Origin of the sequence: Methylobacterium sp. (assembly GCF_019745455.1) — a bacterium.
Lineage (GTDB): Bacteria > Pseudomonadota > Alphaproteobacteria > Rhizobiales > Beijerinckiaceae > Methylobacterium.
This window is the reverse complement of the sequence record NZ_JAIETD010000050.1, coordinates 111,944-164,693: the sequence shown is the minus strand read 5'-3', so window position 1 is coordinate 164,693 and position 52,750 is coordinate 111,944. Positions and strand designations below refer to the sequence as shown.

Below are 52,750 nucleotides of genomic sequence, written 5' to 3'. Positions count from 1 at the left end.
CAAAAAAGACCCGGCCATCGGCCGGGCCTTCCAGAGTTCGGGGTCGGCGTCTCGATCAGGCGCTAGCCTGGATCCAGCGCGAAAGATCGCCCTTCGGCGCAGCCCCGACCTTCTGACTGGCGAGCTCGCCGTTCTTGAAGATCAGCAGCGTCGGAATCGATCGGATTCCATATTGCGCCGCAATTCCGGGGTTCTCGTCGACATTGACCTTCGCGATCTTCACACGTCCCTGCAGGTCGGCGGAGATCTCCTCGAGGGCCGGACCGATCTGACGGCATGGGCCGCACCATTCGGCCCAAAAATCCACGACTACGGGCTCGGCGGACTTCAACACATCCTGCTCGAAGCTCGCGTCGGTCACCTTCACCGTCGCCATCACGTCTTCCTTTCACGTTTCGCGAGAGGCCCTCATCTTTTTGGCCACCGCGACTGAGGCGAACTTGGCGACGGGACGCTACGCGGTCAAGGCAATGGTCCATGCATCCTCTGAGTCGCGGTGACGGGACGCACGGCATCCGGCCGGTCAGGGGTCGCAGAGCGGCCCTCTCCGCCCCATGTTCCTGCGCAACGCCGCCCGTGAGCCTGCCCGAAAGCGAGGACGGGGCGCCATCGGCCATCTCGGCCACAGGAGGATACCCCCGACGTGAAGCATCTCGCCCCCATCCTGCTCGCCACCGCGGCCGTCGTGGCATCCGTCAGCGGTTCCCATGCCCAGGCGCCAGCCAGCGCGGAGACCGAGAGCCCGAACACGAGCTACAACCCGGTGCTGCCGGGACAGACCCGCGCGCCGAAGCCGACGACGGCAACAAAGGTCTCGACCGCCACCGCCGTGCAAGGACTCGCCAGCGGCTGGGCCTTCGAGTTCCTCCCCGACGGCCGGATGATCGTGACCGAGAAGGCAGGGACGTTACGAATCGCGTCCAAGGACGGAACGCTCGGCAAGCCGATCACGGGCGTGCCGAAGGTCGATCCCAAGGGTCAGGGCGGTCTCCTCGACGTGGCCCTGAGCCCGAGCTTCGCGTCGGACCGGCTGATCTACCTGAGCTATTCGGAACCCCGCGAGAAGGGCAATGGCACCACGGTGGCGCGGGCGAAGCTCGTCGAGGAGAACGGCGCAGGCAAGCTCGACGACGTGAAGATCGTCTTTCGGCAGACGCCCGCCTATGACGGCGACAAGCATTACGGCTCACGACTGATCTTCGCCGCCGATGGCAAGCTGTTCGTCACGGTGGGCGAACGCTCGGACAAGACGCCTCGCGTACAGGCCCAGGATCTCGCCAGCGGGCTCGGAAAGGTCTTCCGGATCGAACCCGATGGCGGCGTGCCGAAGGACAACCCCTTCGCCGGCAGCGACAAGTCCAAGCCAGAGATCTGGTCCTACGGCCACCGCAACGTACAGGGGATCGCGCTTGATCCCGACGGGCGCGTCTGGACGATCGAACATGGTCCGCGCGGCGGCGACGAGCTCAACCGGCCTCGCGCCGGCCTGAATTACGGCTGGCCCGAGGCGACCTACGGCATCGAGTATGACGGGGGTAAGATCGCCGGCGGCAAGACCCAGGCACCGGGTACGGTTCAGCCGGTCTATTACTGGGACCCGGTCATCGCCCCATCCAGCCTGACCCTCTACCAGGGCACCGTGTTCCCGTCCTGGTCGAACAGCTTCCTCATCGGCGGACTGGTCAGCGGCGGGATCGTCGTGGTGAAGCTCGACGGCGATACCGTCGTGTCCGAGGAGCGGGTTCCGCTCAACGAGCGCATTCGCGACGTCAAGGTCGGACCGGAGGGCGCGGTCTATGCCCTCACGGATGGGCCCGACGGCAAGATCCTGAAGCTGACGCCCGGCTCCGGTACCTGACGTTCAGGTATTCCGATTCGCTAAGGCATCGAGGATGCTCTCCACCGCCGCCTCGTCGAGGCGGCGGATGGTCGGCCCGGAGGTCCAGACCAGCATCGGCAGGATGCGACGCCCCGGATAGATCTGGCGCAGCAGTGCCGCGTAGAGGGCGACCTGCGCCGATTCCGCATCCGGCGGCCCCGAGCCGTCGATGGGCGGGCGGCCCGTCTTGAAATCGGCGAATCGCACGGCATCGTCCGTCACCGAGAGACGGTCGACGCGGCCGAAGACGGTGCGGGGCCGTCCCCCGACGGTCACCTTTCCGGTCAAGGTCACCTCGGCACGGGCCTCGCGGGCAAAGAGCGGCGCAAGATCGGGCTCGTCGATGAGGGCCAAAACGGCCGCGACGATCGCCTCGCGTGCCTGCGGGTCGAGGGCCGGTGCCCGCGCCTGCACGAAGGTCGAGGCCGCCTGCGGACGACGGTCAGGCTCGACGCGCGGCAGGTGCTCCAGCAGGGCGTGAATGAGAAGCCCGCGTCGGCGCGCGCCGGAATCCGGCTGGCGTCGGGCCGGCGCGCGTTGTCCGTCGGCCGCACTGAGCGCGCCGGAAGGACTGACGGGCGGAACGACTTCCGCCTCGGGTGCGGCCGTCGCCTCGAGCCACGACGGCAGTTCAACCCGGTCGGGGCGTGCGCGCTCCGTGGTCAAAGACCCTTCAGCCCTCTCGCCCTGCCGCCAGAGCGTGACGGGGCCGTGGGCCGCCTCATGCGTTTCGCCGGCACCGAAACGGAGTTCGAGGCCGATCCGGATCATCTCGCACCAGGAAGCCGGCGAGGGCACGTCGCGGCCGCGATAGGGCGCGATCACGAGCCTGTCGGCAGCCCGCGTCATCGCGACGTAGAGCAGGCGGTTATGCTCTTCGCGGGCGCGCGCCTGCAGATGGGCGCGGGCAGTGCTGGTCACCGCGCAATCTTGCCCCTTGCTCGACCAGATCGGCGGAAGCGCCGCTCCTGCCTCGGGCAGGTGCAGCAGCGGCGGATCATTGCGGCCCAGAGGCTCGCAGCCGTCGATGACGACGACCAGCGGCGCCTCCAGGCCCTTGGCGCCGTGGACAGTCATGACACGGACCTCGTCGCGTCCCGATTCGAGGTCGCGCTTGACCGTGTGGCCGCCCTCCCCGCGTCCGGGCCTGGCGAGATAGCGCGCCAGGAAGCCGCCGAGCGAAGGTGCGTCGCTGCCCTGCTCGACCTGTGACGCGGCGGAGAGAAACACGTCGATGGCGTCCCCGGCCTCCCCGCCAAGGCGGGAGACCAGCGCCCGCCTCCCGCCATGAGGCCCGAGAATCGCAGCGTAGAACCCGAACGGGCCATGCGCCGCCGCAAGATCGATCCACAGCCTGAGGGCGGCTGCGCCCCGGATCGCGGCGGGGTCACCGGCCGCTTCATGGCGTGCGAGAGCATCTTCCAGCGTCTCGGAAGCGTCGCGCCGGGCGGCGATGCGCACGAGGTCGTCATCGTCCAAGCCGACGAGTGGGGTCTTCAGCGCACTTGCCAGGGTGAGGTCGTCGGCAGGCAGGAGCCCGGCACGGCCCACCGCAACGAGATCGTTGACCGCGATATGGGCGGCGATGTCGAGCCGGTCCTGGCCCGCCACAGGCACGCCCAGTGATTTCATCGACCGGATCACCTCCTCGAAGGCGGCCGAGCGCTTGCGGACCAGGACCAGGATTTCGCCCGGTCGCCAGATCCGGCCGGATTCGTCGCCGGACGTGGTCCAGGCTTTCACCGCCTGGGCGATGCGTCGGGCGGTGACGAGGGCAGGGGCATGGGTCTCCGGCGCATCGACGGGCGCGGCCCAGGCATCGGGCTCGACTTCGTCGGCCGGCTCTGCCACGGGCCAGAGCTCCACCGTGCCGGGTGCCGCACCGCGGGCGCTGGTATGGACGGTGCCGGGGGGGCCAGCGTCGTCGAAGGCGAGGCCTTGATAGTGATCTGCCACCGCGAAGGTCGCATCCACGGCGCCGAGGATGCCGAGGGTCGAGCGGAACGAGAGCTGCAGTTCGACATCCTCGAAGGCGAGGCTCGCCGTCTGCGAGGCGACCCGCCATTCCCGCCGCACCAGCTCGAAGGCACGCGGCTCGGCGCCCTGGAAGCTGTAGATCGACTGCTTCGGGTCGCCGACGGCGAACCGGGTCCGGAAGGGACCGCGCGCGCCTTCCCCCGCCGCGAATTCTGCGGTCACGCGGCGCAGGATCTCCCATTGCTGCGGATTGGTGTCCTGCGCCTCGTCGATCAGGACGTGATCCACGCCGCGGTCGAGCTTGTACAGCACCCAGGCCGAGCCGACCCGCGAGAGCAGGTCGAGGGTCTTGTGGATCAGGTCGTCGAAATCGAGCGCCCCGAGCCGCGCCTTCTGCGCCTCGACCCGGCGATGGATCTCGGCGGCCAGGGTGAAGAGGCTCTCGGTCCTCTCCAGCGCTCGCGCCGCGCGAAGGCTGTCGAGCAGACCCGTCAGTCGGTCGCGCTCGGTCAGCAGCAGCGCCTTGACCTCGCCGGGCACGCCCTTGGTGCCGAGGCTGCGATCGGCTTTGGGCGCACCCTTCTCGGTGAAGAACACCGATTGGTAGAGGGCGAGCGCATCGGGCGTGCCGCGCGCCTCGTGCGCCTCGATCAGCGTATCGGCGAGCTGCTCGTCGGTGCTCTTGCCGGTGCGGAGCCGTTCGGCGAGTCCGGTCCAGTCGTCGAGGCCTTCATCGAGCATCCGCGTCTCGATGGCCTCCACGGTATCGCCGCGCGATAGGCCGAGGCTGACCGAGAGGGCGGCGAACTGTGGCGCCAGCCCGCGCGGGTCGCCGAGGACGTGGCGCGCGCGGATCGCCTGGCGGATCACCTTGCGCAAGGCGTCGCCCGAGGCCTCGGGGCCGACGACGGCGAGGGCCTGCGCGAGTTGCGGAAAGGCGCCGTCGATGGCGTCGGCGAGCACGTTGTCGGTCTCGATGGCGAAGGCCTCGCGCGACTGGTCGTCGTCGAGGACGACGAAGCGGGCGGGCACGTTGGCCTCGAACGGGAACAGGTGGAGGAGCCGCTCGCATAGGGCGTGCAGGGTCTCGATCTTGAGCCCGCCCGGTGTTTCAACGGCGCGCGCGAACAGGCGGCGGGCGAGCCGCAGGGTCTCGCGGCGCGGGCGCTGCCCCATCAGCTCGGCGAGTTCCTCGGACAACGCCGCTTCGTCCAGCGTCACCCAGCGGCCGAGCCGCTGGAACACCCGGATCGACATGTTGGCGGCGGCCGCCTTGGTGAAGGTGAGGCACAGCACCCGGGAGGGCGGGGCGCCGTCGAGGAGCAGCCGCACGACGCGGTCGGTGAGCACCTTGGTCTTGCCCGCTCCGGCATTGGCCGAGACCCAGGCCGAGGCGCGCGGGTCGGCGGCGCGGCGCTGGGCCTCGCGGGTCAGGTCGTCGACGATGAAGACGTGATTCACGGGCCGCCTATTCCTCTTCGGCCGCGAGCGACCATTCCAGCACGCGGGCGAGATGGTCGTACTCGCCGTAGGATTTGGCGTATTTCGGGTAGGGCCGCGAGAAATAGGCTGCATCTCCCGAGAGGAAGCGGGCGAGGAGCCCGCGCAGGCGTGCGGCATGCTCCTCGACGATGTCGTCGATGCTGCGGGCATCGCCCCGGGGAGGCTTCAACGGCAGCGGCTCGAAGGGTTTGCGGCCGCCCGAGGCATGGACGTAGAGGAGGTCCGGCGTGGTCGCGGGCGCGGACACGCCGGTGAAGGATCCGGCCTTGAGCATCGCCGCTTCCAGGGTGAGCTGCGGTGAGAAGCCGGCGAAGACCTCCCTGTTGCTCGGCGGAACCCCGGTCTTGAAATCGACGATGCAGGCGCCGCCGTCGCGGCCGAGTTCGATCCGGTCGGCCCGCGCCCTCAGGGTGACGCTGTCGCGGCCGAGCGGGATCGTCCAGGTACCGGAGACTTCCGGATGGATACGCTGGAGGCCGGGACGGCGCTCCGTTTCCCAGCCGAGGAAACGCGCCGCCATCCGCTCGTAGCGCGGCCACCATTCGGCGTAGAGCTCGGGATAGGTATCGGCGATGGGGCCGAAGGCATCGAGCGCAAGGGAATAGAGCCGCTCGGCGGCATCCTTCGGCATCGCCTCGGGGAAATCCTGAGCGAATTGACCGAGGATGGCGTGAACGAGGGTGCCGCGCTCGGCGGCGCCCGGCATTCCCGCCACCGGCTCGAGCGGTTCAAGGCCGAGCACGTGCCGGGCGAAGATGACGTAGGGATCGCGCACCAGCGTCTCGATCTCTGTAACGCTCAAGGACCGCGGGAACAGGGCAGGATCCGGCCGGGGCTTGGGCTGCGACACCCGCGGTTGGTCCGCCACGGCGGCCGTATCGAGAATCGCCGCATAGGAGACGAAGCGCTCGCCATGCGCCTTCGCGGCAGCCCAATGCGCCTCGCCGACGAAGGCGCGCAAGCGCTGAAGGAAGCGCGAGGGCACCATCGGAGAACTCTCGCGCTTGCCGGCGCGGGTGATCAGGGCATCGCGGCAGCCGAGCGCCTGGACGAAATCGTGGGCGCTCTGGCCGATCCGCCGCTCGGGCGGATTGAGCCCGACCTCCTCGCGCATCGGCCGGTTGAGGAAGGAATCCGTCACCGTCCGGGACGGCCAGACGCCCTCGTCGAGGCCAGCGACGACGACCCGGTCGACGCTCAGAAGACGCGATTCGAGGAGCCCGAGGATGCGAAGGCGCGGATGCGGCGCAGGGCCGCCGCAGGCCACGATCCGCTCGGCGGCGAGCGCAGTGAAGAAGGCCGGATACTCGGTGAAGGCGCCCGGCATCAGGCCGGGCTCGGCCATGCCGAGATCGTCGAACAGGGTGTCGAGAACGTCGAGGGAGCCGTCCTGCGGCATCTCCTCCTCGGGTCCGGCGAGGAGCCGGTCGCAGACAGCGCGATGGCGCACGGACATCTCGACGAGGTTGCCGCGCTCCGGCTCGTCCGGACTGGGGAAATCGGCGAAGGCCTCGATAAGCCGGGCGACGAGGCCGGCGGCGAGGTTCCAGTCGAGGTCGGTCAATCGGCGCTTCGGGCGGGGCCGGCGGCCGGTTGCCGTGTGCTGGTCCTCAAGGGCCTTGGCGATGCCCGAAAAGCCCGGTGCGGGTGCGGGACCGCGCAGCGCGCCGATCTCGAGTGCCGCCGCCGCGCGCACGATATCGGCACGCTGAGATCCCAGACGCACGAACGGATGGGCGAGAAGCGCGATGATCTTCGCCGGCTGAAGGTCGGTCGCGAGTTCGGCCACGAGCCGCGCGAAGCGGCCTGCCTGGCTGCGCGAGAGTGGCTCGCCGGCGGAATCCTCCGCCGTCACGCCCCAGCGGCCGAGTTCGGCCGCAACGCGGATGGCGAGCTTGCGGTCGGGCGTGACGAGGGCGGCGGTGGCGCCGGGAGTTTCGAGGGTCTCTCGCAGGGCGATGGCGGCGATGAGCGCCTCCTCGCGCTCGTCGGCCGCCTCGACGACGGCGATTCCAGTCATGCCCATCGTCGCGAGGGAATCGCGGTCGGACGCGTCGAGCTGCGCCCAGGCGTCGGTGGTCTCGGCCGGGCGCAGGGCCTGGGAGAGCATCGCCGCCCGGGCCGTCGCCTCGGCTGAGGATGTCCCGAGTGCGGCGACGGTCTGGCGGTCGAGGTTCAGGCAGCGATGCCCGAGGAGGCGGTGCAGGACGGCCTGGGGATGGCCGTGCGCGATCGTGCGCTCGGCCCCCTCCCCCCTCTCGATGGCCGCCCAGCCCTCGGCATCGAGGTCGTGGTCGAGGCCCGGCAACACGACGGCGCCGCGCGGCAGCCCGGCAACGGCGGCGATGAGCCGGGCGGTGGCCGGCACCGAACCGGTGGAGCCGGCCACGATCACCGGATCGTCCGGCTTCTCGCGCGTGAGCCGCTCCGACTCGGCCAGCACCATCAGGCGCGAGCGCGCGACAGGATCGCTGAGGCCGCGGCCGGCCAGGATCGCCGGCCAGTTCTCGGCGGCGATCCGAACGAAATCGAGGGTCAGGCCGAAGTAGCGCGAGTATTCGGCCTCGACCGCGCCGGCGATCGCCTCCCAGGGCAACCCCTCGACGGTAAGAGCATCCATCAGCCGTTCGAGGTCGTCGGCCAAAGCCACGGCGTCGGCCGGCGACGAGGGCACGAGGAACGGCACCTCGTCGTCGATCGGCAGCAGGCTGCGGTCCACGGTTTCGGCCCAGGACTGGACGAGGCGCGCCAGGATCAGGCGCCGCTCCAGGGGCGGCATAGCCGGGGCGAGGAGGTCGGGCGCGTTCTCAAGAAGCGGGCTCGTGGCGAGATCGAGCTCGGCCTCATCGGCCTCGCCGAGGGGGATCATTCGCGGCAGGAGCGCGGCACCGCCGAGACGCTCGGCGAGGCAGGCCGAGAGCGCCCGCGCCGAGCGCCGGGTCGGCAGGTAAAAGGTAACGGACGCGAGCGCGAACGGATCGCCGCCGAGGTCGCCGACGAGCCGGCCCTCGATCAGGGCATCGGCCAGGCTCGGCAGGAACGGTGCGCCGGGAGGAATGGTGAAGACGTGGGAGGCGGGCACGGTCTCGGATCGCCTCTGATGTCAGGGCGCGCGAACCCCTATTCGTGCGCGAAGTCGATGGTAGAGCGTTCGAGCAGCTTCAATGGCAGATAGCGACCCAGCCCACGATTTACCAGCAGAACGGCATGGCCAAATGGCCGGTCCAAGCGCTGCATAAGCCCCCAGGCAGCCTAAATTTTTCGGCGACGGCCGGCGGCCGCGCGCCGCACCTCACGGCACCCGCGCGCTCGCCCTCACTCGTTCCTCCGCGGCGGCGATCGCCTCCGGCGTGCCGACATGGAGCCATTGGCCGTCGAGGCGCAGTCCGAACAGGCGCTGCCGTTCGGCGGCGCGGTCGAAGAGCAGGTTGAGGGAGAAGGGCCCGTCCGGCGTCTGCGCGAACAGCTCGGGCTTCAGCACCGCGACGCCGGCATAGATGAAGGGCGCGACATCGCGCTCGCCCCGGCGTTCGAGCCGGCCGTCGGCATCCATCACGAAATCGCCGCGACCCTCGTAGCCGAGGCTTGTCGCGGCCGGTGCGACGAGGAGGAGGACGTCCATCGCATCGGGGCGCCAGGCCGAGATCTGACGGGCGAGATTCGAGCGCGGGCCCTCCAGCCAGAAGGAATCCGAGTTGAAGACGACGAACGGATCGGGTCCGATGAGCGGCAGCGCCTTCTTGATGCCGCCGCCGGTTTCGAGCAGCGCCTCACGCTCGTCGGAGATCGTCACGGCCGGCGGAACGGTCCGGCGCGCCAGATGCGCTTCGACCTGGCTTGCGAGGTGATGGACGTTGACCACGGCCCGCGTGATCCCGCCCTCGGCGGCCCGGTCGAGGGCGTGGTCGATCATTGCCCGGCCCGCGACCTCGACCAGGGGTTTCGGGAGCCTATCGGTGATCGGGCGCATGCGCGTGCCGAGGCCGGCCGCGAGGATGAAGGCGCAAGAGACCGGCGAGGAGACCGGTGGCGTGGTGTTCGACATTAGAGTCCTGCCGTGTCGAATCAGCGGGGGCCGAGCAGCCCCGGCAGGTGCTCCTCGTGCCAGAGGCGCAGCCGCGTCAAGGCCGGATGGGCGAGGTTGCGGGCAAGGTAGCCCTCGATGCGCGGCAGATGAGCGAGATAGCCGGGCTTTCCGTCGCGGCGGTCAAGACGGGCGAAGATGCCGAGGATCTTGGTCGCGCGCTGCGCCGCCAGGATCGCGTAGGCGCGGGCGAAGTCCTCAACGTCGAAATCGGCATCGCGCGCGCGGCGCTCGCGGGCATAGAGGCCAAGCAGCCGCAATTCGAGGTCCGGGCTGGCATCGACGCGGGCGTCCTGCAGGAGGGAGGCGACGTCGTAGGCGGGATGGCCGAGCACCGCGTCCTGGAAGTCGATGACGCCGATGCGCTCGAGGCCCTCGCGTGCCGGCAGCCAGATCAAGTTCGGCGAATGGTAGTCGCGCAGGGTCCAGGTCGGCTGTGCCGGCTCCACACTGCGCAGGACTTCGGCCCAGAGGGCCACGAACTCGGACCGGGCCGGACCGGGCAAGCTCTCGCCACGCATGGCCGGGCAATACCAGTCCGGCAGCAGCTCGGTCTCGAACAGCAGGGCTTCGAGGTCGTAGGGCGGCAGGACATGATCGATGCCGTCGGCCACCGGCAGGACGCCTGGGAGCTGCGTCGCATGGAGCTTGGCGAGGAGCCGCGTCGCCTCGGCATAGCGCTCGGGGCGCGGGCCATTGGCGTCGACGACGGGTTCCGAGCCAAGATCCTCGATGATGAGGAGGCCGTTGGCGAGATCCTCGCCGTAGATCTTCGGCGCCGAGAAGCCCAGGGCGCGCAAGCCCCGGTCGACGCCGACGAAGGCGTGGACGCTCTCTGCAAGCTTGACGATGGCGCTGTAGGGCTTGCCGTTGCGCACCGGTGGCCCGTCAGGGCGCGCCGGCGCGATCATCAGCACCCCCTTGCTGCCGTCCGGCTTCACCAGGCGCTCGTAGGCGCGGGATGAGGCGTCGCCCTGCATCGGGATCCGGGTCGCCTCTTCCCAGCCGGTGCGTTCCATCAGCACCTTCAGGGCGCGGGCACGCTGGAGGCGAGCGCGCATGCCGCCCGTCCCGTCGATCCTGGCGAAGCGGGCGTTGTCACCGAATTGCGGCCGCAGCGAAAGGTCCACGAACAGGATCGGGCCGTCGCGCGATCCCAAGCGTTCCGGCCACTCGACAAGGGTGATCGCATCCTCGGTCATTTCGTCGAAGCCGAGTTCCACCAGTTCGTCGGGGCTGCGCAGGCGATACAGGTCGGCGTGAACGATGGTGCGCCCGCCCCTGACCTCATAGGGTTGAACCAGGGTGAAGGTCGGGCTCGGCACGTCGAGTTCGGGCTCGCCGACGAGTTCGCGAATGATGGCGCGGGCGAGGGTAGTCTTGCCGCCGCCGAGGCCGCCCGACAGCGCGACGAGGTCGCCCGGCATCAGGAGGTCGGCGAGGAAGCGGCCGAGATCCTCGGTCGCACCTTCTTCCGGAAGCATGATCTCCCAGGCCGCCGGCGCTGGCATCTCCGGTGCAGCCGGACCGTGGCCGTCGTCACTCACCGCCGAACCTCCCTGGCCGCCCACGTTCATCGTCACGGCAACGCGCGAGATACACGGATAGCCAAGGATCGTTAACCAATCCCGCCCGCGTCGCTTCCGATCAGGCAAGAAGGATGCAGGCTGTTACTCGGCGGCATCCCGCTGATGGATGGGATCGGCGATCGGGAACGTGCAGATGACGCGAGTGCCTTCGCCCGGCGCCGATTTCAGTGCCACGCGACCGCCATGCAGTTCCACGAAGGAGCGTACGATCGAGAGGCCGAGGCCGACGCCGCGGTGGCGCGTCCCGGACGTGTGGCTTTCGAAACGATCAAAGACACGGGCCGCCACCTCGACCGGCATGCCGCGTCCCTGGTCGATCACCGCCAGGGTCAATTCGTTGTCGCCACGGCTGACCTCGACGCGGACGGTCTGGCCGGGTGCGGAGAAGCCGACGGCATTCGAGAGCAGGTTGAACAGGATCTGGCGGACGCGCTTTCCGTCGGCGACGAAGCTGCCGATGTCGTCGGGGACCGCCAGGTCGAGGGCGATCGCCGATTCGGCGAAACGATCGTCGAGGCCTCGCGCGGCCGCCTCGACGGTGGCGCGGATATCCACGACCTCCCGTGCCAGCTCGAGCGAACCGGCATCGATCGAGGCGAGGTCGAGGATGTCGTTGATCATCACGAGAAGCGAGCCCGACGAGCGCATGATGTGGTCGGAATACTCGCGCTGGCGATCGTTGAGGGCGCCGACGGTCTCGTCGCCGAGAAGCTGGGTAAAGCCGATGATGTTGGTCAGCGGCGAGCGCAGCTCATAGGAGACGTGATGGACGAAGGTGTCGCGCAGGAGCGAGGCGCGCTCCAGGGCGTCGTTCTTCTCCGTCAGGGCGCGCTCGACGTTGACGCTCGCCGTGACGTCGATGAGCGTCAGAAGGGTCGCGCCCTCGGGCAGGGGCTGCGTCGCGCAGTCGAGGACGGTGCCGTCGATGATCTCGAGGCGGCAGGTGAGCCCCGCTCGGGTCTCGAGATCGGTGACGGCGGCGCGGATATCGAGCCAGGGCTCCTCCTCCGGCGAGAGGATGCGGCAGGCCTCGATCACTGCGTCGATCCGCGGCCGTTCAAGCAGCATCTTCGCATCGAGGCGCCAGGCCGTGGCGAAGGCGCGGTTGGCGAAGGTCAGGCGCCCGTCGGCGCCGAACACCGCGACAGGTTCCTTCAGGGTGTCGAGGGTCTCCGCCTGGACCCTCATGAGGGCGTTGTAGCGGGATTCGAGCTTCACGCTCTCGGAAACATCATCGAACAGGTAGGTCAGGCCGCCCTGAGGGTTCGGGTCGGCGATGACGCGCAGCGAACGCCCGTCGGGCAAGTACCACCAGGTCTCGTTCGCCTCCGCCGCCCGGTAGGCGGCGAGCACGTCCGCCTTCCATGACCGGAAATCGGCCTGTTCGGGCAGCTTTCGCATCGACCGGAGATGGTCGAGGATCTCGCCGTCGAGGGGGCGGTTCTCCAGAAAGGCGTGGTCGAGGCTCCAGAGCTGGCGGTAGGCGGCATTATGGAAGATCAGGCGCTGGCGCGCGTCGAACATCGCCACCGCGGTGGGCAACTGGTCGAGGGTGCGGACATTGGCATCCATCTGGCGCTGAAGGTCGGCGCGCACGCTCTCCAGTTCGGAGACGTCGACGGCAATGCCGACGCGGCCGCCCTCGACGACGGACTCGGTGACGTCGAGAATGCGCCGGCCGCCGGCGACGACGGCGGAGAGGCGCATCGCCGCCCGACCGCTGGGCGATCGCGTTCCGTCCTGCCGGGCGATCGCATCGCGCGCGTGACGATCGAGGAGCTCGATGCCATCGACCACGGCGGTCTCGCGGCTCGGCGCCTCGACCGCCTGGACGTAGGCGGAATTGACCCAGGCCAGGGACCCGTCCTTGTCGCGCTGCCAGACGAGCTGCGGAATGGCGTCGAGGAGGCCCGACAGGGCGGCAAGGCCGCGCTTCGCCTCGTCGAGCTTGTGACGCAACTCGTTGAGCTGGCGTCGCTCCTCGCTGGTCTCGCGCAGGCGCAACAGGGCCCGTCCAGCAAGGGCTTGGCCTTGGGCCTCGAAGTAGCGACCGTCCTGCCCGCGCAGCGCCATCCGGAAGCCGGTTCCCCTCTCGCGCAGGCTACGCACAGCATCATCGAGCAGGACAGCGTCGGACGCGACCAGCCATCTCGAAAAGTCGAAGACTCGGGTGGGATCGCCGCCGGAAGGGCTGTCCGTCATGAGGGCGAGCGTCATGTCGCCCTCGATCGTCGGATCGCCGCGGCCGGCCCATGTCACCACGACTTGGCGCTCGGCATTCAGCAGGAGCTCGGCGAGATCGTGTGCTCCACGAAGCCGCGCCACTTCGGCCGCGAGGCCGCCCTCACGCTTGGCCCAGCGCGAGCGTTCCCGCAGATGCAGGAGAGACAGAATCGTCGCGAACACCGTGAGCCCGATCAGGATCGCGAGGCCAGCGGCGTTGTGCGTGTGCTGGACGACGTCGGCGGCCAAGGTCGCCCCGAGGTTCACGGCCAAGGCCGGAACCGGTGCGCCGGCCACACCGACGAGAAGAACCCCGGCGCACACCGTAGGCTGCGCCGCTGCACCGACCCGCATTGTTTCTACCGCCCTCAGGACCCGCCGATGAGACGCCGCCACGCCGCTCCAGCGCCTTCCCGCACGCGGGCTGGCGACTCACCGTGACCGATGAATCAGCCGACACTAGCGCGAGCCGGAATTCTCCCGGAAGTGGATTAAGCTTAACTTTGCATTTTCGGAGCCGTCCGCCGCGAGGTGATTCCGAAAAGACACAACCGCTCTCGACGCCGTGCCAACCGCCTGGCGCTAGCGCCGGCACGCAGGATTGCCCGTTAGGGTACCGCCACTCCAATCAATGGAGAAAAATCGATTATCAAAAAATAATAAATTTTCAGACACATATTATTTATGTTTTTCCCAAATCAGTTTTTAGAATTACTATACGATGATAATCGCTTACGGAATTGGCGGGCGTGTTGTCGCAAGCTTCTACCGCATCACCATCCTGATGATCACCCTCACCGAATCAGTCATTATCCAGATCAGTTCGATTGATCTTGGATTGACAACTGTCAGCGACGTCAACAGCATCAAACAACGCTACACCATCAACTTCCGCGGAAGCGTGCGTGTCCGCGCGACTAGCCTGCCCGACGTTGTCCTGATGGACGACCCCAACAACCTGCAGGACAACGTCAGAGATATCGCGGTGCTGGCCCAACAAGACGAGGCCTCGGCGGTTAAGCTCGATGCGATGCTTGCCCGCAATGGAGCCTTGCCCGAGGAGACCAGCATTATGCTCATGCTCGGATTTTGCGCCATGGCCATGCTCGTCGGAGTTGTCCCAGCATTCTGAGCATCGCCCCGATCAAACGGCTCAATTCCGTCCTCACCCGGATACGCGGGATGGCGGAGGGCAATCTCGACGGATCGCTCCTGAAGGCCGATGGTCGCGACGAGATCCGTGCCATCGTCGATGCTCTCGCCCGTTTCAAGGAGAGTCTACTCGGGTCCTGGGCCATCGAGGCCGCCACGGCGGGGCGTCTCGATGTGGAAGACCAACGCAAGGCTGCGATGCACCAGATGGCGAACAGCGTCGAGCAGGCTGTGGGCAGAGCGCTCGGCACCGTCCCATCGGCTGCTGGAAACCTGCGCCACTCGGCGCAACGTCTGACCGCGACCGCCGACGAGACGGCGCAGCCGTGGCCGCCGACGAAGCCTCCGTCAACGTTGCCACCGTCGCATCGGCGGCCGAGGAGCTCGGCTCGTCGATTCAGGAGATCGCCCGGCAGGTCTCCGGATCGTCGCGGCTTGCCCGGACAGCGGTGTCCGAAGCTACCGAGGCCGCCTCGCTGGTCCAGGATCTGAGCCAGGCCCCTTTCGGATCAGCGACGTCATCGGAGTGATTTCGGCGATCGCCGGACAGACGAACCTTCTGGCGCTGAACGTGACGATCGAAGCGGCCCGCGCCGGCGAGGCGGGACGCGGCTTCGCGGTCGTCGCAGCCGAGGTCAAGGAACTGGCGACCCGTACCGCGCGCGCCACGGACGAGATCACGACCCAGATCAACCGCATCCAGCGTTCGACGAGCCACGCCGTCGAAGCCATCGGCACCATCACCGGGCGAATCAACCAGCTCAGCGATCTTGCCTCGTCGATCGCCGCGGCCGTGGAAGAGCAGGGAGCCGCCACTCAGGAGATCGCCCGAAATGTCGCCCAGGCGGCAGCCGGCACCGGCAAGGCCACCGGCAACATCGCGGGCGTGGCCGGCTCCGCAAAGGAGACTGGCGGTTCAGCCAGCGAGGTCCTGACGCTGGCCACGGCGCTCTCGGGTCAGTCCGAGTGCCTCAGTTCTGAGGTCACTCGCTTCCTCGGCACGATCCGAGTGGCCTGAGACCAAGGCTCACGGCCTGCAATGCAAGAAGGCCCGGCGGTGACGCCGGGCCTTCTTCGTTGTGGGGGCGCTGCCGCGACCGGTCAGTAGCGGTAGTGATCCGGCTTGAACGGGCCGGTCTCCGAGACGCCGATATAGGCAGCCTGGTCGGGGCGGAGCTTGGAGAGCTTCACGCCGATCTTCTCGAGGTGGAGCATGGCCACCTTCTCGTCGAGGGCCTTCGGCAGCGTGTAGACCTGACGCTCGTACTTGCCCGGATTGGTCCAGAGTTCGATCTGGGCCAGGGTCTGGTTGGTGAAGGAGGCCGACATCACGAAGGATGGGTGGCCGGTGGCGTTGCCGAGATTCACCAGGCGCCCCTCCGAGAGGAGGATGATGCGGTGGCCGTCCGGGAAGGTGATCTCGTCCACCTGCGGCTTGATGTTGGACCACTTCATGTTCTTCAGGCCGACGACCTGAATCTCGTTGTCGAAGTGACCGATGTTGCAGACGATCGCACGGTCCTTCATGGCCCGCATGTGATCGATCGTGATGATGTCCTTGTTGCCGGTGGCGGTGACGAAGATGTCGGCGCGCGGTGCCGCGTCCTCCATCGTCACGACCTCGTAGCCTTCCATGGCGGCCTGGAGGGCGCAGATCGGGTCGATTTCCGAGATCAGAACGCGGCAGCCGGCATTGCGGAGCGAAGCGGCCGAGCCCTTGCCGACGTCGCCGAAGCCGGCGACCATGGCGACCTTGCCGGCCATCATCACGTCGGTGCCGCGGCGGATACCGTCGACCAGCGACTCCTTGCAACCGTAGAGGTTGTCGAACTTCGACTTGGTGACGGCGTCGTTCACGTTGATCGCCGGGAAGAGCAGCTTGCCCTCCTTGGCGAGGTTGTAGAGTCGGTGAACGCCGGTGGTGGTCTCTTCCGAGACGCCCTTGATCGAGTCGGCGAGACCGGCGAACCAGCCCTTCGGCTTGTCGGCGAGCTTCTTCTTGAGAAGCGCGAAGAAGACCTCCTCCTCCTCCGATTCCGGCTTGTCGAGGAAGGCGGTGTCGCCGTTCTCGGCGCGCAGGCCCAAATGGACGAACATCGTGGCGTCGCCGCCATCGTCGAGGATCATGTTCGGCATGCCGCCGTCGTGCCAGTCGAACAGCTTCGAGGTGTAGTCCCAGTACTCCTCCAGCGTCTCGCCCTTGATGGCGAAGACGGGGATGCCGGCAGCCGCGATGGCGGCGGCAGCGTGGTCCTGGGTCGAGTAGATGTTGCAGGAGACCCAGCGGATGTCGGCGCCGAGAGCCTTCAGGGTCTCGATCAGCACCGCGGTCTGGATCGTCATGTGCAGCGAGCCGGCGATCTTGGCACCCTTGAGGGGCTGCGACGGGCCGTATTCCTCGCGCGTGGCCATCAGACCCGGCATCTCGGTCTCGGCGATCGAGATCTCCTTGCGGCCGTACTCGGCGAGGCTGATGTCCTTGACGATGTAATCCTGGGCCATTGCGTTGCGTGCTCCGTCTCTCGTTGCGTCTCGGCCTGAGCCTGTAGCAGGCGATCGGATAGGAAGCAATCAAGACATAAAGATGTCTTTATGCGAATTTTGAGGCTGGCCGGACGGGCGTCGGCGGTCTCGGGGAGATGAGAGGGAGACGACGATGGGTCAGTTCACCGAAGAGATGCGCGCACGCCTGCCGCGCGGATTCACTCTGCCGCAGGAGATCGCCGCCCTGTTCGACTGGATCGAGGAGCGAGGGCTCCTCCACGAGAGTCGACGCGTGCCGGGCGAACGATTCGGAACACTCCAACCTCTGGAGGAACCCTATCGCGGCGCGGTCGTCCTGTTCAGGGTCGAGAGCGAGGAGGAGGCCCGAGCCTATGCGGTGGCTTGGTTCGGAGACGCCAATGCGGCCACTCGCGTCGTACCCTTCGCCAGAACGGGTGCGGACGGTTCCTACGCCGCGTTCTGGCTCGACGACGAGGGGCGCCAACGCATCGTGCATCTCGGCTCCGAAGGCGACGGCCTATGCGTTCTGGGGAACGAACCGCTCGACTTCCTGCGGCTGCTCGCCATCGGCCACAACGAACTCGGCTCCGGTCTCGCAGACCCTCACACACCGCCGGTCGATGAACCCGACTACGCCATGGAGGTCGACAATCCGCCCTTCCGCGAGTGGCTGACGAGCACCTACGGCGTCACGATCCCCAAGACGATTTCGCAGATCGTACCGGCCCCGCCCGATAGTTTCGCAACGACGAGCGACGACCCGTTCTGGCAGTGGGTACGACGCCGGCAGGAGCGGAGGGACGGCGTCAGCCCGCCTCGTCCCTGAGTCGACGCCGGATGATCTTGCCCGTCGTCGTCATCGGAAGGCTGTCCCGGAACGCGATTTCCCGCGGGTATTCATGCGCCGAGAGCCGCTCGCGCACGAAGGCCTGGATCTCGGCGGCCAGGGCGTCGGAGGCCGAGAACCCTTCGCGCAGGACCACGAAGGCCTTCACGATCTCGGTGCGCAGGGGATCGGGCTTCCCCACCGCCGCGGCGAGCGCCACGGAGGGATGGCGAAGCAGGCAATCCTCGATCTCGGTGGGGCCGATGCGGTAGGCCGCCGAGGTGATGAGGTCGTCCTCGCGCCCGACGAAATGGACGTAGCCGTCTGCGTCGCGCCGGGCGGTGTCACCGGTGAGCATCCACTCGCCGCGGAACTTGGCGTCCGTCGCCACCGGCTGGTTCCAATATGCCAAGAACATCACCGGGTCGGGCCGTGCGACGCAGATCTCACCCGTCTCGTCGACATCCGCCTCGCTGCCATCCGCCCGCAGGATCGCCACGCGATGGCCGGGCACCGGTCGCCCGGTCGAACCAGGCCGCGCGATCCCGGCGGCGCGGCAGGAGGCGAGGACGAGGTTGCACTCGGTCTGGCCGTAGGCCTCGCCGATGGTGAGGCCGAGTTGGTCCCGCGCCCACGCGAAGGTCTCCGGGCCGAGGGCCTCGCCAGCCGAGGCGATGTTGCGCAATCCCGACAGGTCGAAGCGGCCGCGCGGATCGGGCACGGCGCGCAGCATCCTGAGGGCGGTCGGCGGAAGGAACACGTTGGTGATGCCGAGATCGGCGATGAGCTTGAACGCGCCTTCCGGCTCGAACCGTGCCGTGGAGCGGGCCACCACGGGCACGCCATGTTGCAGGCTCGGCATCAGCACGTTGAGGAGGCCGCCGGCCCAAGCCCAATCGGACGGCGTCCACATCAGGCTCCCGTCCGTCGGAGGAAAATCGTGCATCATCGACCAGCCCGGCAGGTGGCCGAGCAGGACCCGATGGGCATGAAGCGCGCCCTTCGGGGGGCCGGTCGTGCCGGAGGTGTAGATCATCAGGGCCGGATCGTCGGCGGCGGTGTCCGCGGCCACGAAACCATCGGGCTCGGCGGCGATCAGGTCGCACCAAGCCAGGGCGCCATCGCCCGCCCCGTCGGTGGAGACGAGACAGGTCAGGTCCGGGAGCGCGTCGCGCAGCGCCGCGACCTTGGCGAGACCGGGCTCATCGGTGATGAGGGCCCGCGCCCCGGCATCGCCAAGCCGGTACTGCAAGGCCTCGGGCCCAAACAGGCCGGCGAGGGGCAGCGCGATCGCACCGAGCTTGTAGGCGGCCGCATGGGCAACGACGACCGCGGCCGATTGCGGCAGCAGCACGCCGATACGGTCGCCCGGAGCGATGCCGAGCCTGCGCAAGGCCGCAGCGAGTCGGTCGGAATTCCGCTTGAGGGTTCCGAAATCCACCGGCGCGACGCTCCCGTCCGCCGCCACTTCGAGGATGGCGGTGCGGCCGGGTTGGGTCACGGCCCAGCGGTCGCAGATATCGGCGGCGATGTTGTAGCGCTCCGGGATCTTCCATTCGAATCCGGAATTCAGGGTGCCGTCGGCTTGGACGAGGTCGAGCAACGCCGAAGGCTCACGCTGCCGGGGATTTGAAGCCGCCGGCGAAGGCGAAATCGGTGATCGGCCGCCGGCCGTTCGGCGTCTCCTTCGGCAGTTGTTCCGGTGTGAGCTCGGCCCGCGGCACCGCGCGCCCGACGGCGTAGGCGGCCTCGACACGGTGGTTCAAGGGTACGTTGAGTACGCTGATCGCCCGCTCGCGGTCGAACCCGCCCATGCCGTGGGCGTGCCAGCCCTGGCGGATGGCCTGGAGCTGGAAATTCGCCGAGGCCGCGCCGGCATCGAGGGAATGGCTCCATGAGGGCTTGAGCTCGTCACCGGCCTTCATCATCGAATTGGACACAAGGAACACGATGGCGCCGGTATCCTTCACCCATTTCTGATTGCCGGGCACCAAGAGGTCGAAGAAGACGTCCCAATGGGCCGTGTCCCGCAAGGCATAGAGGAACCGCCATGGCTGCGAGTTGTACGATGAGGGCGCCCAGCGCGCCGCCTCGAACATCCGCATCAGTTCGGCCTCGGGCACCGCCTCGCCGGTGAAGGCGCGCGGCGACCAGCGCTCGATGAACAGCGAATCGATGTCGTGGTCGGGCGCGCGGGAAGGGCTGGCTGTCACGGGGTCGATCTCCGTAAAGAGGCAGAGCGGTCGATCGGTTCGATGCTCCGAAGGACGGCATGCACGAGGAAAGACCCGAAGTGCAAATCCCTCCGCAGCCGCAGGAGGCGCGTCGGAAATCTGGTGAGCGCGACCGGCTGATCCCGGCAATTCCACGTCCATATGCAGCGGCACCCCGCAAGGGGTGGACAACGCCGCGCCGACCCAATAGCCATGGGCAAGCGCGGGCGTAGTTCAGTGGTAGAACGTCAGCTTCCCAAGCTGAATGTCGTCGGTTCGATCCCGATCGCCCGCTCCAACCGCTTCAATGATTTACGGCGCCTGACGGGACGGTCCGCTTTGGTTGAGGGTCATGGCGCTGTCGTGCCGTCCGGCCCCGCTCAGGCATAAGCCCGGCTCCAGGCGAGCCGAACGATCGCATCCTAGAGGCCATCGGTAAGTCGCGCTCTCGCCATGCCAAGGCTGAGAACATTGCTACGTACCGTTCCGTGAAGCGCATTGAACCAGACCCGGAGGCGCAACCGCCGGCCGGGGTCAGGCTCAGACATGACCATTCGCTCGATCCTGGGCCGAATCCGCCGCGCTGCAGGCTTCGGTCGGCTTCGGCGATGGCGGGCCGTCGTCCATCGAGAGCCAGAGACCGTCGGGCGTCGCACGGACGGAAAACAAACGAAGGGCGCGGAACGACCACCCGGCTGAGACCGATCCGTCTCGAAGGTCGAAGGACGCGAGGTGTCGCGGGCAGAACAGCCGTCCGTCCGTGCAACGGCCGAGCGTGAGGTCGGCGCCCTCGTGCGGGCAGGCGCGCTCCACAGCGAGGATGCGGTCGCCGTCCCGCAGGAGGATCAGGGGCTTGCGTCCCACGACGATCGGCATCAGGTCGCGGTCGCCGAGGAGGTTGGTGGGACCGAGATGGATCCAGCCTGCACGCTCCGCCTCAGCCACCGAGATAGGCTTGCCGCACATGAGGATCGGCGATCAGCACCTCGCCGCTGCCTTCGAGAACGATGCGGCCGGTCTCGATGAGATAGGCGTGGTCGCAGAGTTCGAGGGCCGCGAAGGCGTTCTGCTCGACCAGCAGGACGGTGGTGCCTGAATCGCAGATCGACCGGATCACCGCGAACATCCGCTCGACGATGTTGGGGGCGAGGCCCAGCGACGGCTCGTCGAAGAGCACGAGCCTGGGGCGCGCCATCAGGGCGCGTCCGATCGCCAGCATCTGCTGCTCGCCGCCCGAGAGCGTGCCGGCGGCTTGGTTTTGGCGCTCCGCGAGCCGCGGGAACTCGCCGTAGATGCGATCGAGATCCGTCGCGACCCCTGCCCGGTCGCGGCGCAGATACGCGCCCATGGCGAGGTTCTCGGCAACGCTCATCTGCGGGAAGACGCGCCGTCCTTCGGGGCAAAGCGCGATGCCCTCGGCCAGGATGCGGCGGGGCTCGGCACCCGCGATGTCGCGGCCCTTGAACCGGATCTCGCCGGAGCGGACCGGCACCAGTCCCGAGATTGCCCGCAACGTCGTGGATTTGCCGGCGCCGTTGGCCCCGACGAGGGCGACGAGCTGGCCCTCGCGCACCTCGATGGTGAGGCCCTTGAGGGCGGTGACGTGGCCGTAGCCGCAGACGAGGTCGCGGATCTCAAGCATCGGCCGGTTCCTGCGCCTCTGCGGCGGCTCGGCGCGCGGCGCTCCCCTGGCCGAGATAGGCCTCGATCACGGCGGGATCGCTGCGGATCCCGGCCGGCGGTCCCTCGGCGATCAGGCGGCCATAGTTGAGGACGACGATGCGGTCCGAGACCTCCATGACCATCGGCATGTCGTGCTCGACGAGCAGAATGGTGACGCCGCGCTCCCGGATCTGCCGGATCAATCGCACGAAGACCTGCGTCTCCGAGGCGTTCATGCCCGAGACCGGCTCGTCGAGGAGAAGCATGGCGGGCTCGGTGGCGAGCGCAAGGGCGACGCCGACAAGTCGCTGTTCGCCATAGGCCAACGCGCCGGCCTTCTCCTGCGAGCGCTCCGAAAGCCCGACCCAGTCGAGCAGTTCCTCCGCACGGGCGCGCAGGCGCCGCTCGGCCGCACCGGCACGGCCGATCAGCGCGTCGAAAAGCGGCGCGCGGCTCGCCTGCGCGCCCTTCCGATGCAGGCCGATCATCACGTTGTCGAAGACCGTGTCGTCGGGAAAGACGCTGGTGCGCTGGAAGGTTCGGGCAAGGCCGAGCCGGGTGATCTCGTGCGACGGAAGACCGGTCAGGCCGGTGCCGCGGAAGCGGACCTCGCCCTGGCTGGGTTTGAGAAAGCCGGTCATCACGTTGAAGGCGGTGGTCTTGCCCGCGCCGTTCGGTCCGATCAGGCTGACGATCTCGCCCTCGCGGACATCGAAATGCAGGTCCGCGATGGCGACGAGGCCGCCGAAGCGCACCCCGACATGCTCGACCGAGAGGATCGGGCTCATCGCGGCACCGCCGGGCTGGCTTCGAGGACGGGGACGGAGCGGGTCGAACGGAGGCGGGCGAGGAGCACCGACACCCCCGGTACGATGCCTTTCGGCATCACGAACAGGATCGCGATCAGGACGATCCCGTAGACCATCCACTGGGCTTCCGGCGCCATCACCGGACGGAGCGCCACCGGCAGCAGACCGAAGATCAGGCCGCCGACGACCGGGCCGAGCAGCGTGCCCTTGCCGCCCGCCACCACCATGATGACCATCGTCACGGTCGTGGCGAACTGGAAGATATCGGGGTCGATGATGCGCAGGTAATGCGCGTAGAGGCTGCCCGCCGCGCCCGCCATCGCGGCCGAGATCACCGTCGCGATGGTGAGCGTTCGGGCGGCGTTGATCCCGACCGAGAGGGCGAGGGATTCGTTCTCCTTGAGGCCCCGCATCGCACGGCCGAAGCGGGAGCCGACGAGGCGCGCGATGATGAGGTAGCAAAGCGTGCCGGTGCCCAGCACGAGATAGTAGTTCTGCAGCTTGGTCCTGAGCGTCCAGGTGCCGAGACCGGGAATGCCGAGTGTGACCGCCGGGATGTTCGTGAGTGCCAGCGGCCCCTGCGTCAGCTCCACCCAGTTCAGAGCGACGAGCCTGACGACCTCGGCGAAGGAGACCGTGACGATCACGAAATAGGCGCCGCGCACGCGGAAGGAAAGGCGGCCGATCAGGTAGCCGCAGGCGCCCGCCGCAAGGATTCCGAGCAGGACGCCGATCGCCGCCGGCCAGGGCTCATGCACGATCCGATAGCCGAAACCGATCTCGACGTCGAAACCGAGGCTCGTCAGGGCGCTGACATAGGCGCCGATGCCGAAGAAGGCGATATGGCCGAGGCTGAGCTGCCCGGTGAACCCGAGAAGCAGGTTCAGGCTCATGGCACCGATGGTCAGGATGCCCGTGGTGATGAGCGCATTGAGCACATAGGGGCTGGAGCCCAGCGCCAGCGGCAGGACGACAAGGCCCGCGAGGAGCGCGATCGGGAGGAGCCGGCTCATCCGATGCGCTCCGCTTTCGCGAAAAGGCCGGTCGGCTTGTAGAGCAGCACCGCGATGATGATCAGGAAGCCCATGGCGTCCCGGTAGCCGGATGAGACGTAGCCGGCGCCGAGTTCCTCGGCGAGCGCCAGAATGAAGCCGCCGATGGCCGCCCCCTTGAGGTTGCCGAGGCCGCCGAGGATCACGATGGCGAAGGCCTTCAGCTCGGCGAGCCCTCCCATCTGCGGGAAGACGACGTAGACGGGACCGAGCAGGGCGCCGGCCGCGGCGGCGAGAGAAGATCCTATCGCGAAGGTCGCGGTGTAGACGAGGCGGACGTTGACGCCCATCAGAGCCGCCGTATCGGCGTCCTGGAAGGCCGCCCGCATGGCGAGCCCGAGCCTCGTCCGGTTGATGAGCGCGTAGGTGATCGCGATCAGGGCGAGCGCCGCGCCGAGCACGAACAGACGCAACCAGGAGACCGAGACCGGGCCGATGTCGAGCGGCGCCTCCGGGAAGGGCGAGGGGATCGCCTTGGCGACGCCGCCGAAAATCCAGAGCGTCGCGGATTGCAGGACGATGCCGGCGCCGATCATCACCAGCATGGTGGTGTCGATGTCCGAGCCCCGGAACGGGCGCAGCAGAAGCAGCTCGATCGCGGCCCCGAACAGAAGGCCGCCGAGGATCGCCACGGGAAGCGCCAGGAAGAAGTTCAGGCCGAGCGCGGCGACCGAGAGATACATGAGGTAGGCGCCGACCGTGTAGAGGGCGCCGTGGGTGAAGTTCACGACGTTCATGATCCCGAAGATCAGGGTCAGCCCGATCCCCAGCAGGGCGTAGGTGCCGCCGAGAATGAGCGTGTTGACGAGGTGCTGGATCAGCTGGTCCATGGTCGTCTCCTCGCAGATGTCGTGCCCGGCTTATCGAAGGGCCGGGCCGCCAGGCGGGCGGGCGGTTCGTCGCTATGCGGCACCTCACAAAGCCGGCACGACGACGCGGCCGTCCCTGATCTCGATGAGGTAGACGTCGGGCTTGCTCTGCCCGCTCTCCTTGCCGGCGGGACCGGCCTTGGCGAAGCGGATCGGGCCGTTGAGGCCGGTGAAATCCACCGACCAGAACGCCTTGGTGATCGCCGCAGGCTCGGCCGAGCCGGCCTTCTCGATGGCCTTCGCGATCGCGCGAATGCCGTCGTAGCCGCGGAAGCTCTCGGTGACGCCCGCGAACTGGAAGCCGCGCTTCATCCACTCGGCGATGAAGCTCGCCGTGGCCTTCGGGTCGGGTGTCTTCTCCGGCAACCAGGGGAGGAAGGTGGTGAGGTGCATGGTGCCCTCGGCGGCCGTGCCCGCCTGGGCGATGATCTGGTCGGGGTTTTGCGAGCCGCCTGTGGTGATGACGCGCTTCTTCAGGCCGATCGCCGACATCTGCTTGAAGAGAAGCACGAGCTGGTCGACCGCGCTGGTGATCATGATGGTGTCGCTGTCGGAGGCCTTCAGCTTGGCGAGCTGGGCGCTCATGTCCTGCGCGCCCTGGTCCATGGTCTCGACGAAGCCGACCTGAACGCCCTTCTCCTTGAGCATCTTGCCGAAATCGGCCGCCGCGCCACGGCCGAAATCGTTGTTGAGCACCAGGAAGTCGACCTTCTTCAGCCCGAGCTTGGCGACCGTCGGCGCGAAGGTCTCGGCCTCCAGCGCGGAGGGCGGCGAGATGCGGAAGACGTAAGGATTGCCCGAGGTGGTGATCTTGCCCGACGAGGAGGTCTCGACCAGCATCGGCACCTCGTAATCGGCGAGCTTGGGCATCACCGCCAGCGTCAGGCTCGATCCCCAGGCGCCCATCATCACCGGGGTCTTGTCGCTGGTGATCAGCTTCTCGGCCACCGCCGCGGCCTCGGTGGGATTGCTCTTGTTGTCCTCGACGACGAGTTCGAGCTTCTTGCCGAGCACGCCGCCCTTCGCATTGATCTCGTCGGCGGCGATCCTGGCACCGTTGACCACGTAGGTGCCTGAGGCGGCGAAGGCGCCGGTGAGCGGCTCGTTGACGCCGATGCGGATCGTGTCCGCATGCGCCGTCGTCGCGAGGGCCAGCAGGATCGCGGTGGTGAGGGTGAACCTGCTCGGCATTGCGTGTCTCCGGTGGGGCGGGGTGGGGCGCGGGATGAGGTCAGGAGCGGCCGAGCCACGCCGCGATGCGAGCGCGGACGAGGCCGAGGAGGAGGCGAAGGGGATTGAGGCCAGAGGCCGGGGGAGCGATGCCCGAGAGGCATGCATCGAGGTTGCGCGCGAAATCCGCCGCGATGCGGCCCGCGAGATCGCGAACGAGTCCGGGCCGGCCGAACTGGGCGAGCGGACCGGTCAAGGTATAGCCGACGTCCAGGGTGACCCGGGCCGTGCCGGGTGCCTCGCCAGGAGCGACGCGGTAGCGGATCTCGCCTTCGGTGGCCGAGCGCCCACCGGCATCGCTGCCGGCCCCGCGCACGCGCCCGCTGAGCGCCGCCTCGTCCCGCTCGATCCGGGCACGCCCTCGGAAGGTCGCGGCGATCGGCCCGATCCGCACCTGCAGGCCACCCTCGGCCATGTCGGGTGCGGGCTTTCCGGTCAGCACGGCGCCGGGCAGGCAGGCGGCCACAGCCTTGATGTCGCCGAGGAGCGCGAAGACCGCGTCCGGCGGATGGACGAAGTCGATCGCTTGCGTGAAGCGGTGGGCCGGCTCGAAGGCGCCGGCAAGGTCTTGCGACATGGCGGGTGCGAGCGAAGCCGGCCGCTCCGCCAGCGGCCGAAGGGGCGCGGCGACCGCCTCGCCGATGCGGGCGCCGACAGGACCGAGGGCGCGCGCCGCGCCAGCCTCGGGGGCAATACCGCCCGCGCGCCGCGCCGCGATCACACTCATCACCGCCCGGACGATGCCCGCATAGCCGGTGCAGCGGCAGAGATTGCCCGAGAGGCCGATGCGGATTCGCCGCTCGTCGGCATCGGGCAGGCGCAGGACGAGGTCGCGCGCGGCCACCAGCATGCCGGGGGTGCAGTAGCCGCACTGAAGGGCATGCTCGCGGTTGAAGGCGGCACGAAGCTCCGCCGCGACCGGATCGTCGTCGAGGCCCTCGATCGTCGTCACCGAGGCGCCCGCGCAGGCGCCAGCGAAGGTGAGGCAGGCCCGCGCCGGCTCGCCGTCGAGGAGAACTGTGCAGGCGCCGCAAACGCCGTGCTCGCAGCCGAGATGGGTCCCTGTGAGGTCGAGGTGCTCGCGCAGGACATCGCCGAGATGGCTCCTCGGCTCGGCCTCGATCCGCCGAAACCGACCGTTCACCGTCAGCGAAAGGGCGATTCGGCCCGCCGCAGGTTCTGCCAGCCCGGCGCTCATGCGGCCTCCGGCAGAAGCGACCGAACGGGTCTGGCCGCCTGCGCCACCGCGCGGGCCAGCACCGTGACGTGGATGTGGCGGTCCACCGGGTCCGTCATGCCGGAAGCAGCGAGGACGGAATCGGCGGTTCGCGCATCGAAGCACGTGGCGAAGTCGGGTCCGATGCGGCCGCCGAAGAGCGGACTGGCGTCGGCAAGGAGCAGGGGTGGCCCTTCGACGGCACCGATCACGGCGCGGCAACGACCGGCTTCGGGTTCGAGCCGCACGGCCGCGATGGCATGAGCGAACTCGCCGATCTTGGCGCAGTGCTTGACGTAGCCCCAGGCGGCGCCCTCCGGCATCGCCGGTATGCGGATGGCGACCAGCATCTCGCCGGGGCTCAGCGCGACGTCGAGCGCACCGGTGACGAAACGCTCGACCGGCATGGTGCGGCGACCGTTCCGGCCGGCGATCTCGACCTCGGCTCCGAGGGCGGTCAACGCGCTCAACCAATCGGCGGCGGGGTCGGCGTGGACGAGGCTGCCGCCGATCGTGCCGCGGTTGCGCACCGGCCGGTAGGCGATGGCGGCGGCGACCCGCTGCAAGGCGCCGCCGGTGAGGTCTGGCACGCGTCCGTCCTCGATATCGGCATGCGTCACGCAGGCGCCCAGAACGAGGACGTTGTCCTCGACCCTTGCCTGGCGCAATTCCGCAATCCCGGTGATGTCGAGGACGAGGTCCGGCTCGACGAGGCGCAGGTTGAGCATCGGGCCGAGGGACTGGCCGCCGGCGATCAGCTTCACGCTCCCCGGCGCCGTAGCGAGGCGCTCGACGAGCGCGGCCAGATCCGCCGGGCGCTCCCAGGCGAAGGGCGCGGGCTTCATGCGGCTTCCCTCGCGTGGTCGGAGCCAAGACGGGCAGCGAGCACCGCCTCCACGATCCGCCGCGGGGTGATGGGGGAATGCAGCATCTCGACGCCGAGCGGCGCGAGCGCGTCGTTGATCGCGTTGGCGAGCGCGGCCGGCGGAGCGATGGCGCCGCCCTCGCCGATGCCCTTCTGGCCGAAGCGCGTGTAGGGCGAGGGCGTCTCCATGTGGTCAATGCGGGCCATCGGCACCTCCGCCGCGCCGGGCAGCAGATAGTCGGCGAAGGTCGAGGCGAGCGGCTGGCCGCGGGCGTCGAAACGCATCTCCTCGTACAGGGCCGTGCCGACGCCCTGAGCGAGGCCGCCGTAGATCTGGCCGTCCACCACGAGGGGGTTCACCAGGGTGCCGCCATCCTCGACGATGACGTAGTCGAGGATCTCGACCGCCCCGAGATCTGGGTCGACCGCCACCAATGCGGCATGCGCCGCGTAGGAGAAGGTGCCGGAATCGCGCCGCGGCTTGTATCCGGCGGTGACTTCGAGGCCGCCCGGATCGGTATCGGGCGCCAGATCCTGCGGGCGCCGGTACCAGGTGCGCGCGATGGTCTCCAGCGGCACGTCGCCGGAGGGTCCGACCACGTGTCCGCCCTCGAAGCGGCACTCGTCAGGCCGAGCCTGAAGCAGGTGGGCGCCGATCCGTACCGCGCGGTCGCGCAGAGCCTCGCAGGCCGCCGCCACCGCGCCGCCGGCCATCACCATGACCCGCGAGCCCCAGGAGCCGGTGGAATAGGGCGTCATCGCCGTATCGCCGTGGACGAGGCGGGTGCGCGCCACCGGAATGCCGAGGATCTCATGGGCGACCTGAGCCAGCGTCGTCTCCAGGCCCTGGCCGTGCGAATGTGCGCCGATCCTGAGTTCGAGGCCGCCATCCGGGGTGAGGCGGGCGCTCGCCTGCTCGTGGCCCGGCACCATCGGGATGCCCCAGCCGGAATAGACGGACGTCCCGTGCGCCGCTTGCTCACAGTAGATCGCCAATCCGAGGCCGATCCGACGGCCATCCGGCTCAAGGCCGCGCTGGCGGGCGCGAACCGCCTCGGCGTCGACGGCCTTCAGCGCGCGAGCCAGCGCCTGCGGATAGTCGCCGCTGTCGAAATGCTTCTTGGTGATGTTCTCGAACGGCATCTGGTCCGGCCGGACGAGGTTCTTCTCCCGCACCGTTTCGGGCGAGATACGGGCCTCGCGGGCGACAGCGTCGAGCACGAGTTCAAGGGCGAAGCAGACGCCGGTGCGGGCAACGCCGCGGTAAGGCAGGATCGGGCATTTGTTGGTCGCGACCGACCAGGTGCGGCAGCGATAGGCCGGGAAGTCGTAGGGTCCGGGCAGGATGCTGGCGACCTGCGCGGCTTCGAGGCAGGCCGAGAACGGGTAGGCGGAATAGGCACCGGAATCGACGATCGCCTCGCAATCGATGCCGCGCAACCGGCCGTCGCGCTCGGCATAGGCGGTGATGCGGTAATGGTGCTCGCGGCAATTGGCGTTGGCGGTGAGGTGCTCGCGCCGGTCCTCCAGCCACCGGACAGGATGCCCGAGCCGCAGGGCGAGCCAGGACAGGGCCACGTCCTCGGGCAACAGGATCGCCTTGTAGCCGAAGCCGCCGCCGACATCGGGCGAGACGATGCGGATGCGGCCCTGCTCGATGCCGAGACATTCCGAGAGGCCGTTGCGCACGATATGAGGCATCTGGCTCGCGGTGTGGACGACGAGCTGGTCGAGGCGGTGGTCGAGATGCACCACCGTGCCGCGGCCCTCGATCGGTGCCATGCATTGCCGGCCCGTCGAGATGGTGCGGCTCACCGTGATCGGCGCATCGAGGGCGGATGCGATGTCGATGTCGACCAGCGTCTCCAGGAAGACGTTGTCGCCCCAATGCTCGTGGACGAGGGCAGAGCCCGGCTCGCGTGCGGCCAGCATGTCGTGCACGGCCGGCAGCTCCTCGAGATCGAGGACCACGGATGCGGCGATATCCTCGGCCTCGGCTCGGGTCGGGGCGACGCACATGGCGACGAGCTCGCCGACCTGCCGCACCTTGCCGATGGCCAGAACCGGCTGCTCGGAGGCCTTGAAGCCAGGGAGCCCCGAGACCGCGCGGATCGGCAGGACGCCGTCGAGGTCGGCCGCGGTGAAGACCCGATCGCGATAGGCGTCCGGCACATGGATCGCGCGGATTCGAGCATGGGCGAGGGGGCTGCGGACGAAGGCGACGTCCTGCATGCCGGGCAGGCGAATGTCGCCGACATATTGTCCGCGCCCCCGCATCAGGCGATCGTCCTCCTTGCGGGGGAGCGGGGCGCCGACGCCCTCGGCGCTCATCGGGCGCCTCCGAGGAGGTCCTGAGCGGCGCGGACGAGCAGGCCGTCGTGCCTTCGGAACTCGTCGAGGATCGAGAAATGGTCGGCGCCCGGTACCGGCAGCAGGGCGCCGGAGGCATGGGCGGCGCTGCGCGAGGCGTGGAGATTGCGCCCGTCATGGACGAGGGCGGGAAGCTCGCGGCTTCCATAGGCGATCGTCATGGGCTTCTGAACGACGGGGAGCCGCAGCGGCGAGAGGGTCTCGATCTCCGCGTCGGTGAGCTTGAGCTTCTCGTTCAGGTAGGTCTCGCGGATCGGCGCGAGGTCGTAGACGCCCGAGATCGCGAGGGCCGCCGTCACCGCCCGGTGCCCCAGATGAAGCGCGGCGAGCTGTGCCCCCGCCGACCAGCCGGCGAGGACGATGGAGCCGCCGATCCGGTGCTTGGCACCGTGCTCGGCGAGCCAGTCGAGGGCGGTGCCGATCTCCCCGACGATGGCCCCGAGGCTGGCATCCGGCGCCAGCGTGTAGCCCGGCATCGCCACGGACCAGCCGGCCGCGTTCGGTCCTTCCGCGAAGCAGGCGAAATCGGCCCTGGCGTTGCGCTGCCAGTAGCCGCCATGGACGAAGACGAGGCAGGGCGCGGCGGGATCAGCCGCGGGATAGAGGTCGAACGCTTGGCGGGCGCCCTGACCATAGCGAATGTCGAGGCTGCCAGCATGCGTGGCCCGATAATCGGCAGAGGCCGCGTTGCGTGCGGCGATCTGCGCGGCGCTGTCGGCGACGCTCGCATTGTTGTCGAAGCATGCGCCCCTCGCCGCATGGTCGAGCCGGTCCCAGGCGCGGCGAGGATCGGCTGGCGTCGGGTCGTCGATGACAAAGGCGGGCACCGGTGCCACCTCAGGCCGCGATCGCCTGTGGCAGGATCGGCGAATCGGCCTCGAAGCGCTTGCCCGCGCGGAGGCAGAAGGCAGGGCGCAGCAGGCGCTCGGCCACGACCCTCGTGTCCTCGTTGTCGCGAAGGAGGAAACGGCCGCGATCGTCGTGCAGGACCGAGACGTCGGCCGCAAAGCCGATCGTCAGCGCGCCGATGCGGTCGCTCATGCGCAGCATCTCTGCCGGGTGCGAGGTCACCATCGGCACCACCTCCTCGAACGGGATCCCCAGCGCCATCATCGAGCTCATCGCCTGGGTGAGACTGAAGCGGGCCTGGCCGAGGAAGGGATGGTTCTCGTCGTCGTGGTGCTCGTCGGGGGTTCCGGCGGGTTGGGGCACCTCGGTGTTGTAGCCGTGCATGTCGGCGCCGAGCGTATAGGGGATCACCCCGGCCGGCAGCGAGGCGCGGGCGACCCGGTAGGAGAAGTGGCTGCCATGGCCGACATCGACCTTCAGCCCCGCATCCATCGCCCGGCGGATGATGTGATGGACTTCGCCCGCCTCGTTGATGAAGCCGCCCGGATGGCGGGTGAACGGGTGGGCCAGCACGTCTCCGGGGCGCAGCAGCGGGATCACCCGTTCGACGATGGTGTCGGCATCTTCGCCATTGGCACCGGATTCCGGCAGGCCCCAGAGCTGGCCGAAATGCACGTAGAGCGGCAGGTCGGCCTGCCGGCTGATCTCGGCGGCCATCTCCATGACCTTGATGCCCCAGCGGGCGAAGCCGCCGATCTCGGCATGGCCCTTGATGCCGCGCACGAGGTCCCGGTTCTCGACGGCCGATTTCACGGTCGCGTCGATGTCGACGCCGTCCGGGCTGTAGAGGTTCGGGTAGAAATGCCCTTCGAGGCCGCCGACGAGATAGGCGGATAGGAAGGCCAGGGCCTGGGTCTCCGCCTTCTCCGCGATGAAGTGGCGAAAGCCCGGCAGCGTCATGCAGGACGCGCCGCCCTGGTCCACCACCGTGGTGACGCCCGAGCGCACGCCGACCATGTCGGCGTTCAGTCCGAAACGGCCTGTGACGTATTGATAGACATGGGCGTGGGTGTCGATCATGCCGGGCAGGACGAGCTTGCCCGAGACGTCGACGACCTCGGCGGCGGCGGAGGGCAGGATCGCCTCCTCGACCGCGGCGATGCGACCGTCGCGAACCGCCACGTCGCGGATGCCATCGATGCCGGAGACGGGGCAGATGACCCGTCCACCGCGCAGGATCAGATCGAAACGGCGATCGTCCATCACTCGGCCCCGTTCTTGCCAAAAGCGCAGTATGCTTCGCATCGACGCAATGCATGCGACGTGCCAGGGCAGGGTTGTTCGACGGTGAGGCTTGATGGAAGAGGTCGCGGCTGCTTCGGCGAAGAGCCTACAGACGGTGGAGGGCCACCAGCCCTGTCAGGAGCCATGGCTCCTCTGGGAGCGACCCGGCTTTCTCGCACGCCGGATGCACCAGATCCATGTGAGCCTGTTCTCGGAGCGTTGTGCCGAATTTCGCATCACGCCGCTGCAATACAGCCTGCTCTCGCAGCTCCGGGAGCTGCGCGAAGCCGACCAGACGACGCTCGCAAACGCGGTGGCCCTCGACCGAACGACGACGACCGGCGCCCTCAAGCGCCTCGCTGGCCGCGGATTGGTCAGCCGATCGATCTCGCCGACCGATCGCCGCGCGCAGGTCTGTCGCCTCACTCCTGCGGGAGAAGCGCTTCACGCCGCGATGGAGGGGGCGGCCCGGGACGCTCACGCCCGGACGGTCGACGCGCTCACGGACGCGGATCGGCACCACCTCATCCGCCTCCTGCAGCAGGTCGTGTCCGGCCATGATCATCGTCATGGCGACGCCGATCTGAGCTAAGCATTCCGGTCGACATACGCACCGGTCAGAGCTCACGAAGGGATCAAGCGGCGACCTGGCTGGCGAACTCGTCGGCCCGACTGATCTCGCACATCGACTGCTCGAGCTTTGCTTCATCGTCGGACTTGCCAAAGGCCTTGGCGCGACCCGCCGCAGTCCCGAACCCGGGAAGGCCGTGATGGGCCATACGCTGATCCTGCGCGACGAGCGTCGCGCCCTTGAGCATGGTGTCCTCCGGCACCGAAACGCTGCCTGCCTGCGCGAGGGGCGCCGATCATTGATCGAGCCCCGAGGATGTGCGGCTCGTGCAAGGGGCGAGGTCCGGTCCCGCATCGGAAGGCGTGCCGTCGTAGCCCTCGAACCAGGCACTCCGCTCGGCCGATCCGGCGGGATAGGGGCAGGCGTCCTTTGGCCGGCCTATCGCGCGAGCGTGAGCGCCCTCAGCTACGGGGTCCTTCGTCTTGGGATGCTGCTTGTCCATGGCCGCCTCCGCGTCGGGACAGGTTCCCGACGACAACGCCGCCAATCGGGGGACAGCCTCATCCCGCTTCTTGCAGCGGAGCGATCAGAAAAGGATGGGCAGGTCCGCCATCCTGGGCGCGGCGCGATCCTTGTCGGAGAGATGCGCCTCGGCCTCCGCCACCGGCCAGACGATGCCGAGACCCGGATCGTTCCACGTGATCGCCCGGTCATGCTCGCGGCTGTAATAGGCGTCGACCTTGTAGGCGATCACCGTGTCGGGCTCGAGGGTGCAGAAGCCGTGGGCGAAGCCGGCCGGCACGAAGAGCTGCTCGCCACCCTCGGCATCGAGACGCACGGCGACATGGCGGCCGAAGGTCGGCGAGTCCCGGCGAATGTCGACGGCGACATCGAGGATGCTGCCCGAGAGCACCCGTACGAGCTTGGCCTGCGCGGCCGGTGCGAGCTGGAAATGCAGGCCCCGGATCGTGCCCTTGGGACCCGAAAAGGACTGGTTGTCCTGGACGAAGCCGTTGGCGATGCCGTTCGCCGCCAGGATATCGGCGCGGAAGGTCTCCGAGAACCAGCCGCGGGCATCGCCGTGGCGGACCGGCACGACGCGCTTGACCGCAGGGATCTCCGTCTCGATCACACGCATTGCTGCCGTCTCCTGAAGGATCGTCCGTCGACCCGGCGCCCGCGCGTTCTGGTGATATCGGGGTGGCTCCGTCAAGGCTGGCGACCTCGCCCCGGGCTCCGGACGGCGACGTATGGAGCACAGGTTGCAAGCCGCTTGCGAGAGCCGTCCGCGCCGCGTTATGCCTTTGATCGGCAAAGCCGAGCCGGCCGCAAAGACGCCGCGTCGGTGCTGTTTGGGAGGAATGATACGTGAGATCGACACGACAGCTGCGTTGGGCCCTAGCTGCCATCGTCTCGGGAGCCCTGATGGCTCCTGCGGCCGCCCTCGCGCAGAAAGGGGCCGACCCCACCGGGACATGGCTCACCGAGAACGGCGACTCGAAGATCAAGATCTCGCGCTGCGGCGGTGGCTATTGCGGCTCCATCGCCAGCACCTCCGGCACGGGCCTCGACGCCAACAACCCGGACGCATCCCTGCGCTCGCGCAGCCTCGTCGGCGTCCGCATCCTGAACGCCACGACGGCGAGCTCCGACGGCTACGAGGGCTCGCTCTACAACCCTAAGGACGGGAAGACCTATTCCGGATCGCTCAAGGTCAAGGGACCGAACGCCGTCGAGGTCGCCGGCTGCGTCATGGGCGTATTCTGCAAGCGTCAGACCTGGTCGCGGGTGAACTGATCCTGTTCCGAGACCTCGGACCGGGACCGGTCCGAGGTCTCGCCCTACGTGCCAGCGGCCAGGGCCGCCGCGATCGCATCGAGGGCTGCGGCAGCACCGGCGCCGTTCGGACCGCCAGCCTGGGCCATGTCGCGGCGTCCGCCCCCGCCCTTGCCGCCGAGATGGTCGGCGCCGGCACGAACCAGCGCCACGGCGTCGTGACGACCCGTCAGGTCATCGGTCACGCCCACGACGAGACCGGCCTTGCCGTCGGCGGAGATGCCCGCCAGGGCAACGATGCCCGAGCCGAGGCGGGTCTTGCCCTCGTCGGCGAGGCTCTTGAGATCGCGAAGCTCGACGCCCTCGACGACCCGGGCCAGCAGCTTCACGCCGCCGACCTCGCGGATTTCATCTCCGCCGCCAGCACCGCCTCCGCCCATCGCCAGCTTCTTGCGGGCGTCGGTCAATTCGCGCTCCAGGCGGCGGCGCTCCTCGATCAGGTTGGCGAGACGCTCGGGCGCGTCCGAGACCGGCGCCTTGAGAAGGCCGGCGATTTGACTCAGCGTCCGGCTCTCCTGAGCCCGGTGGCGGCGGGCGGCATCGGCGGTCATGGCCTCGATCCGGCGCACGCCGGCTCCCACCGCGCTCTCGCCCACCACGGTGATCACGCCGATATCGCCGGTGCGCGCCGCATGGGTGCCGCCGCACAATTCGATCGAGAAGGCCGGCAGGCGGCCGCCCGCCGCCGGGCTGCCTTCATCGGAGACGGGCAGGCCCATCGAGACGACGCGGACCTCGTCGCCGTATTTTTCACCGAAGAGCGCGCGGGCGCCGGAGGCGACCGCCTCGTCCTGCGCCATCAGCTTCGTCACGACCGGGGTATTCTGCAGAAGGACGGCGTTGGCGATGTCCTCCACAGCCCTGACCTCGGCCTCTTCCAGGGGCTTCGGGTGGCTGAAATCGAAGCGCAGGCGCTCGGGGGCCACCAGCGAACCCTTCTGGGCGACATGGTCGCCGAGCACCTGCCGCAGGGCCTCGTGCAGCAAGTGAGTCGCCGAGTGGTTGGCGCGGATCGCAGAGCGGCGCGCATGGTCGACGGCGAGTTCCACCGCCTGGCCCGAGGTCAGGCGCCCCTCCTCGATCGTCACGTGATGGACGAAGAGGTCGCCGAGCTTCTTCTCGGTGGCGCTCACGCGGGCCTTCAAGCCGGCGGCAGCGATCGTCCCGGTATCGCCGACCTGGCCGCCGGATTCGGCGTAGAACGGCGTCTGGTTGAGGAGGACGAGCCCGGTCTCGCCGGCGACCAGCGTCTCGACCTCGGCGCCCTCGCGCAGGAGCGCGGTGACGATGCCCTCGGCGGATTCGGTCTCGTAACCGAGGAACTCGCTGGCGCCGACGCGCTCCCTCACTCCGTACCAGACCGTCTCGGTGGCAGCCTCGCCGGAGCCTACCCAAGCGGCGCGAGCAGCCTTGCGCTGGCGCTCCATCGCCTGGCCGAAGACCTCCGTATCGACGCCGATGCCGCGGGCCTTCAGGGCGTCCTGCGTCAGGTCGAGGGGGAAGCCGTAGGTGTCGTAGAGGGTGAAGGCGGTCTCGCCCGACAGGTTCTGGCCGGCCGACAGACCCTTGGTCTCGTCGTCCAGGATGGCGAGGCCGCGCTCCAGCGTGCGGCGGAAGCGGGTCTCTTCGAGGCGCAGGGTCTCGGTGATCAGACCTTCGGCGCGGACGAGCTCGGGATAGGCCTGGCCCATCTCGCGCAGCAAGGTCGGCACGAGGCGGAACATCACAGGCTCGCGCGAGCCCAGCAATTCGAGATGGCGCATGGCCCGTCGCATGATCCGGCGCAGGACGTAGCCGCGGCCCTCGTTGCCCGGCAGCACGCCGTCGGCGACGAGGAAGGCGGAGGCGCGCAGGTGGTCGGCGATGACCCGGTAGGAGGCGCGGGTGCCGGCTTCGGGCGGGCGCCCGACCGCGTGGGCGACGGCGTCGATCAGCGCCCGGAACAGGTCGGTGTCGTAGTTGCTGGTCACGCCCTGGAGGATGGCGGCCATCCGCTCCAGGCCCATGCCGGTATCGATCGAGGGGCGCGGCAGGGCGAGGCGGTTGCCCGGCTCGACCTGCTCGTATTGCATGAAGACGAGGTTCCAGAATTCGAGGAAGCGGTCGCCGTCCTCGTCCGGGCTGCCGGGAGGGCCACCCTGCAGGCCCGGTCCCTGGTCGATGAAGATTTCCGAGCAGGGGCCGCAGGGGCCGGTATCGCCCATCTGCCAGAAATTGTCGGAGGTGCCGATGCGGATGATCTTGTCGTCGGAGAAGCCGGCGATCCGGCGCCAGAGCCCGGCGGCCTCGTCGTCGTCGGCATAGACCGTCACCAGCAGACGGTCCTTCGATAGGCCGAATTCCTTGGTGATCAGGTTCCAGGCGAGTTCGATCGCCTCAGCCTTGAAGTAGTCGCCGAAGGAGAAGTTGCCGAGCATCTCGAAGAAAGTGTGGTGACGCGCGGTGTAGCCGACATTGTCCAGGTCATTGTGCTTGCCGCCGGCGCGCACGCATTTCTGGGCCGTCGTCGCACGGCTGTAGGGTCGCTTCTCGACGCCGGTGAACACGTTCTTGAATTGCACCATCCCGGCATTGGTGAACATCAGCGTCGGGTCGTTGCGCGGCACGAGCGAGGAGGACGGCAGGGGCTCGTGCCCCGCCTTGGCGAAGTAGTCGAGGAAGGTCGACCGGATCTCGTTAACGCCGCTCATCGCAAATTGACTCTTGGCCTTTAGTCCGCACGGGGATTTCGCGCCGGTTCGGGGGATCAGGGCAACGTGCCGCGCTGAGGCCCTCTTAGGGATCAAGTCGAGCCGAGTCACGCCTTGTGCGCGAGGGGTTTCGGGATCTGCGGCTTCGCTTCAGGCGACGCTCGGGTTAGGAAGCGACGACCCGCCAACGATCCTTCTCGAGGCCGCAATCCATGCCCGTCGAAATTCGCCTTCTCGCCTGGTCCTGCCTGCTCGGCCTCGTCCACATCATCGCGGCCTCGATGAGCGGCGTGCAGCAGCGCGGCGGGTTCGCCTGGGCCGCCGGGAATCGCGAGGGGCGAACGCCCGAAGTGACCGGGGCGGCCTCCCGGCTGGAGAAGGCTTCCAAGAACTTCTTCGAGACCTTTCCGATCTTCGCGGCGCTGGTCCTCGCCTGCGTCGCGCTGGGCCGGCACAACACCGCCGTCGTCATCGGTGCCCACATCTATTTCTGGTCTCGCCTCGCCTACCTGCCGATCTACGGCTTTGGCGTACCGCAGGTGCGCAGCATCATCTGGCTGGTCTCGATCGGCGGTATTCTGCTCGTCATGTGGGGCCTGTTCATCAAGATCCTGCCCTACAGCACCTGAAGGCACCAAAAAAGCCCGCCGCCTTTCGGCAACGGACCTTTCTGAATGGCGGCTTCAGGCGAAGAGATCGAACGTCTTCCCCGTCGTCCGGAGGCGCGTACGGCCTCTGTTTCGTCAGATCGACAGTATCACGCCGGCAGGTCCGGTATCAGGCCTCACCCTCGTCGAGGTCATCCTCGGTGGGCTTGGCGTTCTCAAGGATCTTATCGGCCAGAATTCCGGAATTCTGCCGGATCGCCGCCTCGATCTTGTTGGCGATATCGGGGTTGTCGCGCAGGAAACCCTTGGCGTTCTCGCGGCCCTGGCCGAGGCGCTGGCTCGCATGGGAGAACCAGGCGCCCGACTTCTCGACGATGCCGGCCTTGACCCCGAGATCGACCAGCTCTCCGACTTTCGAGACGCCCTCGCCGAACATGATGTCGAACTCGACCTGCTTGAAGGGCGGGGCGACCTTGTTCTTGACGACCTTGACGCGGACCTGGTTTCCGATGGCCTCGTCCCGATCCTTCAGCGTCGAGATCCGGCGGATGTCGAGGCGCACCGAGGCGTAGAATTTCAGCGCGTTGCCACCCGTCGTGGTCTCAGGCGAGCCGTACATCACGCCGATCTTCATCCGGATCTGGTTGATGAAGATGACCATGCATTTCGAGCGCGAGATCGAGCCGGTGAGCTTGCGCAGGGCCTGGCTCATCAGGCGCGCCTGAAGACCTGGCTGGCTGTCGCCCATCTCGCCCTCGATCTCGGCCCGCGGCGTCAGGGCCGCCACCGAATCGACCACCAGCACGTCGATGGCGCCGGAGCGCACCAGCGTATCGGTGATCTCCAGGGCCTGCTCGCCGGTATCGGGCTGCGAGATCAGGAGGTCGTCGAGCTGGACGCCGAGCTTCCGCGCATAGACCGGGTCGAGGGCATGCTCGGCATCGACGAAGGCGCAGACGCCACCCTTCTTCTGGGCCTCGGCGATCGTGTGGAGGGCGAGCGTCGTCTTGCCCGAGGATTCAGGACCGTAGATCTCGATGACGCGCCCGCGCGGCAGGCCGCCGACGCCGAGGGCGATGTCGAGCCCGAGGGAACCCGTCGAGACGGTCTCGACCTCCGCGACCTTGTCGTTCTTGCCCAGCCGCATGATCGAGCCTTTGCCGAAGGCGCGTTCGATCTGGGACAAGGCGGCATCGATCGCCTTGGCCTTGTCTTTGTCCACCATCGTGGGTTCCACCATCTTCAGCGCGGGCTGGGCCATTCGTCGGCATCCTTATGCAGGGGGCGGGCGCGGGGCTCAAGGCGCCGCTGCTGACGATTTTGTACCTGTTTTGTTCTCAACTGGCAAGCGTGTTCTCCGCGAGCCAGCACCATCCCCTCACTGGGCGATGATCTCTTTCACCGTCTCGACGAGTTGCTTCAGGCTGAAGGGTTTGGGAAGGAAGTTGAAGGTCTCGCCCTCGGGCAGGTTCTTGCGGAAGGCATCCTCGGCATAGCCCGAGACGAAGATGACCTTGAGGTCCGGCCGGTGCTTGCGGAGCTGGCGCAGCAGGGTCGGGCCGTCCATCTCCGGCATTACCACATCGGAGACGACGAGGTCGATCTCCTGGGTCTCGTCGGCGATGATGCGCAGGGCGTCGAGACCGGAAGCCGCCTCGAGCACCGTGTAGCCGCGGGCCGAGAGCGCGCGCATGTTGACGGCGCGGACTGGATCCTCGTCCTCGACGAGGAGGATCGTGCCCTGCCCGGTATGATCGGTGGAGGGTTTTCGCGCGGGCGGGGGGGGCGTCTCGGACTTCGAGCCTCCGACGGGGGCCGGGAGGTCGAGGTTCCGCGCCTGGGGCAACGTGACCTCCGCCACCGGCTCGGCCGCCGGCTCGTGGCGCGGGAAGTAGATCCGGAAGGCCGTCCCCTCGCCGACGATGGACTGCACGTCGATGGTACCGCCGCTCTGCTTGACGATGCCGAATACCGTCGAGAGGCCGAGGCCCGTGCCCTTGCCGATCTCCTTGGTGGTGAAGAACGGCTCGAAGATCTTCTCCATCACGTCGGGCGGGATGCCCTCGCCGGTATCGAGAACCTCGATCAGCACGTGATCACCGGGCGGCGCCCCGGCGCGGCTCTCCGGGGTCACCTCATCGCGGTGGACGACGTTGGCCGTGCGGATCAGGAGGCGACCGCCCTCAGGCATCGCGTCGCGGGCGTTGACCGCGAGGTTCACGATCACCTGCTCGAACTGGTTGACGTCGGCCTTGATCGGCCAGACGTCGCGCCCGTGCTTGAGGTCGAGGTCGACCCGCTCGCCGAGCAGGCGCTTGAGGAGGAGGGTCAGGTCGGCGAGGGCCTCGCCGACATTCATCACCTCCGGCCGCAGGGTCTGGCGCCGCGAGAACGCGAGGAGCTGACGCACGAGGCTCGCCGCCCGGTTGGCGTTCTGCTTGATCTGCATGATGTCCTGGAAGGCCGGATCGGTCGGCCGATGGCTCGCCAGCAGGAGGTCGGAATAGCCGATGATGGCCTGGAGGACGTTGTTGAAATCGTGGGCGATGCCGCCGGCGAGCTGACCGACTGTGTCCATCTTCTGGGTCTGGGCGACCTGCTGCTCGAGCTGGCGCTGTGCCGTGGTGTCGAGGGCGTAGAGGATGACGCGCTCGCGGTCGGACTGGGCAGCGGCGCGCTCCTGGGCCGCGTCGCGCCCGGCCTCGGGCGGGGACGCGGGTTCGCCTCCGGCCGGGCTGAGCCAGACCCTGGCCGAGCGGTTGCCGGCACCGGCTACCGCGATCTCGATCGGCACCACCTCGGCCATTCCGCTCACCGCCTTGGAGAGGGCGGTCTCCAGCGACGGGCGGTCGCGCTCGGCGAGGCCATCCCAGATCGTCGGCTCGGTCGATCCGTCATGGCCGTCCGGGGCCTGACGCGGCATGCCGCCGAAGAGCCTGGCGAAGGAGGCGTTGGCGCGGGCGATGCGGCCGCCGGCATCAAGGGTGGCAATGGCGATCGGACTGCTGTTGAGGAAGCGCGCGAGGCGCACCTCGGCGGCCCGCTGCGGCTCGTCGCTCTCGGCGCCCGCCGAGCGGTTGAGGACGAAGGTGCGCGAGGGGCCGGGCCTGGCGTCCTGGCCGAAGGCGACGCGGTGATAGAGCCGCGCGGGCAGCGGGTGGCCATTGCGCCGGCGCAGGTCCATGTCGAACCGGTCGGTGCGGACCTCGCCGGGCTGGCCCGCAGCCGAGACCAGGATGTCGGCCCCCGGCGCGATGTCGGCGAGCTGAAGCCCGCCGGAGCCGACTGTGGCGAGGTCGTATCCGAGCCAGGAGGCGAGCGTCGCGTTCATGTAGACGATCGAGCCCGCCGGATCGATCGACAGGAACCCGGCGGGGGCGTGATCGAGGTAGTCGATCGCGTGCTGAAGTTCCTGGAAGACGTTCTCCTGGCGCTCGCGCTCGTGGGTGATGTCGCTCACCACCCAGAGGGAGGCGGACTTGCGCGGGCGCTCGATCGGCCGAACTCCGATGCGGAACCAGGCGAAGCTGCGCCCGACCGCGGTCTCCGGCGGCGGCGAGAGACGGATCTCCTCGACATGGCTGCGCCCGTCGCGCGCGGCCTCGGCTAGGCGGTAGATCGCCTCAGACACCTCCGGTGAGCCGACGAAGACCCGTTCCACCGGCTTGAGGTTGCTGAAGGTGTCGCCGCCCGCGATGCGCAGGTAGGACTCGTTGGCGTAGATGATGCGGCCGCCTTCCTCGACCACGATCGCTCCCTCGGGCGCCGCGTCGACGATGCCCTTGGTGATGTCGTCGCGCCCGCTCTGGCCGCTGAACTGGAGCGCGCCGATCGACAGGGCGAAGAGGAAGAAGACGCCGGCCATCGCGAGGAGCGCAAGGAGCCCGAGGATCAGCGGCTGGGCCTGGTCGCTGGCGACGAAGGACAGGCCGACGGACGCCCCGACGAGGACACCGGCCAGCACCAGCAGCAGGCCGACACGGCCCGGCCGTTCGGACCGATCGATGGAACTCGATGCCGGCGTCGTCGGCCCACTCAACTCAGACATCCGGCGTCAACCCACTCGACCGTCGGCCTTGGGTAGCGCCACGGCCTGCGCCGCCGCAAGGGGGCTTCTCTGCAAGGTGCGGAAATCTCTGGCGAAACGATGAGGGATCACGGGATCGCCATCCACGGCCGCTCATCAGGCGACCCGGCGCCGCAGGCGCATCACGAAGCCGATGACCTCGGCGACCGCCCGATAATGCTCGGCCGGGATCTCGTCGTCGATCTCCACCGTCGCGTGGAGCGCGCGGGCGAGGGGCGGGTTCTCCAACACGGGCACGCCGTGCTCGGCGGCAATGGCGCGGATGCGCAGCGCCAGGCTGTCGACGCCCTTGGCGACGCAGATGGGCGCCGCCATGCCGGCCTCGTAGCGCAGGGCGACGGCGTAGTGGGTCGGGTTCGTGACGACGACGGTCGCCTCCGGCACCGCCGCCATCATCCGCTTCTTGCCGCGCGAGGCCCGGATCTGCCTCATGCGGCCCTTGACCTCGGGATTGCCCTCGCTCTCCTTGTGCTCCTGCTTGATCTCCTCCTTCGACATCATCAGGCGCTTGCGCCAGCGGTGACGCTGGTAGAGCGCGTCGGCCAGCGTGAGGGCGACGTAGAAGGCGAGGACGCCGGCGAGCATCTTGAGGACGAGCGTCAGCACCGCGCCCATCGTCGCGGTCGGGTCGAGCCTGACGAACACCTCGAGCCGATCGCGCTCGCCCCACAGGATGAGCCCCGCCACCGTCCCGACGAGGGTGAGCTTGATCAAGCCCTTCAGGAACTGGACCAGCGCTTCCATGCCGAAGATGCGCTTAATCCCTGACATCGGCGAGATCCGCTCGAATTTCAGGCCGATCGCCTCGGTGCTGAACACGGGCGGGTGCTGGGCGAAGCCCGCCGCCAGTCCGGCGACGACGATGACGCCGGCCGGAACCATCAGCGCCTGCGCCCAGATGAGCAGCCCGCGGATCCCCATGGCCTCGTAGGCCGCGGCGTCCGAGGGGACCGCATGCGCGTTCATCAGGAAGGCGCGCATCGAGGTCAGCATCGCTTGCGCGATCGGCCCCGCCGCGAGCAGCAGCACGAGGGTGAACGCCGACAGGATGAAGAAGGTGCTGATCTCAGGGCTGTTGGGGACGTTGCCCTGCTCGATCGCCTTCTCGATCCGTCTCGGGGTCGGGTCTTCTGTCTTGTCTTCCTGCTCTGCACCCTCGGCCACGGATCAGGCTCCACTGTCCAGGCGAGGCAGCGCCAGGAAAGGCAGCGCCAGGATAGTCATCGCCCGGTGAGTTCGCCGAGGTAGCGGCCGATATCGTCGAGGAAGACACCCATCATCACGCCGAGGCTGCCGAACAGCACCACCATGCCGATCAGCACCGAAGCCGGAACCGCGACGAAGAACACCTGCATCTGCGGCATCAGCCGCGATATCACACCGAGGCCGAAATTGAACAGGATGCCGAAGGCGATGAAGGGCGCCGAGATCTGCACCGCGAGGCTGAAGCCGCGCGCCACCGCCTTGAGGGCGAGCTGAGCGGCCTCCCCCATCCCCGGAACCCCGACGGGTGGAAGCAAGATGTAGCTGCGCCCGACGGCGTCGAGGGCGAGATGATGCAGGTCGGTGGCGAGGATCAGGGTGATGCCGAGAAGCTGGAGGAAGTTGCCGAGCGCCGCCTGCTGCCCGCCCTGCGTCGGGTCCACGGTCATGGCGTAGGACAGTCCGAGCTGCTGCGACAGGATCAGGCCGGCGGTCTGCAGGGCGGCGAGCACCATCCTGACCGTCAGACCGAGCATGAGGCCGATCAGCAATTCGCCGATGAGGAGCGTGATGAGGTCCGTGCCGCCGAGCGCCCCGCCCTCCATCGGCAACAAGGGACGCACCATCGGAAACAGGATCAGGCTCACGAGCAGCGCGAAGGCGAGCCGGATCCGCGGCGACACCATGTTCTCGCCCAGGCCCGGCATCAGCATGATCAGCGTACCCACCCGTGCGAAGACGAGGAGGTAAGCCGCCGCGATACCGGGCAGGAGGAGATTCATGCCCGCTCATAGCACGCGGCTCAGCTTCCGGCGACGATGCGGGCGGCGATGCGGGTCATGTAGCCGGCGAGCGCATCGCCCATGAAGGGCAGCATCAGGAGCAGGGCCGCGAACACGGCGACGATCTTGGGCACGTAGATGAGGGTCTGTTCCTGGATCTGGGTCAGGGCCTGAAGCAGCGACACGACGAGGCCGACCGCGAGGGCGACCAGCATCAGCGGGCCCGCCACCTTGAGGAAGACGAAGATCCCGTCGCGCGCGACGTCGAGGATGGCGAGGCCGGTCATGGAGCTGGTTTCGTTTCGCTGTGAGGTTGGTTGCGAGAGCGCCGGAATCGGCCGTGCCGCCCTCCCCGTCATTCCGGGGCGCCGCGGGCGTACCCGGAATGACGGGGTCAGGACGACTATCCGACAATGCTAGATCTGCATCCGCATGATCTCCTCGTAGGCGGAGATCACCCGATCGCGGACGGCGACGAGGGTCTGGAGCGCGGTCTCGCTCTCGGCCACCGCGGTAACCACGTCGACGACGTTGGCCTTGCCGCCGGCGACGGCCAGCGCCTGGGCGTCGGCCTTGGCGCCCGCATCGCCGACCCTGTCCATGGCCGAGGACAGGAGCGCGGAGAATCCGCCCTCCGCACCGGAGGCCGGAGCGACCTTGGGCATCCCTCCCTTGGGAGCCCCGATGTTCTGGATGGCGGCGTAGGCACCGGCCGCGAAGGCGTTGCTGGGCATCGGGGCGGACTTTCAGGGAGGGCGGTGACGGCCGGATCAGGCCTTGAGGATCTCGAGGGTCTTGGAGATCATCCGGCGGGTCGCCGTGATCATGTTGAGGTTGGCCTCGTAGGAGCGCTGGGCCTCGCGCATATCCATGTTCTCGATCAGCCCGTTGACGTTCGGCATCCGGATCTCGCCGCGCGCGTTGGCGGCCGGGTTGCCCGGATCGTACTTGGTCCGGAACGGGGCGGTGTCGCGCTGGACCCGGCCGGCCTCGATCACGGTCGCGCCGGTCTCGCGGTCGACCTGCTGGCGGAAGGTCGGGATCTTGCGGCGATAGGGTTCGGCACCCGGCGACGACGGGGCGGAATCGGCGTTGGCGATGTTCTCGGAGATGACCCGCATCCGGCTCGATTGGGCCTTCAGGCCCGAGGCAGCGACGGTCAGGGATTTCAGGAAGTCCACGGCGCGGTCTCCATCCGGTCAGTGCGGGTTGCGATCAGCGCTTGCCGATGGCGATCTTCAGGGTCTCCATGCTCTTCTGGTAGAGCGTGGCGGCCAGCTGGTAATCGGCTTGGTTCTCGCCGGCCTTCATCATCTCCTCCTCGAGGTTGACGCCGTTGCCGCTCGGGCGGATCTCGAAACCCTTGAAACGGCGCGGATCGGCGCCGGGACCCTCGGGACCGCCGCCGACCGCCATATGGGACGAGCTGGTCTGGGCGAGCCCGACGCTTCCGGCGATCGCCCCTTCCGGCTGCGCGAGGCCGCCGCCGCGCCGGCCGAGATCCGGGGCGGCGAGGTCGCGCGGCTTGAACCCCGGCAGGTCGGCATTGGCGACGTTCTCGGCGAGGAGCTTCTGCCGGGTCTGATGCCACTGCATCCGGGTCCGAAGCATGCCGAGGATGGGGAGGTCTGTGACGGACACGGCGATGAGCCTTCCGCGCACCCTGGTCCGGGTTCGACGCGATGGGCAAAATCTGCCGCCCTCATGGTTAACGGGCGGTTAAGCGACCGAGATTCAACTTGGATACCGGATCGCCGCACTTCCCTGTTAACGAAGTCTTAACGTTATTGCCCGGCCCCCGAGCGATCGTGATACTGGATTGGCGGTGTTGCGTCGGGCTGCCAAGCCCTCCCAGCGAAAGTGACTGGTGTTGTCAGCGTTCTTCGGTTCGGACGGGTCGTTCCTCACACAGTTCGCCATCATCTTTGTGGTGATCTTCGCCGTGCTCGCGGCCATCGTCCTGTTGGTCCGCCGCTTTACCAGGGGCGGCCTGTCGGATGCCGCGAAGACCGGCTCGCGCGGGCGCCAGCCTCGGCTCGGCATCGTCGACGTCTACGAACTCGACCGCCAGCGCCAGTTGATCCTGCTTCGGCGGGACAACGTCGAGCATTTGTTGCTCGTCGGCGGCCCGAACGACGTGGTGATCGAGCGCAACATCAGCCGCGGCAATCACCTGAGACTCGCGAATGACGGGACCGGACGGGACGAGGAGGACGAACCGGCGCCTACGTTTGCCGAACCGGCACTTGCGCCTCCGCCCGAGCCGATCTTCCCGCCGAGAGAGCCGGCACCGGCTCTGCGCACGTCGATCGTGCCGGACCTGAAGGCCGAGCGTCGGCCCGTTAGCGAGCCGAGCCTGGCCGAGCCGGAATCCGTCGAGCCGCCATCAGTGGAGCCGAAACCGCCTGCGCCGTTCTTCCTCTCCCCCCCCGTTCTCCGTCCGGACCGCGACGCGGCATCTTCGCCGCAACCCTCCGCTGAGCCGCCGTCCCCACGCAAGGAAAACGCGTCCATTCCGGCGCGCATCCTCCGCCGGACGCCGCCTCCCCTGGTGAACCCGAAACCCGACGTGGCTTCGGAGCGCGGCCGCGCGCAGGAGACGCCGATCCCGGTGATCCCGGAAGCACCGGAAACCTCTCCATCGGTTTCCCTTCCTCCGGTCATCGCGCCCTCGATCTCGACGCCGCCTGCCCCGACGGCGCCGGCTCCCGCATCCACACGGCCCGTGGCCGTCGAGCAGCCCGATTTCGAAGCAGCCTTCGCCGCAGCCCTGACGCCTCCCGCCGCCCCATCGAGTGTGGCGGCAGCGCCGGAGCCCCAGCCGGCCGCCAAGGTCGACGCCGCGCTCCTCTCGGATATGGCACGCCAGCTCGAGGAAGCGTTGCGGCGCCCTGCCTCGGAAGCGACGACCGCACCAGTGCCCTTCTCCGCGAGCTTTGCCGAAACCTCCACCACGGAGGTCGTGACGGAACCGGCCCCATCTGCCGCGATCCCGGCCGAGCCGGAGCCTGCCCCAATCGTGGAGGCGACGGATCACCAGGATCCCGAGCCCACATCGAATCCCGAGCTGACGTCGCAACCCGAAACCAGGTCGGATGCCGAAGCCACGACGGATCCGATCGCGGCGGCGATGGCGAGCGTCGCCGAGCCCGTGACGGAAGAGCCGGTGGCTAAGGAGCCGGCGACGGAGGGGGATGGCCTTTTCGAGGAGCCCGCTACCCCTGCCGCACAGGCCAAGCCGGAGCCGCCTGCGCCCCCGCAGCCGGAACCCGCCAAACCTGCGAGCCCGGCAACCAGCAATCCATTCTCGGTCGAGGAGATCGAGGCCGAGTTCGCAAGGTTGCTCGGCCGGCCGCTGGAGCGCCCGCTCGACCGCAAGAATTGAACATTCCTGGACGTGGACCCTGCCGTCATTAGGCGAACGGAGTGCCGGGAAAAGCACGCCTTCGGAGTTAGACGGTCAGGGAGGCCCTCGGCGCTTGCGCCGAGGGCGGGGCCGACGCAGGTTGCCGGAGCGATGACCCGCGATCGTTTCCCTACCCCGCCTTCGTTCGAGCGCGAGACCGGCCCCTTGCCTCGCCGCTGGGCAGGGCACGTTCTCGGCGCGATTCTGGTTCTTGGGCTCGCCACGGTTCCGGCAGGTGCGCAGAGCGTCTCTGTGGATCTCGGCGCCGGGGGCGTCACGGAGCGGGCTTTGCAGCTCGTTGCGCTCATCACGGTCCTGGCGCTCGCGCCCTCCGTGCTCGTGATGGCAACCTCATTCACCCGGATCGTCGTCGTCCTGTCGATCCTCCGGTCGGCCCTCGGCACGCAGACCGCTCCGCCCAATACCGTGATCGTCAGCCTCGCCCTGTTCCTCACCGCCTTCGTCATGGCGCCGGTGGGCAAGGAGGCCTACCGCAACGGGATCGAGCCTCTGCTCGCGGGTCAGATCACGCAAGGCGTCGCCTTCGAGCGGGCCTCGGCTCCGTTCAAGACGTTCATGCTCAAGAACGTCCGCGAGAAGGACCTCAAGCTCTTCCTCGACCTTGGCAAGATCCCGACCCCGTCCGGCCCCGAGGCGCTCGGGCTCGAAGTGCTGACGCCGGCCTTCATGATCTCGGAGCTGCGCCGCGCCTTCGAGATCGGGTTCCTGCTGTTCATCCCGTTCCTCGTGATCGACCTTGTCGTCGCCTCGATCCTGATGGCGGTGGGCATGATGATGGTGCCGCCCGCCACCGTCGCGTTGCCGTTCAAGCTGATCTTCTTCGTGCTGGTCGACGGCTGGACCCTGGTGGCTGGCTCGCTGGTGCAGAGCTACGGCACCTAGCCGGCATCTCAGCCCGGTGGCTGAGCGGGCGTTTCCCCCTGCGCCGCGGCGCTCGCTCCGGGCTCGCCTTCGCGCGTGCCGCGCGCCGGCACCGCGCTGTCGGGGTAGCGCTTGCGGTACTCCTTGAGGAAGGCCTGGAGCGTCTCGGCGTTGGTCGCCTTCTGGGCGACCTCACGGAAGCCTGCGCTGCGCACGGCATTGGGCTGCACCAGCAGCGCGAAGGTGCGGGCATCGACGCTCTCGGCCATGGGACCGGCGAACTTGGCGCGCAGGCGCTCGACAGCGAGGGTCTCGCCAGCGAGGCCGTAAGCGATAGCGGCGCGGATCACGTCGGCGCGGGCCGCGTCGTCAAGGGGCGCACGCGAGCGCCAAGCCTCGCCGACCATGGCCTCGTGCGCCTCCCCGGCATCGCGCCAGCGCCGGCCGCTCCAGAGAATGTCGGCGCGCAGGCGCAGGGCGTCGGCTCCGATCTCGCCCTCGATGGTCTCGAGGGCGAGATCCGTGCGCGACAGGTCGGACAGGGATCGCGCGCGCAGCATCGCGCGGGCTCGGCGCAGCTCATCGGGAAGTTCCGGCACGTAGGTGGCGTCGATCACCTGGAGGGCGAGGAGAGGCTTCTCGTCCATGATCCGGATCGCCGCGAGGCGCGCCGCAACGCCGGCCCGGGCCGGTCCCGCCAAGCGATGGTCGATCTGATGCTGCAGCAGCTCACCGGCGGAATCGAGGAGATCGAGCTGGACCAAGCGGTCCGCGAGGCGGCGCACGATCTCGTCGCCGCGCCGGCCGATGGGCGCGAACTCCTTGAAGTCGAAATACAGCGCCACGGCCTCGACACCGGAGAGGCTGGCCGCCTTGTCACCGAGGAACAGGTCGTCGAACAGCGACTGGGCCGCGTCGTGCAGCGTTCGGGTCACCAGGGAATCCGGTGCGATGCCGTTGGCCCGTCGCGCGGCCAGGAGGGCCTGACGCCATTGCCTGGCCTGGGCGTAGAGCTGACTCAGGGCCGCGATGGTGCGGAACTGTGTCTCGCCGCCGTGCCAGGTGAGGAGGAGCGTCTCCAGCCGCTCGGTGGCCTCGGCGATGGTGAGCTTGCCCAGCACCTGACCGAGGATCGCCGCGCGGAGGGTCGCCTCGGCGGCGATCGGACGGTCGAGGGCGTCGGCGAGGCGTTCGTAGGCGGTGAAGGCTGCAGCAGTCCGGCCGGTGACCTCGTCGACGCGGGCCCGCAGGAGGGCGAGCCTGTCCTGGATCGGACGCTCGTTGGCGCGGGCGGTGGCGGTGGTGATCTGGCGCGAGGCCGTCTCCCAGTCGCCGGTCTCGATGGCGGCCTCGGCAGCGCTGGTCCGGAGCAGGGCCTGAAGGTCGTCGGGATAGCGGTCGAGCACTGCGGCAGCGGCACGGAAGGCGGCGTCCGCCTCCGGCCAACGCTCCGACCTGGTGTCGACGTAGCCGGCCCAGAGCCGTGCCTCCGGGTCACGCCGCAAGGCTTCGGAGGTCAGGCTGCGCCTCGCCTCCGCGTTCCGCCCCATCCGTGCGAGGCCGATGCCCGTGAGCACCGCGACGTCACGCTGACTGGCGAGGACCGGATCCTCGGCGCTCGCCGCGGCAAGCACGCCGAGGGCCTCGGGTTCGAGCCGGTTCGCGAGCATGCTTCTGGCGAGGACGAGGCGCAGCGGCCCTCGGGCAGGCCGAAGGGCGGCCGCAGCGGCCTGGAGCTGGTCGGCGAGCAACTCGCGCACGGAGCCCCGCTGCGCCGCCTCCCAGGGTGCACGATCGACGGCCAGGTCGCTGATCGCCACGACGGCAGGCTCGGCGGATCGTGCCACGCCCGAGAGGGCGATGCCGGCCTCGCGATTGATCGAGACGCCGTCGATGTCGGGGCGCACCAGAAGGTCGTCGGCCTGGGCAAGGACGGCGATGCCCTGGCGGCTCTGCAGCAACTCGAGATCGACGAAGACCTGGCGCTTGGGGATGCTGGCCGGCTGCGGGCCGCGGCCGGTGACCACGGCGATGCGCTCTCCGTCGACGTCGAGCCAGGTGGCGCTTCCCGGGCGCGGCAGGTTGATCGCGAGACTGAGCCGGCCGCTTGCCTCGGGCCTGCGCGTCACCATCAGGCTCTCGCTGGCGGCGAGGTTCTCTCCGGCCACGAGTTCCCAGCCGGTGGGCGCCTCAGGACTTCCGGTAGGGATCAGGTCGAACAGGCGGCCCTGCGGGACCGTGAAGCGGAGGACCGCGATGCCGCCGGTGCGAGAAGGCGGGCCCAGGGGGGCAAAGCCCGTGGCCGACTGCGGCAGGCTCACGGGCTCGGCCGTCTCGAAGACGAGCGTTGCGATGCCGGCCCGCTCGAATAACGCAGCCGGCGGCTGGACCTTGAACGGGAAGGGGATGCCCGGTCCCTCGGGACGGACGATGGTGACGGCCGGCGTCTCGCGAGCCGGCGCCGGCTCGGAAGGCTTCATTTCCTCCCTTTGCCGAGGCGCCGAGGCCTCCTGCGGCCGTGCCATCTGGTCCTTCGCGGCCGGGGCCGTCTTGGCCTCCGCCCCCGGTTTGGCCGGAGGCGGAGGCCTTACGAGGTCGAGCGTCGCACCTTCCTCGTCACGGATCGTCCGCACGAGCCATCCGGCGGCGGGAACGACGCGCAGGCTGGCGCCGGTGGGATCGGCCTCGACGGTGAGGCTCTCGATGGCGGGTTTGATGCGGCCGCGGGTGCCGAGGTCGTCGATGCGCCAGGCTCCGGACACGACGAGGCGGGTCTCCTCGCTTCCCTCTTCGAACCGCGGCACCGCTTCCGGCGGCAGGCGCAGGCTCAGGCGCGTGACCGTCGGCAGATGGGAGATCTCCAGGACGAGCCGCCGGGGCTCCGGCGGCGGCGCGGCGGCGCGAAGGGCCGCCTCCGCGGCCTTGGTGCGCCGGAACAACTCGGCCACCGTCTCGGGGGGCAGCGGCGGCGGGAGACCAGTCCAAGTCTCTGCGAGAAGATCGATGAAGACCTGCTCGCCTGCTGTCTGGGTATTGAGACGATAGGGGCGCTGCAGGGCGATGCGCATGCCCGTTCCGTCGGGATCGCGGCGCACGGCGGACACGTAGTCCGGCATCTCGAGGGCGAGCCGCTCGGGACCGGACGGGCTCGCTTCGCCGTAACGCACCACCATCACCGAACCCGAGATGGTCGCCTTCACCGCCACCTGCCCGTCGAAGGTCAGCACGATTCGGCCGTAGCCGCCGCCCTGCATGCCCTTGACGGTGAGGAGCTTGGCGGCTTGAGCCTCGCCGCCAAAGAACTGGCCGCCGGGAAACAGGGCGGCGAGAACCGCCAGGAGGATGATGGCGCGAAGCCCCCCCCATCCTGTCGCGATTCCGGCACCGAGACCCATCGCTGAACGCCAAACCCGACGGCGGCGCTCCTCCAATCTTGGAGAATCGCCGCCTTACGCCACACTGAGGAGGCACTCTCCCCGATCGAGGCTAACGGGCGCTTAATGGGGTCGCATGGAGGGGATCAGCGCCGGCCGATCAGCCCCGGTAGCGTCTTGCCGGCCTCGCCGAAATTCTCCGCGGCGCGGGCGCAATTGGTCGGGACATCCTTCTGGTAGATCTCGATATAGGTCTTGGTCCGCATGAGGAGGTCGCCCTCGTCGAGGTCGGCAGGGTCGATCCCGAGTCGGGTCACAACCGCCTTCAGACGCTCGCGGTCCGGCTTCATCTCGGGACACGACAGGTCGACGAAGCCTGCGAGGCCGGCGAGCTTGGCGGCGTTGTTCTTCTGCCGCTCGGCCCTCGCCTCGGGCGGCAGCTCGCCGGCCGGCTGGGCGAAGGCGGCCCCTGAGAGAGCCAGGAGAAGGGCGATGGTCGGGATCGGAAGCTTTGTGATGGCCTGTCCTCCTGGCTGGTATTCCACCCGAACCGGCCCGCTCACCCGCCGAAGGCTATAGCCCTGGCGAAGGCCGGGGCGAACCCGCCGAGGGGTACGGTGATCGTGGTCGGCTCCTTCGCATCCTGCCGCATGCCGATGACGCTCAAGGCCTTGGCCGTCTTCATGGCGTCCGTGGCGAGGGTCGGCAAGCTGATCGGCACGAGGCAACCCTCGAGCGTACAGCTGACATAGGGCGCACCCTTGCCGAGGACGGTATCGTCGAGCTTGAAGCTGACGCCTTGCTCGATCAGGAAGCCGAACGGCATCAGGATCAACCCTTCGGCCCGCCCGTCGACGGGGGTTCGGAGCTCGATCGTGAATTCGCGCTTGCCGGTGCGGGCGTTGCCCTGCGCCTGGGTCAGGAGGCACGAGGGCTTCGCTGCCGCGGCATCCTGGCCGGAACCGTCGCCCTGTGCTTGCCGGCTGCAGGTCATGGTCCAGTCGGAGTAGCTTTCGCTCAGTGCGTTGGCGCCCTCGGGCCAGGGCGCACGCGCCGGCGCCGCCGTCTCGGGAACGGGTTTGGGCGTGGCCGCGGGTTTGGGCGGCGGCTTGCGCGGCCGTGGCTTCGGAGCTTCTGCCGCAGGCGGATCAATC

45 protein-coding genes and 1 tRNA gene (1 of these 46 only partly in view) are annotated in these 52,750 nt (G+C 68.5%); 11 read left to right on the top strand and 35 right to left on the bottom strand.

The features are described from left to right. Positions 1-55 precede the first annotated feature (55 nt). On the bottom strand, positions 56-376 hold the full coding sequence (gene trxA, locus K2Y56_RS12780) for a thioredoxin (protein ID WP_292507775.1): 321 nt from the start codon (positions 374-376) through the stop codon (positions 56-58). 309 nt (positions 377-685) lie between these two features. Between trxA and K2Y56_RS12775 the strand changes: the two genes are divergently transcribed. After that, complete coding sequence (locus tag K2Y56_RS12775; RefSeq protein WP_292507799.1) at positions 686-1,858, top strand: PQQ-dependent sugar dehydrogenase; 1,173 nt, start codon at positions 686-688, stop codon at positions 1,856-1,858. A 3-nt stretch (positions 1,859-1,861) separates the two neighbouring features. Here K2Y56_RS12775 and addA read toward each other — a convergent pair whose 3' ends face one another. The 5 genes from addA to K2Y56_RS12750 all read right to left on the bottom strand — a co-directional run bounded on the left by addA (position 1,862) and on the right by K2Y56_RS12750 (position 13,609). Beyond that, positions 1,862-5,317, bottom strand: coding sequence for a double-strand break repair helicase AddA (gene addA / locus K2Y56_RS12770; RefSeq protein ID WP_292507773.1), 3,456 nt, complete (start codon positions 5,315-5,317; stop codon positions 1,862-1,864). Between the two features lie 7 nt (positions 5,318-5,324). Beyond that, a complete protein-coding gene (gene addB / locus K2Y56_RS12765; protein ID WP_292507770.1) occupies positions 5,325-8,441 on the bottom strand; it encodes a double-strand break repair protein AddB in 3,117 nt (1,038 codons plus the stop codon). Positions 8,442-8,651: 210 nt separating this feature from the next. Then, positions 8,652-9,404: a nucleotidyltransferase family protein gene (locus tag K2Y56_RS12760; RefSeq protein ID WP_292507768.1), complete on the bottom strand. Its 753-nt coding sequence runs from the start codon at positions 9,402-9,404 to the stop codon at positions 8,652-8,654. Positions 9,405-9,424: 20 nt separating this feature from the next. Beyond that, on the bottom strand, positions 9,425-10,954 hold the full coding sequence (tsaE, locus tag K2Y56_RS12755) for a tRNA (adenosine(37)-N6)-threonylcarbamoyltransferase complex ATPase subunit type 1 TsaE (RefSeq protein ID WP_292507797.1): 1,530 nt from the start codon (positions 10,952-10,954) through the stop codon (positions 9,425-9,427). Between the two features lie 159 nt (positions 10,955-11,113). After that, a complete protein-coding gene (locus tag K2Y56_RS12750) occupies positions 11,114-13,609 on the bottom strand; it encodes a PAS domain-containing sensor histidine kinase (protein ID WP_292507767.1) in 2,496 nt (831 codons plus the stop codon). A gap of 367 nt (positions 13,610-13,976) precedes the next feature. Here K2Y56_RS12750 and K2Y56_RS12745 point away from each other — a divergent pair, with 367 nt between their 5' ends. The 3 genes from K2Y56_RS12745 (at position 13,977) to K2Y56_RS26475 (ending at position 15,425) form a co-directional block, all read left to right on the top strand. After that, the gene (locus K2Y56_RS12745) at positions 13,977-14,387 is read left to right on the top strand and encodes a hypothetical protein (protein ID WP_292507765.1); all 411 of its coding nucleotides are present in this window, start codon (positions 13,977-13,979) and stop codon (positions 14,385-14,387) included. A 346-nt stretch (positions 14,388-14,733) separates the two neighbouring features. Continuing rightward, positions 14,734-14,937: a hypothetical protein gene (locus K2Y56_RS26480; RefSeq protein WP_366848729.1), complete on the top strand. Its 204-nt coding sequence runs from the start codon at positions 14,734-14,736 to the stop codon at positions 14,935-14,937. Continuing rightward, positions 14,934-15,425 (top strand): methyl-accepting chemotaxis protein, encoded by a 492-nt coding sequence (locus K2Y56_RS26475; RefSeq protein WP_366848727.1) that lies wholly within the window; start codon positions 14,934-14,936, stop codon positions 15,423-15,425. Before K2Y56_RS26480 ends, K2Y56_RS26475 begins: the two co-directional genes overlap by 4 nt. 83 nt (positions 15,426-15,508) lie before the next feature. On the opposite strand, the gene ahcY is transcribed toward K2Y56_RS26475, so the two are convergent. After that, complete coding sequence (gene ahcY, locus K2Y56_RS12735) at positions 15,509-16,909, bottom strand: adenosylhomocysteinase (RefSeq protein WP_292507763.1); 1,401 nt, start codon at positions 16,907-16,909, stop codon at positions 15,509-15,511. Positions 16,910-17,063: 154 nt separating this feature from the next. Between ahcY and K2Y56_RS12730 the strand changes: the two genes are divergently transcribed. Further along, positions 17,064-17,738 (top strand): hypothetical protein, encoded by a 675-nt coding sequence (locus K2Y56_RS12730; protein ID WP_292507761.1) that lies wholly within the window; start codon positions 17,064-17,066, stop codon positions 17,736-17,738. Here K2Y56_RS12730 and K2Y56_RS12725 read toward each other — a convergent pair. Together K2Y56_RS12725 and K2Y56_RS12720 are read right to left on the bottom strand one after the other, a co-directional pair. Then, positions 17,719-19,341 (bottom strand): AMP-binding protein, encoded by a 1,623-nt coding sequence (locus K2Y56_RS12725; protein WP_292507759.1) that lies wholly within the window; start codon positions 19,339-19,341, stop codon positions 17,719-17,721. The two genes, K2Y56_RS12730 and K2Y56_RS12725, sit on opposite strands and share 20 nt — an antisense overlap. 10 nt (positions 19,342-19,351) lie before the next feature. Continuing rightward, on the bottom strand, positions 19,352-19,951 hold the full coding sequence (locus K2Y56_RS12720) for a nitroreductase family protein (protein ID WP_292507757.1): 600 nt from the start codon (positions 19,949-19,951) through the stop codon (positions 19,352-19,354). A gap of 223 nt (positions 19,952-20,174) precedes the next feature. Between K2Y56_RS12720 and K2Y56_RS12715 the strand changes: the two genes are divergently transcribed. After that, positions 20,175-20,249 (top strand) — tRNA-Gly (locus K2Y56_RS12715). Between the two features lie 242 nt (positions 20,250-20,491). Here the strand turns inward: K2Y56_RS12715 and K2Y56_RS12710 are convergent. The 11 genes from K2Y56_RS12710 to K2Y56_RS12660 all read right to left on the bottom strand — a co-directional run bounded on the left by K2Y56_RS12710 (position 20,492) and on the right by K2Y56_RS12660 (position 32,136). Then, positions 20,492-20,917 carry a Rieske 2Fe-2S domain-containing protein gene (locus tag K2Y56_RS12710; protein WP_292507756.1) on the bottom strand — a complete coding sequence of 142 codons (426 nt, stop codon included), beginning with the start codon at positions 20,915-20,917 and terminating at the stop codon, positions 20,492-20,494. Then, positions 20,889-21,593, bottom strand: a complete 705-nt coding sequence (locus K2Y56_RS12705) for an ABC transporter ATP-binding protein (RefSeq protein ID WP_292507754.1) — start codon at positions 21,591-21,593, stop codon at positions 20,889-20,891. The genes K2Y56_RS12710 and K2Y56_RS12705 overlap by 29 nt, the downstream gene beginning before the upstream one ends. Beyond that, complete coding sequence (locus K2Y56_RS12700) at positions 21,586-22,401, bottom strand: ABC transporter ATP-binding protein (protein WP_292507752.1); 816 nt, start codon at positions 22,399-22,401, stop codon at positions 21,586-21,588. The genes K2Y56_RS12705 and K2Y56_RS12700 overlap by 8 nt, the downstream gene beginning before the upstream one ends. Then, positions 22,398-23,435 carry a branched-chain amino acid ABC transporter permease gene (locus tag K2Y56_RS12695; RefSeq protein WP_292507750.1) on the bottom strand — a complete coding sequence of 346 codons (1,038 nt, stop codon included), beginning with the start codon at positions 23,433-23,435 and terminating at the stop codon, positions 22,398-22,400. The genes K2Y56_RS12700 and K2Y56_RS12695 overlap by 4 nt, the downstream gene beginning before the upstream one ends. Further along, positions 23,432-24,304, bottom strand: coding sequence for a branched-chain amino acid ABC transporter permease (locus tag K2Y56_RS12690; protein WP_292507748.1), 873 nt, complete (start codon positions 24,302-24,304; stop codon positions 23,432-23,434). The genes K2Y56_RS12695 and K2Y56_RS12690 overlap by 4 nt, the downstream gene beginning before the upstream one ends. An 84-nt stretch (positions 24,305-24,388) precedes the next feature. After that, the gene (locus K2Y56_RS12685; RefSeq protein ID WP_292507746.1) at positions 24,389-25,534 is read right to left on the bottom strand and encodes an ABC transporter substrate-binding protein; all 1,146 of its coding nucleotides are present in this window, start codon (positions 25,532-25,534) and stop codon (positions 24,389-24,391) included. 40 nt (positions 25,535-25,574) lie between these two features. After that, positions 25,575-26,771 carry a 2Fe-2S iron-sulfur cluster-binding protein gene (locus tag K2Y56_RS12680; RefSeq protein WP_292507744.1) on the bottom strand — a complete coding sequence of 399 codons (1,197 nt, stop codon included), beginning with the start codon at positions 26,769-26,771 and terminating at the stop codon, positions 25,575-25,577. Beyond that, the gene (locus tag K2Y56_RS12675; protein WP_292507742.1) at positions 26,768-27,634 is read right to left on the bottom strand and encodes a xanthine dehydrogenase family protein subunit M; all 867 of its coding nucleotides are present in this window, start codon (positions 27,632-27,634) and stop codon (positions 26,768-26,770) included. Before K2Y56_RS12675 ends, K2Y56_RS12680 begins: the two co-directional genes overlap by 4 nt. Next, positions 27,631-29,985: a xanthine dehydrogenase family protein molybdopterin-binding subunit gene (locus tag K2Y56_RS12670; protein WP_292507740.1), complete on the bottom strand. Its 2,355-nt coding sequence runs from the start codon at positions 29,983-29,985 to the stop codon at positions 27,631-27,633. The genes K2Y56_RS12675 and K2Y56_RS12670 overlap by 4 nt, the downstream gene beginning before the upstream one ends. Then, the gene (locus K2Y56_RS12665) at positions 29,982-30,851 is read right to left on the bottom strand and encodes an alpha/beta hydrolase (RefSeq protein ID WP_292507738.1); all 870 of its coding nucleotides are present in this window, start codon (positions 30,849-30,851) and stop codon (positions 29,982-29,984) included. Before K2Y56_RS12665 ends, K2Y56_RS12670 begins: the two co-directional genes overlap by 4 nt. A gap of 10 nt (positions 30,852-30,861) precedes the next feature. Then, positions 30,862-32,136, bottom strand: coding sequence for an amidohydrolase/deacetylase family metallohydrolase (locus K2Y56_RS12660; protein WP_292507737.1), 1,275 nt, complete (start codon positions 32,134-32,136; stop codon positions 30,862-30,864). 205 nt (positions 32,137-32,341) lie between these two features. Here K2Y56_RS12660 and K2Y56_RS12655 point away from each other — a divergent pair, with 205 nt between their 5' ends. Continuing rightward, positions 32,342-32,749, top strand: coding sequence for a MarR family transcriptional regulator (locus K2Y56_RS12655; protein WP_292507796.1), 408 nt, complete (start codon positions 32,342-32,344; stop codon positions 32,747-32,749). A 43-nt stretch (positions 32,750-32,792) separates the two neighbouring features. Here the strand turns inward: K2Y56_RS12655 and K2Y56_RS12650 are convergent, their stop codons facing one another. The 3 genes from K2Y56_RS12650 to rfbC form a co-directional block, all read right to left on the bottom strand. Next, positions 32,793-32,990 (bottom strand): DUF892 family protein, encoded by a 198-nt coding sequence (locus tag K2Y56_RS12650; protein ID WP_292507736.1) that lies wholly within the window; start codon positions 32,988-32,990, stop codon positions 32,793-32,795. A 33-nt stretch (positions 32,991-33,023) separates the two neighbouring features. Then, the gene (locus K2Y56_RS12645) at positions 33,024-33,230 is read right to left on the bottom strand and encodes an Rmf/CrpP family protein (protein ID WP_292507735.1); all 207 of its coding nucleotides are present in this window, start codon (positions 33,228-33,230) and stop codon (positions 33,024-33,026) included. Between the two features lie 84 nt (positions 33,231-33,314). Further along, positions 33,315-33,866 (bottom strand): dTDP-4-dehydrorhamnose 3,5-epimerase, encoded by a 552-nt coding sequence (rfbC, locus tag K2Y56_RS12640; RefSeq protein WP_292507734.1) that lies wholly within the window; start codon positions 33,864-33,866, stop codon positions 33,315-33,317. Between the two features lie 287 nt (positions 33,867-34,153). Here rfbC and K2Y56_RS12635 point away from each other — a divergent pair, with 287 nt between their 5' ends. After that, a complete protein-coding gene (locus tag K2Y56_RS12635; protein WP_292507794.1) occupies positions 34,154-34,525 on the top strand; it encodes a DUF2147 domain-containing protein in 372 nt (123 codons plus the stop codon). A 44-nt stretch (positions 34,526-34,569) separates the two neighbouring features. Here K2Y56_RS12635 and alaS read toward each other — a convergent pair whose 3' ends face one another. Beyond that, a complete protein-coding gene (gene alaS, locus K2Y56_RS12630; protein ID WP_292507733.1) occupies positions 34,570-37,254 on the bottom strand; it encodes an alanine--tRNA ligase in 2,685 nt (894 codons plus the stop codon). A gap of 212 nt (positions 37,255-37,466) precedes the next feature. Here alaS and K2Y56_RS12625 point away from each other — a divergent pair, with 212 nt between their 5' ends. Further along, positions 37,467-37,883, top strand: coding sequence for an MAPEG family protein (locus K2Y56_RS12625; protein ID WP_292507732.1), 417 nt, complete (start codon positions 37,467-37,469; stop codon positions 37,881-37,883). A gap of 148 nt (positions 37,884-38,031) precedes the next feature. Here K2Y56_RS12625 and recA read toward each other — a convergent pair whose 3' ends face one another. The 8 genes from recA to flgB form a co-directional block, all read right to left on the bottom strand. Then, a complete protein-coding gene (gene recA / locus K2Y56_RS12620; RefSeq protein WP_292507731.1) occupies positions 38,032-39,123 on the bottom strand; it encodes a recombinase RecA in 1,092 nt (363 codons plus the stop codon). 117 nt (positions 39,124-39,240) lie between these two features. Beyond that, the gene (gene cckA / locus K2Y56_RS12615; protein ID WP_292507730.1) at positions 39,241-41,910 is read right to left on the bottom strand and encodes a cell cycle histidine kinase CckA; all 2,670 of its coding nucleotides are present in this window, start codon (positions 41,908-41,910) and stop codon (positions 39,241-39,243) included. A gap of 135 nt (positions 41,911-42,045) precedes the next feature. Next, a complete protein-coding gene (gene flhB / locus K2Y56_RS12610) occupies positions 42,046-43,113 on the bottom strand; it encodes a flagellar biosynthesis protein FlhB (protein WP_292507729.1) in 1,068 nt (355 codons plus the stop codon). A 56-nt stretch (positions 43,114-43,169) separates the two neighbouring features. Further along, on the bottom strand, positions 43,170-43,934 hold the full coding sequence (gene fliR / locus K2Y56_RS12605; protein ID WP_292507728.1) for a flagellar biosynthetic protein FliR: 765 nt from the start codon (positions 43,932-43,934) through the stop codon (positions 43,170-43,172). A 20-nt stretch (positions 43,935-43,954) separates the two neighbouring features. Further along, complete coding sequence (fliQ, locus tag K2Y56_RS12600) at positions 43,955-44,221, bottom strand: flagellar biosynthesis protein FliQ (RefSeq protein ID WP_292507727.1); 267 nt, start codon at positions 44,219-44,221, stop codon at positions 43,955-43,957. Positions 44,222-44,350: 129 nt separating this feature from the next. After that, positions 44,351-44,668, bottom strand: coding sequence for a flagellar hook-basal body complex protein FliE (fliE, locus tag K2Y56_RS12595; protein WP_292507726.1), 318 nt, complete (start codon positions 44,666-44,668; stop codon positions 44,351-44,353). Between the two features lie 36 nt (positions 44,669-44,704). After that, positions 44,705-45,115: a flagellar basal body rod protein FlgC gene (gene flgC / locus K2Y56_RS12590; RefSeq protein ID WP_292507725.1), complete on the bottom strand. Its 411-nt coding sequence runs from the start codon at positions 45,113-45,115 to the stop codon at positions 44,705-44,707. Positions 45,116-45,149: 34 nt separating this feature from the next. Continuing rightward, the gene (gene flgB / locus K2Y56_RS12585; RefSeq protein WP_292507724.1) at positions 45,150-45,575 is read right to left on the bottom strand and encodes a flagellar basal body rod protein FlgB; all 426 of its coding nucleotides are present in this window, start codon (positions 45,573-45,575) and stop codon (positions 45,150-45,152) included. A 226-nt stretch (positions 45,576-45,801) separates the two neighbouring features. Between flgB and K2Y56_RS12580 the strand changes: the two genes are divergently transcribed. Next, entirely contained in the window at positions 45,802-47,319 is a 1,518-nt protein-coding gene (locus tag K2Y56_RS12580; RefSeq protein ID WP_292507723.1) for a hypothetical protein, read from the top strand. 132 nt (positions 47,320-47,451) lie between these two features. Continuing rightward, positions 47,452-48,243, top strand: a complete 792-nt coding sequence (fliP, locus tag K2Y56_RS12575) for a flagellar type III secretion system pore protein FliP (protein WP_292507722.1) — start codon at positions 47,452-47,454, stop codon at positions 48,241-48,243. A gap of 8 nt (positions 48,244-48,251) precedes the next feature. Here the strand turns inward: fliP and K2Y56_RS12570 are convergent, their stop codons facing one another. From K2Y56_RS12570 to K2Y56_RS12560, 3 genes are all read right to left on the bottom strand, one after another. Then, a complete protein-coding gene (locus tag K2Y56_RS12570) occupies positions 48,252-51,617 on the bottom strand; it encodes a hypothetical protein (protein ID WP_292507721.1) in 3,366 nt (1,121 codons plus the stop codon). A gap of 125 nt (positions 51,618-51,742) precedes the next feature. Continuing rightward, on the bottom strand, positions 51,743-52,141 hold the full coding sequence (locus K2Y56_RS12565) for a hypothetical protein (protein WP_292507720.1): 399 nt from the start codon (positions 52,139-52,141) through the stop codon (positions 51,743-51,745). A gap of 14 nt (positions 52,142-52,155) precedes the next feature. Beyond that, positions 52,156-52,750: the 3' portion of an invasion associated locus B family protein gene (locus K2Y56_RS12560; protein WP_292507719.1), read on the bottom strand. Its footprint extends 89 nt past the window's final position; 595 of the gene's 684 nt are visible here — the last part of the coding sequence; its start codon lies beyond the right edge, outside the window; its stop codon occupies positions 52,156-52,158.

Coding starts and splice junctions, on each gene's coding strand:
- K2Y56_RS12685 (WP_292507746.1), bottom strand. CDS start 25,534: ATGCCGAGCAGGTTCACCCTCACCACCGCGATCCTGCTGGCCCTCGCG.
- K2Y56_RS12760 (WP_292507768.1), bottom strand. CDS start 9,404: ATGTCGAACACCACGCCACCGGTCTCCTCGCCGGTCTCTTGCGCCTTC.
- K2Y56_RS12635 (WP_292507794.1), top strand. CDS start 34,154: ATGGCTCCTGCGGCCGCCCTCGCGCAGAAAGGGGCCGACCCCACCGGG.
- ahcY (WP_292507763.1), bottom strand. CDS start 16,909: ATGGCCCAGGATTACATCGTCAAGGACATCAGCCTCGCCGAGTACGGC.
- K2Y56_RS12625 (WP_292507732.1), top strand. CDS start 37,467: ATGCCCGTCGAAATTCGCCTTCTCGCCTGGTCCTGCCTGCTCGGCCTC.
- fliP (WP_292507722.1), top strand. CDS start 47,452: ATGACCCGCGATCGTTTCCCTACCCCGCCTTCGTTCGAGCGCGAGACC.
- fliQ (WP_292507727.1), bottom strand. CDS start 44,221: ATGACCGGCCTCGCCATCCTCGACGTCGCGCGCGACGGGATCTTCGTC.
- fliR (WP_292507728.1), bottom strand. CDS start 43,934: ATGAATCTCCTCCTGCCCGGTATCGCGGCGGCTTACCTCCTCGTCTTC.
- K2Y56_RS12700 (WP_292507752.1), bottom strand. CDS start 22,401: ATGAGCCCGATCCTCTCGGTCGAGCATGTCGGGGTGCGCTTCGGCGGC.
- tsaE (WP_292507797.1), bottom strand. CDS start 10,954: ATGCCAGCGCCGGCGGCCTGGGAGATCATGCTTCCGGAAGAAGGTGCG.
- fliE (WP_292507726.1), bottom strand. CDS start 44,668: ATGCCCAGCAACGCCTTCGCGGCCGGTGCCTACGCCGCCATCCAGAAC.
- K2Y56_RS12570 (WP_292507721.1), bottom strand. CDS start 51,617: ATGGGTCTCGGTGCCGGAATCGCGACAGGATGGGGGGGGCTTCGCGCC.
- cckA (WP_292507730.1), bottom strand. CDS start 41,910: ATGTCTGAGTTGAGTGGGCCGACGACGCCGGCATCGAGTTCCATCGAT.
- K2Y56_RS12690 (WP_292507748.1), bottom strand. CDS start 24,304: ATGGACCAGCTGATCCAGCACCTCGTCAACACGCTCATTCTCGGCGGC.
- K2Y56_RS12705 (WP_292507754.1), bottom strand. CDS start 21,593: ATGCTTGAGATCCGCGACCTCGTCTGCGGCTACGGCCACGTCACCGCC.
- K2Y56_RS12745 (WP_292507765.1), top strand. CDS start 13,977: ATGATAATCGCTTACGGAATTGGCGGGCGTGTTGTCGCAAGCTTCTAC.
- recA (WP_292507731.1), bottom strand. CDS start 39,123: ATGGCCCAGCCCGCGCTGAAGATGGTGGAACCCACGATGGTGGACAAA.
- K2Y56_RS12655 (WP_292507796.1), top strand. CDS start 32,342: ATGCACCAGATCCATGTGAGCCTGTTCTCGGAGCGTTGTGCCGAATTT.
- alaS (WP_292507733.1), bottom strand. CDS start 37,254: ATGAGCGGCGTTAACGAGATCCGGTCGACCTTCCTCGACTACTTCGCC.
- K2Y56_RS12675 (WP_292507742.1), bottom strand. CDS start 27,634: ATGAAGCCCGCGCCCTTCGCCTGGGAGCGCCCGGCGGATCTGGCCGCG.
- rfbC (WP_292507734.1), bottom strand. CDS start 33,866: ATGCGTGTGATCGAGACGGAGATCCCTGCGGTCAAGCGCGTCGTGCCG.
- K2Y56_RS12680 (WP_292507744.1), bottom strand. CDS start 26,771: ATGAGCGCCGGGCTGGCAGAACCTGCGGCGGGCCGAATCGCCCTTTCG.
- K2Y56_RS12750 (WP_292507767.1), bottom strand. CDS start 13,609: ATGCGGGTCGGTGCAGCGGCGCAGCCTACGGTGTGCGCCGGGGTTCTT.
- K2Y56_RS12695 (WP_292507750.1), bottom strand. CDS start 23,435: ATGAGCCGGCTCCTCCCGATCGCGCTCCTCGCGGGCCTTGTCGTCCTG.
- K2Y56_RS12660 (WP_292507737.1), bottom strand. CDS start 32,136: ATGGACGATCGCCGTTTCGATCTGATCCTGCGCGGTGGACGGGTCATC.
- K2Y56_RS12645 (WP_292507735.1), bottom strand. CDS start 33,230: ATGGACAAGCAGCATCCCAAGACGAAGGACCCCGTAGCTGAGGGCGCT.
- K2Y56_RS12670 (WP_292507740.1), bottom strand. CDS start 29,985: ATGAGCGCCGAGGGCGTCGGCGCCCCGCTCCCCCGCAAGGAGGACGAT.
- trxA (WP_292507775.1), bottom strand. CDS start 376: ATGGCGACGGTGAAGGTGACCGACGCGAGCTTCGAGCAGGATGTGTTG.
- K2Y56_RS12730 (WP_292507761.1), top strand. CDS start 17,064: ATGGGTCAGTTCACCGAAGAGATGCGCGCACGCCTGCCGCGCGGATTC.
- K2Y56_RS12710 (WP_292507756.1), bottom strand. CDS start 20,917: ATGTGCGGCAAGCCTATCTCGGTGGCTGAGGCGGAGCGTGCAGGCTGG.